Origin of the sequence: Catellatospora sichuanensis (assembly GCF_007483665.1) — a bacterium.
Classification (GTDB): domain Bacteria; phylum Actinomycetota; class Actinomycetes; order Mycobacteriales; family Micromonosporaceae; genus Catellatospora; species Catellatospora sichuanensis.
In genome coordinates, this window is sequence record NZ_ML660183.1 from 352,300 (window position 1) to 405,579 (window position 53,280).

The 53,280-nt window shown below is 72.1% G+C and carries 58 protein-coding genes (1 of these 58 only partly in view); 31 read left to right on the forward strand and 27 right to left on the reverse strand.

Annotated elements, in window-relative coordinates; all coding sequences use genetic code 11:
* Positions 1-175: 175 nt before the first annotated feature.
* A complete protein-coding gene (locus tag FLL47_RS01555) occupies positions 176-412 on the forward strand; it encodes a DUF3311 domain-containing protein (RefSeq protein WP_144118569.1) in 237 nt (78 codons plus the stop codon).
* Positions 413-414: 2 nt separating this feature from the next.
* Positions 415-2,058: a monocarboxylate uptake permease MctP gene (gene mctP / locus FLL47_RS01560; RefSeq protein WP_144118570.1), complete on the forward strand. Its 1,644-nt coding sequence runs from the start codon at positions 415-417 to the stop codon at positions 2,056-2,058.
* A gap of 92 nt (positions 2,059-2,150) precedes the next feature.
* Here the strand turns inward: mctP and FLL47_RS01565 are convergent, their stop codons facing one another.
* The 3 genes from FLL47_RS01565 to FLL47_RS01575 form a co-directional block, all read right to left on the reverse strand.
* Complete coding sequence (locus FLL47_RS01565; protein ID WP_144118571.1) at positions 2,151-2,396, reverse strand: DUF2630 family protein; 246 nt, start codon at positions 2,394-2,396, stop codon at positions 2,151-2,153.
* Between the two features lie 171 nt (positions 2,397-2,567).
* Positions 2,568-2,987, reverse strand: a complete 420-nt coding sequence (locus FLL47_RS01570) for a PPOX class F420-dependent oxidoreductase (protein ID WP_144118572.1) — start codon at positions 2,985-2,987, stop codon at positions 2,568-2,570.
* Between the two features lie 65 nt (positions 2,988-3,052).
* Positions 3,053-3,622 carry an NADPH-dependent FMN reductase gene (locus FLL47_RS01575; RefSeq protein ID WP_144118573.1) on the reverse strand — a complete coding sequence of 190 codons (570 nt, stop codon included), beginning with the start codon at positions 3,620-3,622 and terminating at the stop codon, positions 3,053-3,055.
* 86 nt (positions 3,623-3,708) lie between these two features.
* On the opposite strand from FLL47_RS01575, the gene FLL47_RS01580 reads away from it, so the two are divergent.
* Together FLL47_RS01580 and FLL47_RS01585 are read left to right on the forward strand one after the other, a co-directional pair.
* The gene (locus tag FLL47_RS01580; RefSeq protein WP_144118574.1) at positions 3,709-4,170 is read left to right on the forward strand and encodes a MarR family winged helix-turn-helix transcriptional regulator; all 462 of its coding nucleotides are present in this window, start codon (positions 3,709-3,711) and stop codon (positions 4,168-4,170) included.
* Between the two features lie 139 nt (positions 4,171-4,309).
* Complete coding sequence (locus FLL47_RS01585; RefSeq protein WP_144118575.1) at positions 4,310-4,993, forward strand: SDR family NAD(P)-dependent oxidoreductase; 684 nt, start codon at positions 4,310-4,312, stop codon at positions 4,991-4,993.
* Positions 4,994-5,025: 32 nt separating this feature from the next.
* Here the strand turns inward: FLL47_RS01585 and FLL47_RS01590 are convergent, their stop codons facing one another.
* Positions 5,026-5,487 (reverse strand): tetratricopeptide repeat protein, encoded by a 462-nt coding sequence (locus FLL47_RS01590; protein WP_144118576.1) that lies wholly within the window; start codon positions 5,485-5,487, stop codon positions 5,026-5,028.
* Between the two features lie 70 nt (positions 5,488-5,557).
* Between FLL47_RS01590 and FLL47_RS01595 the strand changes: the two genes are divergently transcribed.
* Positions 5,558-5,830, forward strand: a complete 273-nt coding sequence (locus FLL47_RS01595; RefSeq protein WP_144118577.1) for a hypothetical protein — start codon at positions 5,558-5,560, stop codon at positions 5,828-5,830.
* A 57-nt stretch (positions 5,831-5,887) separates the two neighbouring features.
* Here the strand turns inward: FLL47_RS01595 and FLL47_RS01600 are convergent, their stop codons facing one another.
* On the reverse strand, positions 5,888-6,694 hold the full coding sequence (locus FLL47_RS01600) for a GNAT family N-acetyltransferase (RefSeq protein ID WP_186315513.1): 807 nt from the start codon (positions 6,692-6,694) through the stop codon (positions 5,888-5,890).
* A 154-nt stretch (positions 6,695-6,848) separates the two neighbouring features.
* Between FLL47_RS01600 and FLL47_RS01605 the strand changes: the two genes are divergently transcribed.
* The 3 genes from FLL47_RS01605 to FLL47_RS01615 are packed head-to-tail and all read left to right on the forward strand — an operon-like array spanning position 6,849 to position 9,551.
* Positions 6,849-7,406 (forward strand): PadR family transcriptional regulator, encoded by a 558-nt coding sequence (locus FLL47_RS01605; RefSeq protein ID WP_144118579.1) that lies wholly within the window; start codon positions 6,849-6,851, stop codon positions 7,404-7,406.
* Positions 7,381-8,076, forward strand: a complete 696-nt coding sequence (locus tag FLL47_RS01610) for an ABC transporter ATP-binding protein (protein ID WP_144118580.1) — start codon at positions 7,381-7,383, stop codon at positions 8,074-8,076. The genes FLL47_RS01605 and FLL47_RS01610 overlap by 26 nt, the downstream gene beginning before the upstream one ends.
* A complete protein-coding gene (locus tag FLL47_RS01615) occupies positions 8,073-9,551 on the forward strand; it encodes an FtsX-like permease family protein (RefSeq protein ID WP_144118581.1) in 1,479 nt (492 codons plus the stop codon). The genes FLL47_RS01610 and FLL47_RS01615 overlap by 4 nt, the downstream gene beginning before the upstream one ends.
* A gap of 176 nt (positions 9,552-9,727) precedes the next feature.
* Here FLL47_RS01615 and FLL47_RS01620 read toward each other — a convergent pair whose 3' ends face one another.
* Positions 9,728-11,146, reverse strand: a complete 1,419-nt coding sequence (locus tag FLL47_RS01620; protein WP_144118582.1) for an aminotransferase-like domain-containing protein — start codon at positions 11,144-11,146, stop codon at positions 9,728-9,730.
* A 49-nt stretch (positions 11,147-11,195) separates the two neighbouring features.
* Here FLL47_RS01620 and FLL47_RS01625 point away from each other — a divergent pair, with 49 nt between their 5' ends.
* From FLL47_RS01625 to FLL47_RS01640, 4 genes are all read left to right on the forward strand, one after another.
* A complete protein-coding gene (locus FLL47_RS01625) occupies positions 11,196-12,083 on the forward strand; it encodes a DMT family transporter (protein WP_246157434.1) in 888 nt (295 codons plus the stop codon).
* A gap of 2 nt (positions 12,084-12,085) precedes the next feature.
* The gene (locus FLL47_RS01630) at positions 12,086-12,703 is read left to right on the forward strand and encodes an FMN-binding negative transcriptional regulator (RefSeq protein ID WP_144118584.1); all 618 of its coding nucleotides are present in this window, start codon (positions 12,086-12,088) and stop codon (positions 12,701-12,703) included.
* 168 nt (positions 12,704-12,871) lie between these two features.
* Positions 12,872-13,984 (forward strand): LCP family protein, encoded by a 1,113-nt coding sequence (locus tag FLL47_RS01635; protein ID WP_144118585.1) that lies wholly within the window; start codon positions 12,872-12,874, stop codon positions 13,982-13,984.
* A gap of 106 nt (positions 13,985-14,090) precedes the next feature.
* Positions 14,091-14,624 (forward strand): GNAT family N-acetyltransferase, encoded by a 534-nt coding sequence (locus FLL47_RS01640; protein WP_144118586.1) that lies wholly within the window; start codon positions 14,091-14,093, stop codon positions 14,622-14,624.
* Here FLL47_RS01640 and FLL47_RS01645 read toward each other — a convergent pair.
* From FLL47_RS01645 to FLL47_RS01655, 3 genes are read right to left on the reverse strand one after another with little or no spacing between them, the layout of a single operon-like run.
* Positions 14,621-15,415 (reverse strand): alpha/beta fold hydrolase, encoded by a 795-nt coding sequence (locus FLL47_RS01645; protein WP_144118587.1) that lies wholly within the window; start codon positions 15,413-15,415, stop codon positions 14,621-14,623. The two genes, FLL47_RS01640 and FLL47_RS01645, sit on opposite strands and share 4 nt — an antisense overlap.
* Positions 15,416-15,435: 20 nt before the next feature.
* Positions 15,436-16,179 carry an SRPBCC family protein gene (locus FLL47_RS01650; protein ID WP_144118588.1) on the reverse strand — a complete coding sequence of 248 codons (744 nt, stop codon included), beginning with the start codon at positions 16,177-16,179 and terminating at the stop codon, positions 15,436-15,438.
* A 1-nt stretch (position 16,180) separates the two neighbouring features.
* On the reverse strand, positions 16,181-16,777 hold the full coding sequence (locus tag FLL47_RS01655; RefSeq protein ID WP_144118589.1) for a winged helix-turn-helix domain-containing protein: 597 nt from the start codon (positions 16,775-16,777) through the stop codon (positions 16,181-16,183).
* Between the two features lie 171 nt (positions 16,778-16,948).
* Here FLL47_RS01655 and FLL47_RS01660 point away from each other — a divergent pair, with 171 nt between their 5' ends.
* The 3 genes from FLL47_RS01660 to FLL47_RS01670 all read left to right on the forward strand — a co-directional run bounded on the left by FLL47_RS01660 (position 16,949) and on the right by FLL47_RS01670 (position 20,106).
* Entirely contained in the window at positions 16,949-17,770 is an 822-nt protein-coding gene (locus FLL47_RS01660) for a hypothetical protein (RefSeq protein WP_144118590.1), read from the forward strand.
* A gap of 227 nt (positions 17,771-17,997) precedes the next feature.
* Positions 17,998-19,197: an NAD(P)/FAD-dependent oxidoreductase gene (locus FLL47_RS01665; RefSeq protein ID WP_144118591.1), complete on the forward strand. Its 1,200-nt coding sequence runs from the start codon at positions 17,998-18,000 to the stop codon at positions 19,195-19,197.
* A gap of 12 nt (positions 19,198-19,209) precedes the next feature.
* Positions 19,210-20,106, forward strand: coding sequence for an RNA polymerase sigma-70 factor (locus FLL47_RS01670; RefSeq protein ID WP_144118592.1), 897 nt, complete (start codon positions 19,210-19,212; stop codon positions 20,104-20,106).
* Between the two features lie 29 nt (positions 20,107-20,135).
* Here FLL47_RS01670 and FLL47_RS01675 read toward each other — a convergent pair whose 3' ends face one another.
* Both FLL47_RS01675 and FLL47_RS01680 read right to left on the reverse strand, forming a co-directional pair.
* On the reverse strand, positions 20,136-20,603 hold the full coding sequence (locus FLL47_RS01675) for a GNAT family N-acetyltransferase (RefSeq protein ID WP_144118593.1): 468 nt from the start codon (positions 20,601-20,603) through the stop codon (positions 20,136-20,138).
* Positions 20,600-21,187, reverse strand: a complete 588-nt coding sequence (locus FLL47_RS01680; RefSeq protein ID WP_144118594.1) for a TetR/AcrR family transcriptional regulator — start codon at positions 21,185-21,187, stop codon at positions 20,600-20,602. Before FLL47_RS01680 ends, FLL47_RS01675 begins: the two co-directional genes overlap by 4 nt.
* A 259-nt stretch (positions 21,188-21,446) precedes the next feature.
* Between FLL47_RS01680 and FLL47_RS01685 the strand changes: the two genes are divergently transcribed.
* Positions 21,447-22,601 (forward strand): BtrH N-terminal domain-containing protein, encoded by a 1,155-nt coding sequence (locus FLL47_RS01685; RefSeq protein WP_144118595.1) that lies wholly within the window; start codon positions 21,447-21,449, stop codon positions 22,599-22,601.
* A gap of 97 nt (positions 22,602-22,698) precedes the next feature.
* On the opposite strand, the gene pip is transcribed toward FLL47_RS01685, so the two are convergent.
* On the reverse strand, positions 22,699-23,649 hold the full coding sequence (gene pip / locus FLL47_RS01690) for a prolyl aminopeptidase (RefSeq protein ID WP_144118596.1): 951 nt from the start codon (positions 23,647-23,649) through the stop codon (positions 22,699-22,701).
* A 43-nt stretch (positions 23,650-23,692) separates the two neighbouring features.
* Here pip and FLL47_RS01695 point away from each other — a divergent pair, with 43 nt between their 5' ends.
* Positions 23,693-24,214 (forward strand): MarR family winged helix-turn-helix transcriptional regulator, encoded by a 522-nt coding sequence (locus tag FLL47_RS01695; protein WP_144118597.1) that lies wholly within the window; start codon positions 23,693-23,695, stop codon positions 24,212-24,214.
* A 103-nt stretch (positions 24,215-24,317) separates the two neighbouring features.
* A complete protein-coding gene (locus FLL47_RS01700) occupies positions 24,318-24,581 on the forward strand; it encodes a hypothetical protein (protein ID WP_144118598.1) in 264 nt (87 codons plus the stop codon).
* Between the two features lie 41 nt (positions 24,582-24,622).
* Here the strand turns inward: FLL47_RS01700 and FLL47_RS01705 are convergent, their stop codons facing one another.
* Complete coding sequence (locus FLL47_RS01705; RefSeq protein ID WP_144118599.1) at positions 24,623-25,504, reverse strand: bile acid:sodium symporter family protein; 882 nt, start codon at positions 25,502-25,504, stop codon at positions 24,623-24,625.
* An 86-nt stretch (positions 25,505-25,590) separates the two neighbouring features.
* On the opposite strand from FLL47_RS01705, the gene FLL47_RS01710 reads away from it, so the two are divergent.
* A complete protein-coding gene (locus FLL47_RS01710; RefSeq protein ID WP_144118600.1) occupies positions 25,591-26,121 on the forward strand; it encodes a hypothetical protein in 531 nt (176 codons plus the stop codon).
* 8 nt (positions 26,122-26,129) lie between these two features.
* Here the strand turns inward: FLL47_RS01710 and FLL47_RS01715 are convergent, their stop codons facing one another.
* On the reverse strand, positions 26,130-26,297 hold the full coding sequence (locus FLL47_RS01715) for a hypothetical protein (protein ID WP_222105930.1): 168 nt from the start codon (positions 26,295-26,297) through the stop codon (positions 26,130-26,132).
* A 123-nt stretch (positions 26,298-26,420) separates the two neighbouring features.
* Here FLL47_RS01715 and FLL47_RS01720 point away from each other — a divergent pair, with 123 nt between their 5' ends.
* Both FLL47_RS01720 and FLL47_RS01725 read left to right on the forward strand, forming a co-directional pair.
* Complete coding sequence (locus FLL47_RS01720) at positions 26,421-27,593, forward strand: aminoglycoside phosphotransferase family protein (RefSeq protein WP_144118601.1); 1,173 nt, start codon at positions 26,421-26,423, stop codon at positions 27,591-27,593.
* Positions 27,594-27,852: 259 nt separating this feature from the next.
* Complete coding sequence (locus FLL47_RS01725; protein WP_246157435.1) at positions 27,853-29,115, forward strand: L,D-transpeptidase; 1,263 nt, start codon at positions 27,853-27,855, stop codon at positions 29,113-29,115.
* Between the two features lie 251 nt (positions 29,116-29,366).
* On the opposite strand, the gene FLL47_RS01730 is transcribed toward FLL47_RS01725, so the two are convergent.
* The 4 genes from FLL47_RS01730 to FLL47_RS01745 all read right to left on the reverse strand — a co-directional run bounded on the left by FLL47_RS01730 (position 29,367) and on the right by FLL47_RS01745 (position 32,803).
* Complete coding sequence (locus FLL47_RS01730; RefSeq protein ID WP_144118603.1) at positions 29,367-30,029, reverse strand: hypothetical protein; 663 nt, start codon at positions 30,027-30,029, stop codon at positions 29,367-29,369.
* A gap of 89 nt (positions 30,030-30,118) precedes the next feature.
* On the reverse strand, positions 30,119-31,000 hold the full coding sequence (locus tag FLL47_RS01735) for a hypothetical protein (protein WP_144118604.1): 882 nt from the start codon (positions 30,998-31,000) through the stop codon (positions 30,119-30,121).
* 116 nt (positions 31,001-31,116) lie between these two features.
* Complete coding sequence (locus FLL47_RS01740; protein ID WP_144118605.1) at positions 31,117-31,833, reverse strand: YqeB family protein; 717 nt, start codon at positions 31,831-31,833, stop codon at positions 31,117-31,119.
* A 124-nt stretch (positions 31,834-31,957) separates the two neighbouring features.
* On the reverse strand, positions 31,958-32,803 hold the full coding sequence (locus FLL47_RS01745) for a slipin family protein (protein WP_144118606.1): 846 nt from the start codon (positions 32,801-32,803) through the stop codon (positions 31,958-31,960).
* A gap of 217 nt (positions 32,804-33,020) precedes the next feature.
* On the opposite strand from FLL47_RS01745, the gene FLL47_RS01750 reads away from it, so the two are divergent.
* The 3 genes from FLL47_RS01750 (at position 33,021) to FLL47_RS01760 (ending at position 36,406) form a co-directional block, all read left to right on the forward strand.
* A complete protein-coding gene (locus FLL47_RS01750; protein ID WP_144118607.1) occupies positions 33,021-34,202 on the forward strand; it encodes a geranylgeranyl reductase family protein in 1,182 nt (393 codons plus the stop codon).
* A 270-nt stretch (positions 34,203-34,472) separates the two neighbouring features.
* Positions 34,473-35,408, forward strand: coding sequence for a transporter substrate-binding domain-containing protein (locus FLL47_RS01755; protein ID WP_144118608.1), 936 nt, complete (start codon positions 34,473-34,475; stop codon positions 35,406-35,408).
* Complete coding sequence (locus FLL47_RS01760) at positions 35,405-36,406, forward strand: hypothetical protein (RefSeq protein ID WP_144118609.1); 1,002 nt, start codon at positions 35,405-35,407, stop codon at positions 36,404-36,406. The genes FLL47_RS01755 and FLL47_RS01760 overlap by 4 nt, the downstream gene beginning before the upstream one ends.
* 15 nt (positions 36,407-36,421) lie before the next feature.
* Here FLL47_RS01760 and FLL47_RS01765 read toward each other — a convergent pair whose 3' ends face one another.
* Positions 36,422-36,778, reverse strand: coding sequence for a VOC family protein (locus FLL47_RS01765; RefSeq protein ID WP_186315514.1), 357 nt, complete (start codon positions 36,776-36,778; stop codon positions 36,422-36,424).
* Between the two features lie 71 nt (positions 36,779-36,849).
* Between FLL47_RS01765 and FLL47_RS01770 the strand changes: the two genes are divergently transcribed.
* The 3 genes from FLL47_RS01770 to FLL47_RS01780 all read left to right on the forward strand — a co-directional run bounded on the left by FLL47_RS01770 (position 36,850) and on the right by FLL47_RS01780 (position 38,898).
* On the forward strand, positions 36,850-37,443 hold the full coding sequence (locus FLL47_RS01770; protein ID WP_186315515.1) for an RNA polymerase sigma factor: 594 nt from the start codon (positions 36,850-36,852) through the stop codon (positions 37,441-37,443).
* Positions 37,443-38,348: a hypothetical protein gene (locus FLL47_RS01775; protein WP_144118611.1), complete on the forward strand. Its 906-nt coding sequence runs from the start codon at positions 37,443-37,445 to the stop codon at positions 38,346-38,348. The genes FLL47_RS01770 and FLL47_RS01775 overlap by 1 nt, the downstream gene beginning before the upstream one ends.
* A 91-nt stretch (positions 38,349-38,439) precedes the next feature.
* Positions 38,440-38,898: a VOC family protein gene (locus tag FLL47_RS01780; RefSeq protein ID WP_144118612.1), complete on the forward strand. Its 459-nt coding sequence runs from the start codon at positions 38,440-38,442 to the stop codon at positions 38,896-38,898.
* A 63-nt stretch (positions 38,899-38,961) separates the two neighbouring features.
* Here the strand turns inward: FLL47_RS01780 and FLL47_RS01785 are convergent, their stop codons facing one another.
* Both FLL47_RS01785 and FLL47_RS01790 read right to left on the reverse strand, forming a co-directional pair.
* Positions 38,962-39,633, reverse strand: coding sequence for a hypothetical protein (locus FLL47_RS01785; RefSeq protein ID WP_144118613.1), 672 nt, complete (start codon positions 39,631-39,633; stop codon positions 38,962-38,964).
* A 9-nt stretch (positions 39,634-39,642) separates the two neighbouring features.
* Positions 39,643-40,203, reverse strand: coding sequence for a TetR/AcrR family transcriptional regulator (locus FLL47_RS01790; protein WP_144118614.1), 561 nt, complete (start codon positions 40,201-40,203; stop codon positions 39,643-39,645).
* Between the two features lie 300 nt (positions 40,204-40,503).
* On the opposite strand from FLL47_RS01790, the gene FLL47_RS01795 reads away from it, so the two are divergent.
* The 3 genes from FLL47_RS01795 to FLL47_RS01805 all read left to right on the forward strand — a co-directional run bounded on the left by FLL47_RS01795 (position 40,504) and on the right by FLL47_RS01805 (position 44,543).
* On the forward strand, positions 40,504-41,754 hold the full coding sequence (locus tag FLL47_RS01795; protein WP_144118615.1) for a hypothetical protein: 1,251 nt from the start codon (positions 40,504-40,506) through the stop codon (positions 41,752-41,754).
* 168 nt (positions 41,755-41,922) lie between these two features.
* Complete coding sequence (locus tag FLL47_RS01800; RefSeq protein WP_186315516.1) at positions 41,923-43,593, forward strand: outer membrane protein assembly factor BamB family protein; 1,671 nt, start codon at positions 41,923-41,925, stop codon at positions 43,591-43,593.
* Between the two features lie 32 nt (positions 43,594-43,625).
* Positions 43,626-44,543 carry a hypothetical protein gene (locus FLL47_RS01805; RefSeq protein ID WP_144118617.1) on the forward strand — a complete coding sequence of 306 codons (918 nt, stop codon included), beginning with the start codon at positions 43,626-43,628 and terminating at the stop codon, positions 44,541-44,543.
* Between the two features lie 21 nt (positions 44,544-44,564).
* On the opposite strand, the gene FLL47_RS01810 is transcribed toward FLL47_RS01805, so the two are convergent.
* Both FLL47_RS01810 and FLL47_RS01815 read right to left on the reverse strand, forming a co-directional pair.
* Positions 44,565-45,071: a DinB family protein gene (locus FLL47_RS01810; RefSeq protein ID WP_144118618.1), complete on the reverse strand. Its 507-nt coding sequence runs from the start codon at positions 45,069-45,071 to the stop codon at positions 44,565-44,567.
* 77 nt (positions 45,072-45,148) lie between these two features.
* The gene (locus tag FLL47_RS01815) at positions 45,149-45,763 is read right to left on the reverse strand and encodes a hypothetical protein (RefSeq protein WP_144118619.1); all 615 of its coding nucleotides are present in this window, start codon (positions 45,761-45,763) and stop codon (positions 45,149-45,151) included.
* A 214-nt stretch (positions 45,764-45,977) separates the two neighbouring features.
* On the opposite strand from FLL47_RS01815, the gene FLL47_RS01820 reads away from it, so the two are divergent.
* Positions 45,978-47,402, forward strand: coding sequence for a glycerophosphodiester phosphodiesterase (locus FLL47_RS01820; protein WP_144118620.1), 1,425 nt, complete (start codon positions 45,978-45,980; stop codon positions 47,400-47,402).
* Positions 47,403-47,438: 36 nt separating this feature from the next.
* Here the strand turns inward: FLL47_RS01820 and FLL47_RS01825 are convergent, their stop codons facing one another.
* The 4 genes from FLL47_RS01825 to FLL47_RS01840 form a co-directional block, all read right to left on the reverse strand.
* Positions 47,439-48,794 carry a GAF domain-containing protein gene (locus FLL47_RS01825; RefSeq protein WP_144118621.1) on the reverse strand — a complete coding sequence of 452 codons (1,356 nt, stop codon included), beginning with the start codon at positions 48,792-48,794 and terminating at the stop codon, positions 47,439-47,441.
* A gap of 137 nt (positions 48,795-48,931) precedes the next feature.
* Positions 48,932-50,539: a GTPase family protein gene (locus FLL47_RS01830; RefSeq protein WP_144118622.1), complete on the reverse strand. Its 1,608-nt coding sequence runs from the start codon at positions 50,537-50,539 to the stop codon at positions 48,932-48,934.
* Positions 50,536-52,260 carry a GTPase family protein gene (locus FLL47_RS01835; protein ID WP_246157436.1) on the reverse strand — a complete coding sequence of 575 codons (1,725 nt, stop codon included), beginning with the start codon at positions 52,258-52,260 and terminating at the stop codon, positions 50,536-50,538. The genes FLL47_RS01830 and FLL47_RS01835 overlap by 4 nt, the downstream gene beginning before the upstream one ends.
* 28 nt (positions 52,261-52,288) lie before the next feature.
* Positions 52,289-53,280, reverse strand: the 3' portion of a protein-coding gene (locus FLL47_RS01840; RefSeq protein ID WP_144118623.1) for a TetR/AcrR family transcriptional regulator. It continues 154 nt past the right edge of the window; the window shows 992 of its 1,146 coding nt (coding positions 155-1,146); its start codon lies off the right edge, out of view; it ends in the stop codon at positions 52,289-52,291.

The window sequence follows — 53,280 nt, forward strand, 5'->3', positions numbered from 1 at the left end:
CAGATCCGACAGGCCCTTCGGCCGCGCGGCACCAACCGTTCGGCGCACCACAGGCACCGTTCGGCGCGTGTCAGGGCGACGAACGGCAAGTCCGATGGCGCGAGCTGCGTATCCTCCCCGCACCGTTGATCCGTCCCCCTTCCCCCTTCCCCCTTCGTGCGAGGAGACACGTGCCATGGGTGAACCCGCACCCGACCGGCGACCCGGCGATCGCGATCACAGTCCCTGGAACTGGCTGCTGATCGTTCCGATCGTGCTGCCGCTGATCACCGCGTTCTACAACTCGTCCAGTCCGGACCTGCTCGGCTTCCCGCGCTTCTACTGGCAGCAGCTGGCGTACATCCTGGTCGGCGTGTCCACCACGACCCTGGTCTACCGGATGACCAAGCGTCGCAGCAACGGGAAGGGCTGACCATGTGGCGTGATCATCTCACCGAGATCATCGTGTTCGCGGTGCTGTTCGTCGGCGTGAGCGCGCTGGGCTTCGTGGCAGCCAAATGGCGGCGGCCGACCGACATGGAGCATCTCGACGAGTGGGGCCTGGGCGGGCGCAACTTCGGCTCGTGGATCACCTGGTTCCTCGTCGGCGGCGACCTCTACACCGCGTACACCTTCGTCGCCGTACCGGCGCTGGTCTTCGGCGCCGGGGCGATGGGCTTCTTCGCGGTGCCGTACACCATCATCATCTACCCGCTGTTCTTCCTGGTCCTGGTGCGGTTGTGGTCGGTGTCGCACCGGCACGGCCTGGTCACCCCGGCCGACTTCGTACGCGTGCGTTTCGGCTCCCCGACGCTGGCACTGATCGTCGCGATCACCGGCATCGTCGCCACGATGCCCTACATCGCGCTGCAGCTGGTCGGCATCGAGGCGGTGCTCAAGACGATGGGCGTCACCGGCGAGTCCACCCTGGCCAGGCACGCACCGATCATCATCGCGTTCGCGATCCTCGCCGCGTACACCTACCAGTCCGGGCTGCGCGCGCCCGCGCTGATCGCGTTCGTCAAGGACACGCTGATCTACATCGTCATCCTGGTCGCGGTGTTCTGGCTGCCCTCGCAGCTCGGCGGCTGGGGCGCGATCTTCGACGCGGCGCAGGCCAAGTACGACGCCAGCCCCGCCGCCAGTGACGGGCTGCTGCTCAACGCCAACAACCAGCTGCAGTACATCACGCTGGCGTTCGGCTCGGCGCTGGCACTGTTCCTCTACCCGCACTCGATCACGGGTGTGCTCGCCTCCCGCAACCGCGACGTGATCAAGCGGAACATGTCCGCGCTGCCCGCGTACTCGCTGCTGCTGGGCCTGCTTGCGATGCTCGGCTTCGCCGCGATCGCCGCGGGCGTCAAGCCGCTGCCCGGCGCGAACCCCGGCTCGGTGGACACCAACACCATCGTGCCGGTGCTGTTCGACAAGCAGTTCCCGGACTGGTTCGCGGGCGTCGCCTTCGCCGCCATCGGCATCGGCGCGCTGGTCCCCGCCGCGATCATGTCGATCGCCGCGGCCAACCTGTTCACCCGCAACATCTACAAGGAGTACCTGAACCGCGAGGCCAGCCCGGCACAGGAGGCCAAGGTCAGCAAGGTCGCCTCGCTGGTGGTGAAGGTCGGCGCGCTGCTGTGCATCGTGCTGCTGGACCCGCAGTTCTCCATCGACCTGCAGCTCATCGGCGGCGTGATCATCCTGCAGACGCTGCCCTCGGTGGCCCTGGGCCTGTTCACCCGCTGGTTCCACAAGGGCGCGCTGATCGCCGGCTGGGTGGCCGGCATGGGCCTGGGCATGTGGATGCTGTACCAGATCGCCAACCCGGCGACCGGCCGGATGCACTTCGCCGGTTCGGCGTTCCCGCTGGAGAAGTTCGGCTTCGACACCAAGGCGACCATCTACGTCGGCTTCGTCGCGGTGCTGGTCAACCTCGTCGTGGCGGCGCTGGCGACGCTGGCGCTGCGCGCGGGCAAGGTCACCGACGGGCCCGACGGGACCGAACACGACGACTACTTCGTCGACGAGGACTCGCCCCGGCGCGGCATCGACTCCGAAGGGGAGCCGGTGGCCGTCGCCTGAGCCGTGCCCGGCCGCCGCGGGCATCGTACGCGGCGGCCGGGCACGGCCAAGGGTGGGCGCGGAGGTCCCCCGCGCCCACCCTCATCTCGTCTCTACTGCAGGTAGCCCTCGACCTGCTTGACGTCGCCGGCCTTCGCGTCGTCCGGGTTCTCCCCCGCGTCCTTGAGCGCACGACGCCGGCGCAGCAGGTCCCAGCACTGGTCGAGCGTCTCCTCCAGCGACCGCAGCCGGGCCGACTCGGTCTCGGGGTCGATCGCGCCCTGAACGCGCTTGGTCCGCAGGTCGTGCTCCTCGGCGACCAGGGAGTCGATCCGCTCGAAGATCTGCTTCTCGTCCATACCCTCAGCCTGACACGCCCCGCCCGCCCCCGCCCGCGGATCCGGCGGCCTCCCCGGGCGGCCGACCACTCCATCTTTCATAGACGTCGGCATCTTCCATAGACATCGGCCTATTACATCGAGTTTGATCTCAAAATTCTCGATGTGATAGGCCGACGTCTATAGCCCGGGTCAGCCGAGCCAGCCGTAGAGGCGGTCGACGTGGATGCGGACGACCACCCGGCCGTCGGCGACCATGGCCGCCCGGTACTCGTCCCAGTCGGGATGCTCGCCACGGATCTCCCGGTACAGCTCGACCAGCTCCCCCACCGCCGCGTCGTGCGGGTCGGCCGCGGTGGCGGACAGCTCCGCCACACCCTCGGCGACCGCGTACACACCACCGCCGGACGTGGTCACGTAGAAGCTGGCCCGCGGGTCGCGGCGCAGGTTGCGCACCTTGGCCCGGTCGGCCGTGCTGGAGAACCGGATCACCCCGTCGGCGGCCAGGTAGTCGACGTTGGACAGCTGGGGCCGCCCGTCGCGCTTGACGGTGGCCAGCACACCCCGGCCGGTACCGCCGATGACCTGCCACAGCCGGTCCTGCTCGCTCATGTCCGCACCTCGTTCCGCGTGGACGGCGCCGGCCGCCCGATCAGTCCCGCCATCGCCCGGCCCGCTCACGCCGCGACGCGTGCGGCCGACATCAGCTCGGCCATCATCCGCAACTCGTCCAGCATGCCCTGCGCGGCGGAGTGCATGGCCGGGTTCGGCACGAGCGCGCCGTCGGCATCGACGACCTGGCGCAGGTGGATGTTGACCGATTCGGCCAGCGGCACCATACGCAGCGCGCCCAGCACCGGCTTGAGCTGCTCGACCGCGCGCATACCGGCCGAGGACATGCCATAGCTGACGAAGCCGGCGGGCTTGTGGTGCCACTCGTTGTACAGGTAGTCCAGCGCGTTCTTCAGGGGCGCGCTGTAGCCGCGGTTGTACTCCGGCATGACGAACACGAACGCGTCGGCGGCGTCGGTGGCCTCGCTCCAGCGCCGGGTGTGCTCGTGGGCGTACGGCCCGCCGTCGACGGGCTGGCCGGGCTCGTCGTGGAACGGCAGGTTCAGCTCGGCGAGGTCGACCACGTGCACGTCGAACCCGCCGTGGACGGTGGCGACGCCGGTGAACCAGTCGCCGATGACGTGGCCGATCCGGCCGGGGCGGGTCGAGGCGACGACGACGTTGAGGCGGGGCATGTCGGGCTCCTAGCGATCGCTTGTTGATGTGTCACCAACCTAGCGGAAGTGTTGGTGACATGTCAACAGAGGGGTATGGTGACCTCGTGACCGAACCCCGCTGGCTCGACGAGAAGCAGGCCCGCGCCTGGCGCGGCTACCGGCGCATGCGCGCCCTGCTCGATCTCCAGATCACCCGCGACCTGGCCGCTGACAGCGGGCTGTCCGACGCCGACTACGACGTGCTGTCCAACCTGTCGGAGACCTCACCACACCGACTGCGGCTCACCGAACTCGCCACGACCATGCTCTGGTCCAAGAGCCGGCTGTCGCACCACCTCACCCGCATGCAGCAGCGCGGGCTGGTCGACCGGGAGGAGTGCGCGGGCGATGCCCGCGGCTCGATCATCGTGCTCACCGAGGCCGGGCTGCGGGCCATCGAGGAGGCCGCCCCCCACCATGTCGCCTCGGTACGCAAACACATGATCGACCTGCTCACCGACGAGGAGATCGCCGCCCTCGACGCACTCAGCCGCCGCGTCGTCGCCCATCTCACCGAAGCGGCATGACGGCCCGGCTCCGCAGGCGGGGAAGGCGCCCCTTCCCGAAGAACAGCGATAAAGAAGGTGCCCTTCCTTCGGCTGGTGTCGTCTAACCTGGACGGCGGGCCTGGGGTGCGCAGATCACCGGGGTGGCGAGAGGGCGAGTATGGGCGGGACGGCACTGGTCACCGGCGGCACGGGCGGGCTCGGCGCGGCGGTGACGACGGCGCTGCTGGACCGGGGCTGGCGGGTCGTGGTGCCGTGGTTGGCCGAGCAGGAGGTGTCGCGGCTGCCCGCAGGGGCGGACGGGCTCGTCCTGGTGCAGGCGGATCTGACCGACGCCGCCGCGGTGGGCGCGTGCGCGGCGCAGGCCGCCACCGACCCCGACCGGCCGCTGCGCGCCGTGGTGAACCTCGTCGGCGGGTTCGCGATGGGCGGGCGGGTGCACGAGACGCCCGTCGAGGAGTTCGAACGGCAACTGCGGCTGAATCTGCGCCCGGCCTACCTGGTCTGCCAGGCGACGCTGCCGCACCTGGTCGAGGCGGGCGGCGGGGCGGTCGTGCTGGTGTCGAGCCAGGCCGTGCGCAAGCCGTTCAGCGGCGCGGCCGGTTACCTGACCGCGAAGACCGCGGTGCTGGGCCTGGCCGGTGCCCTGCACGCCGAGTACTTCAAGGACGGCGTGCGCGTCAACACGATCCAGCCGGGCGTCATCGACACCCCGGCCAACCGCGCCGACATGCCCGACTCCGACCGCAAGGGCTGGACCGCCCCCGCCGACATCGCCGAGACCGTCGCCTTCCTCTGCTCCGACGCCTCCCGAGCCGTCCGCAACTCCCAGCTCGACGTCTGACCGCCCGGCCCGAGCCGCCTCGGCCGTGCGGGTCAGGATGTGCCGTCCCGGTTGAACAGGCCGCCCTCGACGAACATCATCCGGGCGACCGGATGACCGGCCTCGGAGGCCATACGGAACCACTGCTCGGCGGCAGCGAGGCCGTTGCGCTGGTCGGCGAGGCGGCCCATGTCGAACATCGCCTCCCGGTCGCCCGCCCAGGCCGACCTGCTCAGCCAGTGCTCGGCGCCGTCCCAGTCGCCGGTCACCTTGAGCATGCTGCCCAGCGCCCGCATCGCGACCGGATCGCCCTTCTCCGCGGCGGCCCGCATGAGGTCCATGTCCCGCAGCATGCGCCGGGTCATGATCGCGCGCATGCCGAACCGGCCGGCCGAGCGCACCCAGATCACGATGATGCCGACGGCCCAGGCGATCCAACCGACGGTCGTCAGCGTGCCGTTGTCGACCGACATGCCCCAGACCGCCAGCACGGACCCGAACACCAGAAACAGCATGATCTCCTCCCCAGAACCAGCCGTAACGCTCCCAACACGATGCGTCAGTGTCAAGTGGACGGTGTGCGAGGTGGCTACGCTCGCAGCAGCCACCGACGAAGGAGCCGCCATGCTGCTGTCCACCCTTCCCGACCTCGGCGGACGCGCGTTCGAGGTGCGCGGCATGGTCATCGCGCAGGGCGCCTTCGGCGCCATCGGCGGCGGCAGCACCCAGCAGCTGGTGGCCTCGCTCATCGAGCAGGCAGGCCGGTTCGGCGCGGACGGCATCGTCGACGTCAAGACCATGATCGGCGGCAACGCCGCCCACTGCGTGATGACCGGCACCGCGGTGAAGCTGCTCTAGCCGCCGGTGCCGGGGAAAGCTCCCGCACCGGCCCGGTCCGGGCCGGGTGAGGCCCGGCTAGCCGAGGTCAGGGTGGGGCAGGTAGCGGTCCAGGGCCACCGGGTCGCCGCCGCTGGACAGGAACTGGTCCAGGTCGGCGATGGTGAACCGGGCCTCCAGCAGCAGCGGCAGCAGCGGGTTCGGGCCGAGCACGCACAGTTTCGCGGTGCCCGCCGAGCGGTGCCGGACCAGCACGGCCAGCACCGCGTCCGCACAGGCCCGGGTCGTACGCCCACCAGCCGGTCCGACGAGCAGCCCGCCCGCCGTCTCCCGCACCATCACGTAACCGTCGCCCACCCGGTAGCCGCTCACCCCCGGCAGCCCGGCGTACCAGGCGAGGTCGGCGGCGCGGCGGCCGCCGGACGCGTCCGCGTCGAGCTCGGCGACCGCCTCCGGCGTCGCGGCGCTGGGCCGCAGCCCGCGGTCGGGCAGCGCGGCGAGCGGGCCGCGCAGGTACAGCAGCGGGCTCACCGGGCGCATGCCCTGCCGGACGTAGAGCGCGAGCGCCCGTGGGTCCGCCGAGGCGAAGGTGACCCGGGGCGCGTCACGCGGCAGCAGTGTCGCCAGCAGCGACCGGCCCAGACCCGAGGACTGGTGCTCGGGCAGCACGAACAGGTCCGCCAGGTGGAGCAGGCCGCCGCGGGCGAAGGTCGCGCCGAAGCCCACCACGGTGTCCCCGGCGAGCCCGGCCAGCAGACGGCCGTTGGCGAGTTCGCGGTCGAGGTAGTCGGGGCGGTCGGGCCAGCCGCCGAGGTTGCCGAAGCGGTTCGCGACGGCGCGCACGCCGGCCATCTCGGTCGCCGTCGCCTGCCGCACGGAGTACACGCTGTGCAGCGTAATCGCCCGTTCCCGCCACACCCCGCCGCCGCGCCACCCGGCTTGATCATGGAAGCGGGCGGACATCCCCGGCGATACGACCCGCACCGGATCGAAAGATGCCCCTTGACGGCCACTATTCACCCAGTGAATAGTAGTGCGCATGTCAGCGTCCTATGTGTTGCTGGGGCTGCTGGCGCGGAGACCGATGCACGGGTACGAGCTGAAACACGCCTACGACCAGCGCCTGCCCCGCGCCAAGCCGCTCGCGTTCGGACAGGTCTACAGCACCCTGGGCCGGCTCGAACGCGACGGCCTCGTCACCCAGTCCGGGCAGGACCAGGCCGGCGGGCCGGAACGCACCTCCTTCGCCATCACCGGCGACGGCCGCGCCGCCCTCGAAACCTGGCTGAGCGACGTCGAGGCGCCCGCCCCGTACGTCACCAGCGCCCTGCTCAGCAAAGTCGTCGTCGCACTACTGGTCGCCGACACCGCCCGCGCCACCGCGTACCTCAGCGCACAGCAGCAGGCCCACACCGGCCGGATGCGCGAGCTCACCCGGCTCAAGTCCGAGCAGGACCTCACCGTCGGCGACCTCATCGCCGTCGACTACGCCCTCACCCACCTCGACGCCGACCTGCGCTGGCTGCAGACCGCGCTGCACCGCGTCGCCGACCTCCACCGGGAGGTGCATCATGAGCCCACTTCTGACCGCCCGTGACCTGACCAAGACCTTCGGCGTCCAGCCCGCCCTGCGCGGCGTCGACCTCGACCTGCACGAGGGCGAGATCGTCGCGGTACGCGGCCGCAGCGGCTGCGGCAAGTCGACCCTGCTGCACTGCCTGTCCGGCATCATCCGCCCGGACGGCGGGCAGGTTCATTTCCACGGCGAACGCATCGACGACACCACTGAGGCCTATCGCAGCGAACTACGCCGCACCCGATTCGGCGTGCTGCTCCAACACGGGCACCTGATCTCCGAACTCACCTCCGCTGAAAACGTCGCACTACCGCTGATGCTCGGCGGCGGATCACGCCGCGCGGCGCTCGCCGCGGCCGCGACCTGGCTGGGCCGGCTCGGCGTCGCGGAGGCCGCCGAGCAGACCCCTGGTCAGCTGTCCGGTGGCCAACTGCAGCGGGTCGCGCTGGCCCGCGCCATGGTGACCCAGCCCGCGGTGCTGTTCGCCGACGAGCCCACCGGGGCGCTGGACTCCCTGGCCGGGGAGCTGGTGATGAAGCTGCTCAGCCGGGTCGCCCGGGAACACGGCACCGCGGTCGTCGTGGTCACCCACGACGCGACCATCGCCGCGTACGCCGAGCGCGAGATCGTGCTGCGCGACGGCGAGGTCGACCCGACCGGGCTGGGCGTGGCAGTGGGGGTCGGCGCATGAGGCCGTGGCTGCTGCTGCGGCTGGCGCTGGCGGGTACGCGTACCGACCGGTTGCGGGTGGTGCTCACCGCCGTCACGGCGGCCCTGGCGACGGGCATGCTGCTGGGTGCGGCCACCCTGCTTCCCACCGGCTCCCTCGACCATCGATATCAGGTGATCCTGTTCGACTACTCGGACGGGCGCCAGGCGACAGCGTTCTTGCTGCTGGTGGTGTGCGTGCCGGTGCTGGCGCTGGCCGCTCAGGCCGGCCGGATCGGCGCCCCCGCCCGGCACCGCCGCCTCGCCGCGCTGCGCCTGGCCGGGGCGACACCGCGCCAGGTCACCGCGGTCGCGGCGGCCGAGACCGGCGCCGCAGCGGCGCTGGGCGCCGGCATCGGCCTGGTCGCGTTCCTGCTCGGGCAGGAGCTGCTGCACCAGCGCGACCCGAACGGTCGGCTGTGGCTGCCCACCGACGTACGACCGTCGCCCTTGCTGCTCGCGCTCATCCTGATCGGACTTCCGGCGGCGTCCGCACTGATCGCAGCGGTGCTCCTGCGCAACCTGCACAACTCGCCGTTGGGCGAGGTGCGCTCCGCCGGGCACGCCGCGCCGAAGCCGTGGCCGCTCCTGCTCATCCCGTGCGGCCCGGCGGCCTACGTCGTGTTGCGGATCGCCGACGGCCGGCTGCCGTGGCCGGTGCTGATGCTGCTGCTCCTCGGCGGCGGGCTCGCGGCGGCCGGTGGCCTGGTCCTCGGCATGGCCTGGCTCAGTGATCGGGCGGGCCGGCTGTTGCACCGACACGCCCGCGGACCTGCCGCGCTGCTGGCGGCCCGGCGCCTCACCGCCGATCCGTGGAGCGGCAGCCGAACCATCGGGGTGCTGGTCGTCTGCGCCCTCGCGGCTGGCGCCACCCTCGGCCTGCGGGCCTACTACGCGACACAGATGGATGTCCTGCGGCGGTACGGAGAGACGGTGAACCCGCTCACGGGCGGGGTCTTCCACGAGGGCAGCGCCACCGCCCAGGTCTATCTCAGCGCGCTGAACCTGCTGAATCTGGCGATCCCGGTGGCGGCCGCGATCGCCGCCGCGGGCGTGCTCATCACGCTGCTGGAGGCGGTGTCGGCGCGCAGGCGCGCCTTCGCCTCGCTCACCGCCGGCGGGGTGCGGCGCCGGGTGCTGGTACGGGCCCTGCTCTGGCAGGCGCTGCTGCCGGTGTCGGTCGCCATGCCGGCGGCGGTCCTCCTCGGTGCGATCATGCTGCGGCTGATCTTCTTCGACATCGAGGCTGCCGAGCGGCTCCGCCCGCCATGCGAATACGGCTCCGCGTGCGCCGCCATACCGGAGCACGGCCCCGCCCATGAGGTCTTCTGGCTGGCGGACTGGGCCGAGGTCGCCGCGGTCAGCGCAGGCGGTCTGGCGCTGGTGGCGCTGGTGGCGCTCGGGGCCGCCGTGACCCTGCGGGTGCGCACCGACCTGCAGTCGCTGCGCACCACCTGACGCACCGCACCCGGCGCATCCGCCCGCCACCGGCCAGGAGGCGGACCACGGCCAGGTTGCGCCGTCAGGGGGCGGCGCGACCCCCGCCGTCCCCTTTTGCGCACCGGGCGCCCGCTCCTTACCCGACCTGAACCCCCAGCTCAGCCGTAGGCGCGGGTTAAGAAGGTGCCCTTCCTCTACGTGGAGCGATGTGAAGGTGCCCTTCCTTTCTTGAAGGCGCGGGCCAGGCGGGTGATGGCTTCGTCGTGGTGGGCGGGTGGGGCGGCGGCGAAGGTGAAGCGCAGGTGGGGGGCGGGGGGTTCGGCGGCGTACCAGGGGCGGCCGGGGAAGACGATGACGCCCTCGGACGCCGCGGCGGTGGCGAGCGCGACGTCGTCGGTGCCTTCGGGTAGGCGGGCCCAGAGGTGCAGGCCGCCACGGGGGACGGCTTGCGGGGCGAGCTCGGGCAGGTGCCGGCGCAGTGCGGCGAGCAGGGCCTCGCGGCGTTCGCGCAGCGCCGAGCGCAGGGTGCGGCGGTGGCGGGCCCAGGCCGGGGAGGTGACGAAGTCCAGGGCCGCCAGTTGCATCGGGCCGGCCACGAAGAAGTCGTCGAGCAGCCGGGCCGCCCGCAGCCGCGCGCCGGCGGGGCCGCGTGCGCCGATGGCCGCCACCCGCAGGCCGGGCGCGGTCGCCTTGGTCAGCGAGCGCAGGTAGACGATGTGCCCGTCGGGGTCGTCGGCGGCCAGCGGCGGCGGGGCCTCGCCGTCGATGGTGAGGTCGCGGGCGTAGTCGTCCTCCAGCAGGAACGCCCCGGCGGCGCGCACCGCCGCGGCGACCTCGGCACGGCGGTGTCCGGCCAGGGTCGCGCCGTGCGGGTTGGCGTAGAGGGGCTGGCAGTAGAACAGCCGGGCGCCGGTGCGGGCGAACGCGGCGGCGAGCTGGTCGGGGCGTACGCCGTCGGTGTCGGCGGGCACCGGCACCACCCGCAGCCCGGCGGCCCGCGCCGCGGCCAGCGCGCCGAGGTAGGTGGGCGACTCGACGAGCACGGTGTCGCCGGGGGCGGTGAGCGCGCGCAGCGCCGTGGACAGCGCGGCCTGGCCGCCGGGGCAGATCACCATGTCGTCGGCGCGCAGCCCGGCCCCGGCCTCGCGGGCGAACCAGGCGCGCAGGTCCTCGCGCCCCTCGACGTGTCCGCGCTGCCACGACGCGGGCTGGCGGGCGGCGCGGGTCAGCGCGGCCCCCAGCGCCGCGGCGGGTTGCAGGTCGGGGTCGAGGTAACCGCCGGACAGCGGGATGGCGCCGGCAGGCGGTAACGCCATCAGCGCCTGCATCTCCTCGTCGCCGGGCGGGCGCGCGCCGAGCGCGACGGTCTGCCAGGACAGGTCGGGCACCCCCGGATCGTCCGGCGCGGCGGCCACGAAGGTCCCCTTGCCGGGCCGCGCGTCGATCACGCCCTGTGCCACCAGCTGCCGGATCGCCTCGGCGACGGTGACCGGTGAGGCCTGGTGCCGGGCGGTCAGCTCGCGCACCGACGGCAGCCGGGCACCGGGGCCCGCGACGCCGGCCAGCCCACGCAGATCTTGGATAACGCGGGCCACTGCGTTACCGTTATTCATGAAGGACAAGAGTAGCGCTACTGTGCCCGTGGCGGTAACAGCGGATCGGGTGACCGGGCTGGTTCTGGGCGCGGTGGGTGTGCTGGCGTTCAGCCTTTCGCTGCCCATGACCCGGATCGTCGTGCAGCAGCTGGATCCCTGGTTCGTCGCCTTCGGCCGGGCCGTCGGCGCAGCCCTGCTGGCCTGGGCATACCTGCGGCTCACCGGGGCGCCCCGGCCGACCCGGACGCAGTGGCGGCGGCTGGCCGTCGTCGCCGCGGGCGTCGTGGTCGGCTTCCCGCTGTTCACCTCGCTCGCGCTGACCACGCAGACCTCCGCGCACGGCGCCGTCGTCATCGCCGTGCTGCCTGCCATGACCGCGATCTTCGCGGTGCTGCGGGCCGGCGAGCGCCCCCCGGCCACGTTCTGGGCCGCCGGTGCGGCCGGGCTGCTGGCCGTGCTGGCGTTCCTGGCCACCAGCGGCGCGGTCCGCGGCGCGCTGTCGGTCGCGGACCTGTTCATGCTGGCCGCAGTGGTGCTGTGCGGGCTCGGCTACGCCGAGGGCGGCGCGCTGTCGCGGGAACTGGGCGGTGCCCGCACCATCTGCTGGGCGCTGCTGGTCTCGCTGCCGGTCACCGTGCCGATCACGGTCGTCGCCGCTGCGGTGCATCCCCCGCGCGCCGACCCCGCCGGCTGGGCCGCGTTCGGCTACCTCACCGTGGTCTCCATGTTCCTCGGCTTCTTCGCCTGGTACGCGGGCCTGGCCCGGGGCGGCGTCGCCCAGGTCGGCCAGATCCAGCTGGCCCAGCCGGTGCTCACCCTGGCCTGGTCGGCCCTGCTGCTGGGTGAGACGGTGACTCCCGCCTCGATCGGAGCCGCGCTGGTGGTACTCGCCTGCGTCGTACTCATCCAGCGCACCCGTGCGAGCGCGCCCGCGCCCGCCGTCGGAAAGGTCTGACCATGTACACACCTGCCCACTTCGCCGCCGACGAGGCCGCCGTCCGCGAGCTGCTGACCCGGCACGGGGCCGCCGACCTGGTCACCGCGACCGCGGACGGGCTCGCCGCGACCACGCTGCCGTTCGTGTACGACCCGGACGCCGGTCCGCACGGCGCGCTGCTCGGCCACCTGGCCCGCAACAACGACCAGTGGCGCCGCCCGGTGCTCGGCGAGGCCCTGGCCATCCTGCGCGGGCCCGACGCCTACGTCTCGCCCTCCTGGTACGCGGCCAAGGCCGAGCACGGCCGGGTCGTGCCGACCTGGAACTACGTCGTCGTGCACGCGTACGGCGAGCTGGTCGTGCACGACGACCCGGCCTGGACCGGGGCGCTGGTGCGCCGGCTGACCGACAAGCACGAGGGGCGCCGCCCGCAGCCGTGGTCCGTCGACGACGCTCCGGCGGCGTTCGTCACCGGCCAGCTGCGCGCGATCATCGGCGTCGAGCTGCGCATCTCGCGGCTGGAAGCCAAGTGGAAACTCAGCCAGAACCGCTCGGCGGCCGATGTGGACGGTGTCGTGGCCGGTCTGCACGCCGACGGCGAGCAGCCAGCCGCCGACGCGGTCGACCGCGCCCGCTGACCGCCTCTTTCATCCCGCCCGCGGGGCACCGTTCCGCGCGGCGGGCGTCTCCGTCCCGGCACGGGTGCGGCGACCTTTCCCGCCGACCGTGACCGCGATGCAACGGCAGTCCCGTACGGGCTAGAGTTCGAGTCCCCCCGACAGTGCCACACCCCCGGAGCACCCCCCATGACGCGGTCAACTCGGCTGTTCATCATCCTCGGCGTGGTTCTGGCGCTGGTGGGCGGCGCGGCCTACGCAGCGGTCCAGGTCACCAAGGACAAAGTGGACTCGGCGATCCCGCAGGTCGACCTGTTCGGCCCGAGCGAGGAGCCGTCGCCGTCGCCGAGCCCCAGCGCATCGCCCACTCCCCCGGCGGGCGCGGACATCAAGGGCCCGCTCAACATGCTCATCCTCGGCCGCGACACGCGTGAGGAGCAGAAGGGCTCGGCCGCACACGGCGACGTGGTGATGATCCTGCACATCAACAAGAGCCTGACCAGCGCGTACCTCACCTCGCTGCCGCGGGATCTGCTCGTCGACATTCCGGCGTTCGCGCCGTCGCGCTTTCGCGGGGAACGCAGCAAGCTCACCCACGCCCTGACGTACGGCGCGCGCATGCCCGGCGGCAAGTACGACATCGCGCAGGGGTTCCAGTTGATGGCCAAGACGGTGAGCAAGTACACCGGCATCGCCCGCTTCGACGCCGGGGCCGTCATCTCGTTCAACGGCTACATCCGGCTCATCAACGCCCTCGACGGCATCGACATCTACGTCGACCAGAAGGTCGTGTCGATCCACCGCCGCCCCGACGGCGTGCACCGGGCGAACTGCCGCGGCTGCGAGCACGGGTATTCCGGACCGCGCATGACCTACAACGTCGGCAACCGGCACATGGAGGGGTGGCAGGCCCTGGACTACGCGCGCCAGCGCTACCTCACCGGCAGCGACTACGCCCGCCAGCGCCACCACCGCCAGCTGCTCAAGGCCATGCTGACCAAGGCGCTCAGCGCGGACCTGCTCACCGACCCCACGAAGATGGACGACGTGCTCGGCGCGCTGGGCGAGACGTTCACCTTCGACGGCCGGGGCCGCAAACCCAGCGAGTTCGTCTACGCGCTGCGCAACATCCGCCCCGCGAACCTGACCCTGGTCGGCCTGCCCGGCAGCACCGTCATGAGCGGCGGCAGCTACCGCGGTGAGAGCCTCGGCGCCGACAAGACCACCTACTTCGCCGCCCTGCGCGCCGACAAACTCGACGCCTGGGTCAAGTCCCACCCCAAACTCGTCAACACCCGCTGACCCGAGGAAGGGCAGCGGCGCTGCGGGGCGGGCGGTTCGGGCACGCGATAACCTGGCGGGCGATCATGCCCGGCATCGGCCGGTGCGCGCTCGGAAGGATCGGCACATGGTGGAGCAGGCGATGACCGTGCGCGCGGCGGGGCCGCAGGACGTGCCCGCGATCGTGGCGCTGGTGGAGTCGGCCTACCGCGGGGACAGCAGCCGGGCCGGGTGGACCACCGAGGCCGACATCCTGCAGGGCCAGCGCACCGACGCCGACGCGGTGGCCGCGCAGGTCGCCGACCCCGACAGCGTGGTGCTGCTGGCCGAGCGCGGCGGGGACCTGCTGGCCTGCTGCCATCTGGAGCGCCACGACGGCTACGCCCACTTCGGCATGTTCGCGGTGCGCCCGCTGCTGCAGGGCGGCGGCCTGGGTAAGACGGTGATCGCCGAGGCTGAGCGTTTCGCGGCCGACGAGTGGGGCGTGCCCGAGATGCAGATGACCGTGATCTCGGTGCGGGAGGAGCTCATCGCCTGGTACGAACGCCGTGGTTACACGCGCACCGGGCAGCTGAGCCCCTTCCCGTACGGTGACGAGCGCTTCGGCCTGCCGCAGCGCGACGACCTGGAGTTCGAGCTGCTCGTCAAGAAGCTCGTCTAGCCGACGAAGAACTCCTTGAGCACCGGCGCGACCGCCTCCGCCTTGAGCAGGTGCGTCTGCCCCGGCAGCGTGCGGTAGTCGGCACTCGGCAGCGTCTGCGACAGCGCCTTCGCGCCGTTGCGCATGTACACCGGGCTCTTGCCGCCGTCCATGACCAGCGCCGGCAACTGCGCGCCCGCCCAGCGGTCCACCGGCAGCGGCTTGCCGGTCCCGGTGTCGCCGAGCACCCGGAAGTCGTAGGGCAGCGTGTGCGCGACGGCCTTGAGCTTCTTGAAGTTGGGCGTCAGCCGCATGATCGCGACCACGATCCCGGGCACCCCGACGGTCTTCATGAACGTCGTGACGGCGTCGCCCCGGCGGTCCTGCGCGATCATCGCGTCCATCTTGTCCAGGTAGTCGGCAGGCCGGGCCTCGTGCGTGCCGTCCACGATGAACGGCGGCTCGAACACGGCGAGCTTGCGGATGCCGCCCAGCCGCGCGGCGGCGTCGCAGGCCAGCACCGCGCCGGAGGAGATCCCGTACAGGTAGGCACTGCCCCCGGCCTCCTTGATCAGCGCGTCGATGTCCTCGATCTCACGCTCGACGGCGTACGGCGCGGTGTCGCCGCTGTCGCCCCGGCCGCGCCGGTCGTAGGTGTAGACGGTGTAGGAGTCGGCCAGCAGCTTCGCCAGCGGTTCGGCCGGGCCCATGGCGCGGTGGCACATGGCCCCGTCGACCAGGATCACCGCCGGGCCCTGCCCGGTCTTGCTGTACGCGATCGCGGTGCCGTCCGCGGAGACGACGGTGTTCATGGGGTGCTCCTTGTCGGTCGTCACGCCCGGCCCTCTGCGTAGAGGGTGTCCAGCCAGGACTGCCAGGCGGCGGATTCGTCGGTGGGGGTGAACAGGTGGTGCATGGCGACCATGGACCCGGTGAAGCCGCGCACGAAGCGGTACAGCGCGTCCGGGGTGCGCAGGGCCAGGGTGTGGGCGCTGAGGTGGTAGACCTCGCCGGTGCGGGTGACGCCGTCGACGGTGAACGCGGCCGCGTCGCCCGGCCGGGGCGCGTCCGGCAGGCCGAGCGCGCCGTGCAGCAGCCGCCAGGCGTGCGGCCAGTCGCCGACCGGCGGGCCGAACACGGTCACCGGGATGGCGGTGCGGCCGCGGAACCAGGTCAGGTATTCGGCGAGGGTCCGGAAGAACAGGGCCAGTCCCAGGCTCATCGCCTCGAACTCGTCGGCCCAGTCGTCGCCGGGCAGGAAGCCGCTGGTCACCGTGCGCAGCACGGCGCTGCCTCCGGCGCGGCCCTCGATGAGGAACTCGTATGCCACGAACCTGCCGTCGGGCGTGGGCTCCTCGCCGTACGCCAGGCGGTGTCCGGGCTCCCATGCGGTGATCGGCAGCGTCGGGGCGTACCCGCCGAAAGCCGTGCTCACCGTGCCACCCGGACCGGGCGTCACCTCGTTGCGGCCCATGAACCAGGAGTCGATGCCGGGACCGGTCGCGATGGCGTCCCAGACCTGCTCCGGAGTCGCCTCGACCGGCAGCTCCTCGGCGATCTCGAAGTCCTTGCCCATGTCAGCCCTCCTCCGCCTGCCGGGTCACGCTCGGGTGCACGGCGATGATGATCCGGTGCTCGCGCCCGCCCTCGGCCTGCTCGTCGTGGTACTTGCCCACCAGCGCCGTGACCGCGCTCGCCAGCTCCTCGGCGAACGCGGACCGCTCGGCCGGGCCGGCGAAGCGCACGGTCCCGTCCATGGCGAACGTGGCCAGCCGCTTCTTCGCCTTGGCCGCGCCGGTGAGCAGCTCGCCGACGTCGCGCACGAGCCGGGCGGCCAGCGCCAGCAGCCAGCGCGCCGACAGCCGGTCGGGCGCGCGGCCCGGGTCGGGCTGCACCGCCGACAGCGCGATCGGCGAGATGACGTAGGACGCGGCGGTGGCCTGCAGGACGCGTTCGGTGACGTTGCCCTTGCGCCGCTCCTCGATCAGCTCGATCAGCCCGTGCCGCTCCAGCTCCCGCAGGTGGTAGTTGACCTTCTGCCGGGGCTGGCCGACCTTGGCCGCCAGCGAGGTGGCCGAGCCGGGCTCGACCAGGGCGGCCAGCAGCCGGGCCCGGATCGGGTCCAGCGAGGCCTCGGCCGCGGCCGGGTCGTCGATCACCGCTACATCGAGCATGCTCCGTATCCTGCTACCGACAAATTTTTTTGTCAAGCCGCGAGCAGGGCGGCTTCCCGAACCGGGCAGAGGTGACTGCCGGCCGGGCCACGAACCCGCCGAAAGTCAGAATCCCCACAAAAGATCAGCACATCGTAGAAGTGGCGAACACGCAGCGTTAGCGTCGGTGCCATGACGAACCCGATCGCCGATATCAACGTGCCGGAACTCAGCCGGCGGATCGCGGTGCTGGAGCGTCAGGAGGTCGGACGCTCCGCGCTCGACGTGTGCACCCTCACCATGGACCTGCGCCACAAGTACCGGCGCGCCCTCGTCGCCCGCGACCAGGCCGCATCGGCCCTGGTGGCGCGCGAGCGCTGGACCGCGGCCGACGTCGCCGAGGTCATCTGCGGCCACCGTGCCTGCGCCCCCCGCGCCGCGGTCATTCTGGAGTGGACCGGGCTGACGCCCGACGGCGGCACCGCGCGCGACCTGGCCGAACGCCAGCAGGTGGCGGTGCAGCTGCGCGAGCTGCTGACGCTGGCATACGACAAGGCGCTGCGCCTGCTCCCGGCGGCCCCGGTCGACCTGAACCTGCCCGACGAGCCCACCGAACGGCTCGCCTACTGCGCGCACTGGCTGCGTTTCGTGGACGGCTACCGCGCCGCCAACGAGGCCTCGCGCATCCTGTTCGCCGCGATCCTGGCGCACCACCACGGCTGGGCTCTCCCGGACGTGGCCGCGCTGGGCGGGGTGACCACCGACGAGGTCGCCTCGGCGCTGGCCGCCGCGGAGGCCAGCCCGCCCTCCGACGCCGACAGCGGCCTGCTCGCGCAGCTGGCCCTGCTCGACCGCGTCCTGGAACACACCACCGAACGGCTGCTGGCCGTACGCGAACGCGCCCTGGCCGACAGCCTCGCCGACGGCGTCCCCGAACGCGTCGTCGCCGCCCATATCGGCCTGCCCGCCCAGGAACGCTCCGCCGGCCACGACCTCGAGCCCTGCCCCGCGTGACGACAGGAAGGGCACCGTCGGCTCGCGTCAGCGAGACGAGCAGCAGCTCTGCACACCGCCATGCGGCTGCTCAGCGATCGCGGCAACGACCGCGGTCCCACGGGACGGCACCGGACGAGGCCGAGATTTTGCGCCGCCATCTCCGGCAGTGACCTGACTCACTGATGTCACAAACCGCCGAACGCGCGGTGTCTTCAGGTCGCACCTTGAAGACGAAGGAGAGGCCAATGGCTGAGAGCACCAAGGTCATCGTGGTCGGCGGCGGATACGCCGGCGTGGTGGCGGCCAACCGTCTGACGCAGCGCGACGACGTGGCAGTGACCCTGATCAACCCGCGCCCGGCCTTTGTCGAGCGGATCCGCCTGCACCAGCTCGTCACCGGATCCGACGACGCGCTCGTGGACTACCGGCGGATTCTGGCCGCCCGCGTCGAGCTGGTCGTCGACACCGCGACCCGGATCGACGCGGCCGGGCGTCGCGTGACCTTGGCGAGTGGCGGCACCCTCGACTACGACTACCTGATCTACGCCGTGGGCAGCGGATCCGCCGACCCGAGCGTGCCCGGCGCGGCCGAGCACGCCTACCCGATCGCCACGCTGGAGGAGGCGCAGCGGCTGCGGCCGGTCGTCGACGCCGCCCCGACGTCGGCCGCGCTGACCGTGGTCGGCGGCGGCTCGACCGGCATCGAAACCGCATCCGAGCTGGCAGAGCAGGGACGGAAGGTCACCCTCGTATGCGGCCGGGTGTTCGGGGCCTACCTGCATCCACATGCCCGGCGCGCGGTGGCCGAGCGGCTCACCAAGCTCGGCGTGACCGTGCTCGAAGGCCCCGGCGCGACGGTGACGGGCGTGACCCGTGCTGCGGTCCTGCTCGCCGACGGCCGCGAGCTGCCCAGCGCCGTGACCATCTGGACCGCCGGATTCGGCGTGCCGGATCTGGCCGTCCGCAGCGGGTTGAGCACGGATGCCATGGGACGCCTGCGCACCGACGAGACGCTCACGAGCGTCGACGACGTACGCGTCGTCGCGGCAGGGGACTCGGCGGCACCGTCGGACCTGCCGGTGCGGATGAGCTGCCAGTCCGCGATGCAGCTGGGCCCGCAGGCCGCCGAGACGGTGCTGAGCCGGATCGACGGCAAGCGGCCCGCCGACTTCAACGTCGGACTCTTCGGCCAGTGCATCAGCCTGGGACGCCGCGCCGGAGTCGTCCAGTACGCGAAGAAGGACGACTCCGTGACGAGGGTGTACCTGCTGGGCGGTCGGCCGATGGCGATGCTCAAGGAGGCCGTGTGCAAGAGCACCGTCTGGCAGCTGGCGCACGAGGCGCGCAAACCGGGCTCGCTCAACCTCTGGTTCAAAGACCGGCTCCGCCGGAAGTCGCTGCAGGTCAGGGCCGGTGAGTCACCGGTCGCCGCCCGGCGGTCCTGAGGAGGTGGCCAGATGAACGACCACACTGGTGACCAGGCGACCGAGGCCTTCGTCGACCACCGGAACCTGCTCTTCACCGTCGCCTACGAGATCCTCGGATCGGCGGCCGACGCGGAGGACGTGCTTCAGGAGACCTGGCTGCGGTGGGTCAAGGTCGATCTGGATCAGGTACGCGACCAGCGCGCCTACCTGATCCGGATCACCACCCGCCAGTCGCTCAACCGCCTGCGCACCATGCAGCGCCGCCGGGAGGCGTATGTCGGTCCATGGCTGCCCGAGCCGCTGCTCACCGCGCCGGACACGGCCGAGGACCTCGAGCTGGCCGAGAGCGTGTCGATGGCGATGATGCTCGTCCTCGAGACGCTCTCGCCGACCGAACGCGCCGTCTTCGTGCTGCGCGAGGCGTTCGACGTCAGCTACGACGAGATCGCGGCGGCCGTCGACAAGAGCCCGGCGGCCGTCCGCCAGATCGCACACCGCGCCCGGCAGCACGTCGATGCCCGCCGCCCGCGCCGGATGGTGTCTGCGAGCGAGAGGTGGGCCGCGCTGGAGGCGTTCCAGCGCGCGGTCGAGACAAGCGACCTGCAGGGCCTGCTCGACGTGCTCGCGCCCGACGTGGTCGTGGTCAGCGACGGCGGCGGTCTGAAGCTGGCCGCACTGCGACCGGTCTTCGGGGCGGAGAACGCGGTCCGTCTGTTCGTCGGCAGCATGCATAAGGTCGGCGGCACCCTCACCACCGAACCGACCGTGATCAACGGCGGCCAGGCACTGGTGTTCCGCCTCGACGGGCAGATCGACGGCGTCGCCGCACTGCGGATCGAGGACGCCCGCGTCACCGGCATCTACTACGTCCGCAACCCGGAGAAGCTGTCGCGCATCGAGGCCGAAACGCCGCTCACCCTGCGCTGAGACGAACTCGGGCGACCTGACCCGAGCCGTCAGGGCAGCAACGGCTTCGCGTAGCAGACGCTCATCTCCCACCGGTCGTACGGCGGGTAATTGGGGATGCGGGTGAACCCGGCCCGCTCGTACACGGCGATCGCGTCGGGCTGGCGGATGCCGGTCTCCAGCTTGAACCGCCTCGCGCCGACCCGGACCGCCAGCGCCTCGGCCTCGGGCATCAGCCGCCGGGCGATGCCGCGGCCGCGCCAGGCCGGGTCGACGTACATGCGCTTGAGCTCCGCCTCGCCGCCGTCGAGCGGCTGCACCGCGCAGCACCCGATCGCCGCGCCGTCGGCGAGCACGAGCAGGAACCGGCTCGCCTCCTGGACGGTCGGGTGCTCGAAGTCGATCTCCTCGGGATAGAGCGCGTCCAGCTCGACCCGCATCGCGCCGACCAGCGTCGCCAGCCGCCGATCCGCCGGCGACACCTCGATGATCTCCATGGTGGCGGTCTCCGTGCTCATCGTTTCACTCCCAGCAGCAGGTCGAGATGGTTGTCGACGGCCCGGACCAGCAGGTCGGGCGGATAGAGGTCGGGCGTGGCCACCCCGCACAGCGCCAACCCCTCCAGCAGGGCGACCAGGTTGCGGGCGCGCAGTTCCAGATCATCCGGGGGTACGCCGTACGCGTCGCGCAGAAGTCCGGTGAGCCGCCGGATCCACGACTCGTGCCGGATCACGTGCTCGGCCAGCAGCGCCGGGTCGGTGCGCGCCGCCATCAGGAAGTAGGCCCAGATGGTGGAGTTCAGCCGCCGCTCCTCGTCGAGCGGCACACCCTCCTGCAGCACGGCCCGCAGCCGCTCGCGCGGGCTGTCGAAGCCGCCCAGGGCGTCGATCCGCGCGGCCATACGCCGGTGCATGACGTCGCGGGCGTGGGTGAGCAGCGCGTTCTTGTCGCGGAAGTAGTGCGCGACGCGTCCCGTGGTGCAGCCGGCGGCGTCGGCGACCGCGCGCAGGGTCAGCCCGTCGAGCCCGTGCTCGCTGACCACCTGCCACACGGCGGCGGACAGCTGCTCGCGGCGCTCGTCGTGGTCCACCAGCCGGGGCACATCGCACCTCTTTGCATCACATCTGTTACGTAACAGCCGTTACGCTATCAGCCTCGCCTGCGGACTGTCCAGGCGTTACGATGCCTGCGGCGGGCCCGTACGCCATACCTCCAGACCAGCGCCCCACACGCGCCGGCGACGCGGGGGCGAAGGTGACCATCTCATCGCGGGCCGGACCGCCTGTGCAGCTGAACCCTCTTCAGCGACGGACGCGTCGCCGGTGTGGGAGGGGCGCAGCGCCGTCGCGGAGGACGCCGTCATGACTGCACGCAGAAACTTCAAGAAGCTCGTCCGGGAGCGCATGGAGCGCACCGGCGAGAGCTACACCACCGCCGCCCGCCACCTCGCCGGGCCCGTCGTCACCACCGCCGGACAGCACCACGAGTCCGTGCTGGTCGGACACCTGCTAGCCGCCGCCGGGCAGCCGCTGTCCGAGGCCATGGTCTGCGGACTGGGCGGCGGCATCGGCTTCATGTACGCGGTCTTCGAGTACGACGCCGTGCCGCACCCGCTGCTCACCATCGTCGCCCAGCACCACCCGCAACCCTGGGCGCCCGCCGTGCTCGACCGGCTCGGCCTGGCGTACCAGCAGACCAACGGCACCTCGACGAAGGCCGCGCTGGACCGGCTGCGGACCGCGCTCGACGCCGGTCGGCCCGCGCTGTGCCTGGTCGACCGAGGCAGGCTGCCATGGCAGGAAAACCCGCCGTTCTCGGCGGCCGAGCCGTACACCGTGGTGGTCACCGCACGCGACGGCGACACCCTCACCGTTCTCGACCCACCGCACGGCGTCCACACGATGCCCGCCCCGGCCTTCGGCGCCGCCTGGGCCGCACACCGCCAGGGCCGCCACGCCCTGCTCGCGGTGGAGTCCGGCCCGGCGCCCGCCCGCGCCGGCGACTCGGCCGGATCCACCGGTCCGTCCGGCATGGACCTGCGCGCAGCCGTCCGCGACGCGCTGAACACGACGGTGGCGCACCTGACCGGACCGGTGCTGGGCAACAGCTTCGACGTCAACTTCGGCTTCTCCGGCATGGCCAAACTCGCCGCCGAACTGCGCAACGGGCGCACCCGCAAAGGCTGGGCCAGACGCTTCGGCGACCCGGTCGGCCACCAGCACGCCATGCGCCGCCTGACCGTATGCCTGGAACAGGAGTACACGGCTCCCGGCGCGACCCGGCCCCTCTACGCCGACTTCCTCGACGAGGCCGCGGCGGTGCTCGCCGCACCCGCGCTCACCTCGGCCGCACGGCTGTTCCGCGATTCCGGCCAGACCTGGTCGGCGCTCGCCGCCCACGCCGCGGCCGCCACCCCCGACGACGACCAGCGCGCCTGGTGCGACCACGCCGCCGACCTCGTCGACACCGCCCTCACCACCGAACGCACCGCCGCCCGCCACCTGACCCCCGCCTGACGCCCACCGCCACCTCGATCACCCGTTTCGCCTGGCACCTGGGCGTATCTGCGCCCAGTTCCGCCCATGTGCCAGGCAATCCAGTGACCTCGAGGCGCTACCGGCGGGTCGCGAAGCGGTCGAGGGCGGCGAGCACGACGTCGCCGATGCCGCCGCCCGAACCGTGGCCGGCCCGGTCGACCAGGGTCAGTTCGGCGTCGGGCCAGGCCCGGGCGAGGTGCCAGGCGATGTCGGCCGGGCCGCTGATGTCGAGCCGCCCGTGCACGAGCACGCCGGGGATGCCGGCCAGCCTGCCCGCGTTGGCCTGCAGCTCGCCGTCCTCGAGGAATGCCGCGTTGGCCCAGTAGTGGGTGACCAGCCGGGCGAAGAGCATCCGGAACTCCGGATCGTCGTAACGCGGGTCGGCCTGGAACCCGGTGGCGATGGCGACGTGCTGGTCCTCCCAGGTGCACCAGTCCCGGGCGGCCCGGTCCCGCACGGCCGGGTCCGGGTCGGCCAGCAGCCGGGCGTACGCCGCGGCGAGGTTGCCGTCGCGCTCGGCCCCGGGCACGCCGTCGCGGAAGCGCGCCCACTCCTCCGGCAGGATGCGCCCCATCTGGCGGGTCACCCAGTCGACCTCGCGGTGCGTGGTGTTGGTGAGGCTGAACAGCACCATTTCGGAGACGGAAGCCGGGTGGCGCTGCGCGTACGCCAGGGCGAGAGTGCAGCCCCAGGACACGGCCAGCACCAGCCAGCGGTCGATGCCGAGGTGGGCACGCAGCTGTTCGAGGTCGCGGATCAGGTGATGGGTGGTGTTGACGCTCAGGTCGGTGGCCGGGTCACCGGCGCTGGGCGTGCTGCGGCCGCAGCCGCGCTGGTCCACGAGAACCACCCGGTACGCGGCCGGGTCGAAGTAGCGCCGCCAGCCCGCGGTCGCGCCGGAGCCGGGGCCGCCGTGCAGCACGACCGCGGGTTTGCCGTCGGGGTTGCCGCAGACCTCCCAGTACACGAGGTTGCCGTCGCCGACGTCGAGCAGGCCGCTGTCGTACGGCTCGGTCTGCGGGTACACGTCCACCTCCGGAGAAATACAACAGTGCTGTTATATTTCTAGCATGGCCCACCTCCCCGAGCGCGAAGCGGTCGGCACCCTGCTGCGTCACGTGCTGGAACTGCTCGACGGCGACGTGGCGAAGGTCTACGCCGAGCTCGACCTGCCCGACTACCGTCCGCGCTACTCCCCCGTCGTCCGCGCGCTGCTGGCGGACGGACCGATGCCGATCCGCGACCTGGCCCGCGCGGTCGGCGTCACCCACTCCGCGGCGAGCCAGACCGTGGCCCAGATGAACCGCGCCGGCCTGGTCGACCTGACCCCCGGCACGGACGCCCGCCAGCGCCTCGTCGAACTGACCGCGAAGGCACACGAGCTGCTGCCCGTGATCAAAGCCGAGTGGTCGGCCACCACCGCCGCAATGCGCACATTGGACGCCGAACTGCCGATACCCCTGGTCGACCTCCTCACCGACCTGACTGCCGCCCTCACCCGCCGCCCCTTCCGCCAGCGCATCGCCGACGCCGGCCTCCCCACCCCGCCCCTATCCGCACCCACGCCCGAAGATCGCGACGATCTTGCGTGAACTGTTGCCCATACGCCCGGAAAGGGCGTGTCGTACCCACAGTTCACGCAAGATCGTCCCCGCGGTGGGTGGGGGGTTGCCGGGTGTGTTTACCCTGCGGGGCATGGGGGGTGGGAGGAAGAGGCAGCGGACCGCGCTGGTGACCGTGGCGGGTCGCCGGTTCACGTGCCTGGTCTGCGGGCAGCGGGAGTTCACCAGCCGGGAGATCCTGCTCAACACACCGGGCCTGGAACTGTTCGACCTCGCGTGGGCCAACCGGTCCTCACTCGGCGTGATCTGCATGGCCTGCGGCTACGTGCACGAGTTCGTCGGCAGTGCGGTGGAGTTCTGGACCACCTCCGGCGGCTACCCGCCCAACGCCGCCTGAGCGCCGGCGCCCTCCACGGTCGAAGGACGCCGGCGTACGCGTCAGTCCTGCAGGGCGGGTTCGGTCTGCACCGACCGGGCGGGCCGGACCAGGTAGCCGAAGGCGGCGGCGGTGAAGAACATGATGATGCTGTACACCGCGGCCGGCACCGCGAGCGCCGTGCTCGCCAGCAGAGTGGTCGCGATGAAGATGGCCAGCGTGCCGTTGTGGATGCCGATCTCCATGGCGGCGGCGACCGAGTCAGGGCGGTCGAGCCCGACCAGGCGCGGCAGGAAGTAGCCGACGCCGAGGCTGATCACGTTGAACAGCAGCGCGACCAGGCCCGCGTCGGCGAAGTAGGTCGCGATGTTGTCCTTCTCCGACACCAGTGTGCCGACGATGACGAGCACCAGCACCACCACGGACAGGATGCGCACCGGGCGCTGCATCCGGTCGGCGAAGTCGACCGAGCGGTTGCGGATGAACATGCCGATCGCCACCGGGATCAGCACGATCGCGAACACCTGCAGCGACTTGCCGAACTGCAGCCCGATCTGGTCGGTGCCGGACAGGAAGTGGTTCAGCGCGAAGTTCACCACCAGCGGCAGGGTGAAGATGGCCAGCACCGAGTTCACCGCGGTGAGCGTGACGTTGAGCGCCACGTTGCCGCCGAACAGGTGGCTGTAGAGGTTCGCGGTGGTGCCGCCGGGCGACGCGGCCAGCAGCATCATGCCCGCCGCCAGCGTCGGATCCAGGTCGAGGAGCACGACCAGCCCGAAGCACACCGCGGGCAGCAGCAGCACCTGGCACACCAGAGCCACCAGCACCGCTTTCGGGAACACCACGATCCGCTTGAAGTCGGCGACGGTGAGCCCGAGGCCGAGGCCGAGCATCACGATGCCGAGGGCGATGGGCAGGAACACCTGGGTCAGCACTGAATCCATAGCCGAGGATTCTTCATGGCGTGTGACCGGGGCCACATCAGCCGGACAGCCGACGTGGCAGACTCCTCGCCCATGGGGAGTCCGCGATGAATCATGCCCGCGACGCCGCGATGACCGCTTTGATCTTCGGTTTCTTCGCCTCGGCCTGGTTCGGCTGGGCGCAGGAGGCTCCGCCCGCCGCCTGGAAGAAGCGGCTCGCCGTCGCCGGCGGCGTGAGTGTCGCCGTGTCCGTGATCGGCGGCATCCTGGCCTGGCAGCACTGGTCGACCGGGTCGGCGCTGAGCGAGCCGGGCGCGATGCGCAAGTACGGCATCATCGTCGGCATCGAACTCGTCGCCGCAGTCGGCGGCGCGCTCGTGCTCGGCCTGCGCGGCAAGCGCGAACTGATCGCCCCGTGGGTGTGCCTGGTGGTCGGCGTGCACTTCATCCCGCTGGCCGGGCCGCTGCAGAGCCCGATCCTGTTCCCCCTGGCCGTGGCGATGACCCTGGTCGCCGCGGGCGCCACGCCACTGGCCCGCAAACACGCCATCCCGCCGAGCGCGACCACCGGCGTCGGCGCCGGCATCTCCCTGCTCGCCTGCGCCCTCGCCGCCCTCGCCTACGCCTTCACCCGCTGACCCGCGGGTCAGCGGGCTCGGCGGAGCCATTCTTCGACGCCGGCCACGTGGATGAGGGCCCAGGACTGGGCTACCTCGGGGCGGCGGGCGGTGATGGCGTCGAGGATGGCCAGGTGCTGTTCGCGGGTGCGGTGGAAGTCGACGACGAACGTCACCGGCGGCGACACCCGCGACATTCACCTTCACCTCGCTACGCGTTGTGCAAGGTGCCCTTCCCGACACGTCGGGACCTGTCACCTGGGGATGCACGGCCAAAACCCGGCGACGTACGGCTTCGGGCGGCGGTAGGGTTCCGCGACGTGGGACGAGTCGTGACGCTGGTGCTGGTGGACCCGGCCGGAACCGTGCTGGGGGCGCTGCCGCCGTACGAGGTGGAAGTGCCCTGGTGGCAGGAGGTCGCCGACGTCGTGGCCGGAGCCCGCGAGCACCACGGCGCCGACGTGACCGTGCTGCGCCTGCTCTTCGCCGACCAGCCCGCCCCGCCCGGCGGCAAGGTCACGTACCTGGCCGAGGTCACCGGCGATCCCGGCCCGGTCCGCCCGGCCGCCGCCGCCCTCGTGCCGCACCCGCGCCGCGCGCCGTACGCGGAGGTCGGCGGCCCCGCGGCCAGCCTCGCCTGGGCCGCCGACGAACTCGCCACCCGGGGACGGACCCTCACCGCGGCCGCGCAGCAGCGCACCTGGAACCTGTCCGCGATCTGGCGGCTGGAGACCGACACCACCCCGGTATGGCTCAAGCAGGTCCCCTCCTTCTTCGCCCACGAGGCCGCCGTGCTGCGCTGGCTGGGCGAACACGCCCCCGGCACCGCGCCCGTCCCGATCGCCGCCGACGGCGGCCGGGTGCTGCTCGACGACCTGCCCGGCACCGACCGCTACGGCGCACCCGTCGACGAACGCCTCACCCTGCTGTCCCGCCTGCACCCCGTTCAGCTCACGGCATCGGGCCGGATCGCGGAGCTGCTCGCCCTGGGCGTACCCGATCTGCGGCTGCCCCGCCTGGCCGAGCGGATCCGCGCGGTCGTCGCCCGCAGCGGCGACCCGGGCACGGCGGGGTCGGGTGAGCGGCTGGCGGCGCTGCTGACCGGGCTGGACGAACGGCTGGCCGCGATCGCCGCGTGCGGGCTGCCGGACACCCTGGTGCACGGCGACTTTCATCCGGGCAACGCACGCGGCACCGCCGAGCGGCACAGCATCATCGACTGGGGCGACTCCGTGATCGGGCACCCGGCGATCGACCTGCTGCGCATGTGCGAGCGGGTCGCCGACCCCGAACCCCTGCGGCAGGCGTGGGGCCGCCGCTGGCGGGCGGCCGTGCCGGGTTGCGACCCCGAGCGGGCCGTGGCGCTGATCGAGCCGGTGCTCGCGTTGCGCAACGCCGCCGTGTACGCCGGTTTCCTCGACGCCATCGAGCCGTCGGAGTGGCCGTACCACGCCGACGACGTGCCGTTCTGGCTGGCACAGGCCGCCGCCTGACCGGCGCCCGGGTCCGCGGGGCGGCGGCGCGGCGGGCACTGCGGTTCGTCCCGAGCACCGCCGAAGGCGACGCGGACGGCCCGAGCCGATGTCATGATCCGAGAAGATAGGTGACCATTACCCCATCCGGCTGGTCCCGAAGGAACCGAACAGGGCTCACGGAACGTTTGGGCGATGCGGCAGGATGTTCCGCGATGTGTGGATCCGGGGAGCGGGGTAGGCGGCGATGAGCCTGAGGACGATGGCGCGCAGGAGCGCTATGGCACTGGTGCTGGCGGTGGTGGCACCGCTGGCGCTGACCGCGTGTTCGGCGGACGGGGGCGAGTCTCCCTCCTTCGTGGCGCCCACCCAGTCGGCGCCCGAGCCCGCGCCGGCCAGCACGGAGCCGCTGGCCCTGGCGGTGACGCCCGCCGAGGCGGCGAAGAACCAGCCGGTGAGCACCGAGATCGGCACCAAGATCAGCGGCGGCCAGGTGCAGTCGGTGACGATGACCGACGCGGCCGGCGCCAAGGTCGCGGGCGCCATGCGCGCCGACGGCACGTCGTTCGTGCCGACCAAACCGCTCAAGTACGGCAAGAAGTACTCGGCGACGGTCGTCGCGGTCAGCCCGGACGGGCAGACCATGGAGAAGAAGACGTCGTTCACGACGATGGGCAAGCCGAGCAAGAAGACCGGCGCGGGGCTGTACCTGTTCTCGGACCGGACGTACGGCGTGGCGATGCCGGTGGTCATCGAGTTCACCAAGCCGGTGCCGGTGTCGGCTCGGGCCGCGGTGGAGCGTCGCCTGTTCGTCACCGTGGAGCCGCCGCAGCCGGGCATCTGGCACTGGTCCAGCTCGCTGCAGGTGATGTACCGCGGCCCGCAGTACTGGCAGACCGGCACGAAGATCACCGTGCGGGCGGCGCTGGAGGGTGTGCCGATGGGCGACGGCCGCTACGGCGACGCCGACCGGCTGGGCGTCGGCAACATCGCCAAGGAGAAGATCGAGCTGATCGTCGACAACGCGACCAAGCGCATGCAGGTGCGCAAGAACGACGCGGTGGTCAAGACGATTCCGGTCAGCCTGGGCAAGGCGAAGACGCCGTCGTCCTCCGGCACCATGGTGATCATGGACAAGCAGCGCAAGACGGTCTTCGACACCACCGACGACCCCGGCAACGTCGACCGCTACGTCGTCGACATCGAGTACGCCCAGCGCCTGACCTGGGGTGGCGAGTACATCCACGCCGCGCCGTGGTCGGTGCAGAACCAGGGTGTACGCAACGTGTCGCACGGCTGCGTGAACGTGTCCACGGCCAATGCGGTGTACCTGTTCAACCTGACCAGCATCGGCACGCCGGTCACCGTGAAGGGCACCGAGCGCAAGGTCAAGCCCGCCAACGGCTGGACGGCGTGGAGCGTGGGCTGGGCCGACTACGTCAAGGGCAGCGCCCTGCCGGTGCCGCCGGAGCTGGCGGCGCTCGGCGACCCGCAGCCGTCCGCGTCGGCGGTGCCCACGCCGAGCGTGTCCCCGACGGCGTGACCCGGCTCACCTGACTTTCGTCATACGCAGGTCCCGACCGACGCCAGGTGCGGTCGGGACCTGCTTTTCCGCAGACTGGTAGGCGTCGGCCCGGGTTCGCCGCAACGGCGCGGCGGACCAGGGCCACCCAGCTTCTCCGCGACGCCCATCCCCTCCCCCGCCCTCGTGCCGCCTCCGGTGCCGAGGGCGGTCCCGTCTCCTCTGCCCGCTCTGCCGGCACCGCCGCCTGCGCCCGGCCGTGGCCCGACCCGTCACGTCCGGTCAGCGGGCCCGAAGAGGTGGGGGAAGTCGCTTTCTGCGACCAGCGCGGCGATGGCCGGGTCCCGGATGAGGGCCGCCGGGTCACGGTCCGGTGTCGACTTGCCCAGGCGTGCGGCCGCATCCTTGAGCGCGGCGCTGAACCGCTGTGCCTGCGCCGTCGTCGGCACGTGCCCGACCAGCAGCGCGGGCAGCAGCAGCCGGCGGGCCAGCAACTCCTGTGCCGAGGTCACCTGCGGGCGGCGCACCACCGAGACGTTCACCCGGACGGCGTGCTCGTTGCCCGGCGGCACGCCCGGCCGGTCGGTCTCGATCGCCGCGTACCGGAATCCGTGCGCGACCTCGCACGACCCGCACGACATCGGCCCGGAGCCCAGCCGGGCGCCGCACTCGTCGCAGGGCAGCAGGTCGAGGGCGGCGTCCACCACCCGCCAGTCGTGGCGGTGCGGCTCCTGCACGACCATCCGCGCGACGTCGGCGTGCTCGGCGGGCGACAGGCTGCCGAAGTCGGCCGCGACGTAGGCCTGCCACGCCTCCTCGACCAGCGCGTCGACCAGGCCCGCGCAGCGGGCGCACCCCGGCGCGCCGCCGAACTCCCAGGCCGGGCAGGCCGGACACGGCCGCAGCGGGTCACCGATCTCCGGGCGTACCGCCATCGCCGCCTCCCTTCACACCGGGCCGCACCCGGACGGCGGCCAGAGTGCCAGGCACGGCGGCCGGGCCGCCACCGGATTCAGGCCGGCCGCTACGAGACGTCGCCGGACGCCCGCAGCAGCACCCGGTTGCCCAGTGGACGGGCCAGCCGCACCGTGTACTCCGCGGTGCGCAGCATCAAGTCCCGTACACAGTCACCGCTGCCACCCGGGGAGGCGGCGGGCGACGTGGCAACGATCTTCAGCCGAACGGCGACCGCTTTCGCGGACTCCACCGCCTCGGCCGCGTACTCGTGCACCGGCTGCCCCGAACAGGGCTCGGGCGGCGTCGCCAGGCGAAGGGTCAGCGTCACCCCGTCGGTGGCCAGACCCTCCGCGTCCATCACCGCATCCGCGTGCTCCACCGGCCAGAACGCGGTGTCGGACGGCGCGGCCACGGCCAGCGGCTGCATCGACTCCGGCGCGGTGAACAGCCACGCGGGGAGCACCCGCGGGCCGCGGTCGGTGCGGAACTCGGCTTCGCCGAGCGCCACCTTGGTGACGAGCAGCGGCGACGGGGAGGCGTCGGGAGCCGACGCAGGGTCACCGACGGCGACGAGCATGTCGTACGCCTGCCGGGCGCTGATCGCGGGCACCTCGACGGTGCCGTCGGGCAGCGCCACGCGGACCGTCGCCGGGCCGTCGGGCAGCGCCGCCTGCAGCGTCAGCCGCCCCTGCGACATGGCGATCTTCGCGTCGCCGGAGGTGTACCCGTACTCCTTCACCCGGTCTTCGAGCAGCACGATCGGCCGCGGCACCCGATCCACCGGGAAGTCGGCGAACCGCGCCAGCTGCTCCGCGACATCGGCGGGCGCAGCGGCCTCGCCGACGAGCGGCACCGCCGCGCCGGGTTCGGGCGGCGCCGCACACCCCGCGAGCACCAGCAGCGGCAAGGCGAGCAGCCGGGCCGCGAGTCGGGTCAGCCGGTGCGTCATGAGATCCCCCTGAGATGGCAGCGCATTCCCCCAGACCGACGCACAGCGACGGGCCACGGTTGCGCGTCACCGCATCATGGCCGGTCCGGGCACACTCCACACCGGCCTACGGATTCCTAAGCGGCGTGATCCCCCACGGCGGGCGGCGCGGCCAGCCGCCAGTACTGTCGGCGCTGCTCCTCGCGAACCAGCACGCCCAGCCGACGCAGCTCCTCGCGCAGCACCGCGGACTCGGCCTCCGCGCGCTTGGACAGCGCCTTCGCCCGCGCCGCCAGCAGCGCGTTCGCCCCCTCCGGCAGGCCCGGCAGGTCGGGCACCCAGAGCCGGAACAGGTGGCGGTGCGGGTCGCCGTCGTCGCGCCACGGATAGCCGTGCGCGGTGAACGCGGCCCGCAGCTCGGCCGAGCGCAGGTCGGAGCTCTCCCGGGCGTGTTCCCAGCCGTCCGCGCCCTGCAGCACCAGCTGCTTGCCGTCGACGAAGACCGCGGCCACGACGGATCGGCCGACCGTGTGGGACGGCCCGTCGACGCGAGCCAGCACGGCCGCGTCATCGCGCACCGTCACGGTGAGCCGCTCGCCGATCGCGGTGAGCACCAGCAGCAGCCCGGCGACCAGGCCCAGGGCGAGCGCACCGACGGTGGCCCACGGCTCGGGGATCTGCGCGATCAGCTTGAAGGGGCCCTGCAGCGGCGCCCAGGACAGCCCGGCGATCCAGCCCGCCGCGGCTTTGAGCAGCCAGCCGACGGCCATGCCCGCGATCGGGAAACCCCAGGCGATCAGCGCCCGCTCCCCGGCGGGCACCGCCACCACGGTCTCCGCGTGTTCGCGCGCCATCGCCGTCCCTCCCCGCCGCTTCGTCGATCGCAGCCGAGAGTAGACGACGAAACGGCGTGTCCGCCCGGGAGAGGTGTGGACTCCCGGGCGGACACGCCGCCTGTTCAGCGTGCCGCACCCACTGTCAGCGCGGCGCGCTGTGCTTGTCGAAGCCGATGTACAGGCGGGCCTCGGCGTTGCCGCCGAGCGCGGTCATCGTCTCCAGCTCACGCAGCCGCAGCAGCGCCGGGTGCTCGGCGTAAACCGCCGCGGCCTCGGCGAGCCGGCGCAGCGCGTCGACCTCGGCCTCGACCCGGATGCGCTGCGCCGCGGCGTCGGCCTCGGCAGCCAGCCGGGTCGCGTCGCGCCGGCCCGCCGCGGTGACCTGGTCGGCCTCGGCGCGGGCCCGCGCCTCCAGCACGTCCTTCTCCGCCTTGGTACGGGCGTCGACCAGCTGCGCCTCGGCCAGCCGCTGCGCGGTCAGCACCCGGTTCATGACCTCCTGCAGGTTGCCGGGGAAGACGATGTCCTTCACGTCGGCCCGCAGGATCTGCACGCCGTATCCGGCCGCGGCGCCCAGCACGTCGCGCAGGATGTCCTCGGAGAGCTGGTTGCGGTTGGTCAGGATGTCCTCGAGCGTCATCGACGCCAGCGACCGGCGGGCCGCGAGCTGCACGTCGCTGTACACGCGGTCGGTGTAGCTGTCCACCCGCTCCACCGCGGCCACCGGGTCGACCACCTTGAAGTGCGTCAGGATGCTCACCCGCAGCGCGACCTTGTCGGAGGTCAGGATCTCCTGGCCCTTCAGGGTCAGCTCGCGCTCGCGCATGTCCACCAGGGTCACCTCGACGACCGGGCCGCGCTTGCCGAAGCGGCCGCTCGCGGCGGGCAGCTCGTAGCGGCCGGCCTCGAGCACGTCGGTGAGCCTGCCGTCCACATAACGCAGGCCGCGGTGGGTGTTCTTGATGACGATCTCTTTGGTGGTGCCCATGGCGATTCCTCATGGTGAAGGGAAAGAGGTCGCCCCGGAGCGGGTCCGATGGCTAGGACGGGTATCAGGCTAAAGAGGCCTGTCAGCATGGAATGACGGATTCCAGTGCACTTTGTCTGGCAGACACCCGCTATGAGCCCGCCGGGGCGAGTTCACTCCATCACGGACGTCGTTGTCCGGCAACGGATTTTCGACTCCCGTGGCGGGGTGCGCGGCCATGGTCGATGCTGGAGGCGTGTACGACGTCGCGATCGTCGGGGCCGGGCCGGCCGGGTCCGCCGCCGCGCTCGCCGCCGCGCGGACCGGGGCGGCGGTGCTGCTGCTGGACCGTGACACGTTCCCGCGCGACAAGGCGTGCGGCGACGGCATCGCCCAGCAGGGCCTGGACGTGCTGGCCGGGCTCGGGGTCACCGGACTGACCGACGGCTTTGCGCCGATCCGGTCGCTGCGGCTGACCGGGCCGGGCGGCGCGCACGCGGCCGGGCGGCTGCCGGAACCCGCGTACGTCATCCCGCGCGCGGTGTTCGACGCCCGCCTGGTCGCCGCCGCGGTGCGGGCCGGTGCGACGTTCCGGCAGCACACGGTACGCGGCATCGCGGTGCGCGCGGACGGCGTCGACCTCGGCGACGGCCTCGCCGCGCGTGTCGTGATCGGGGCGGACGGCGCGAACTCCACCGTGCGCCGCACACTCGGCCTGCCCCGCAACCCGCCGGATCGACTGGCTGTGGCCATCCGCGCCTACGCCCCTGACGCGCTGCCGCCACGACCCGCCAGCTCCGGCCAGGACTCGCCGGACGTGGCCGGGCCGGAGCAGCGCATCGTGATGACCGGGCGGCGCTCGCCGGCGTACGCGTGGTCGTTTCCGATCGGCGACGGGCGGCGCAACGTCGGCTACGGGGAACTGGTCTCCGGCGGCCCGCTCAGCCGGGCGCATCTACTGGAGCGGATGCACGACCTGCTCGGCGACACCGCGGCGGCCGAGCTGTCCGGCGCGCGGGCACACCACCTGCCGCTGTCGACGTGGCGGCCCCGGCCCGGACACGGGCGGCTGCTGCTGGCCGGGGACGCGCTGTCGCTGATCAACCCGTTCACCGGCGAGGGCATCTTCTACGCGGTGCTGTCCGGAGCGCTGGCCGGCCGGGCCGCGGTGTCGCCGGGCGGACCGGCCGCGGGCCACGCCTACACGGTCGCGTTACGCCGCCGGCTGGCCCGCCACCTGCGGCACACCGGTGTGATCGCCCGGCTGACCGCGCAGCCGTGGGTGGTGGACGCGGGCCTGCGCGCCGCCGCCCGCCACCGGCACGTCTTCGACGGCTTCGTCGGTCTCGGACTCGGCGACGGCCTGCTCACCACCCACATGCTCACCTCCGTCGCCGCCGCCGCCCTCCGCCGCACCTGACACGACACCGCACCCTCGCCTCACGCCCGCACCCGCACCCGCCCACGCCCCGCACCCACGCTCGCACTTTCGCCCGCAGTTTCGGGGAAACTGCGCGTTCCGGACCGGGGATTCGTGCAGTTTCCCCGAAACTGCGAGAGGGGCTGCTGCGGCGGTGCGGCGTGAGGGGTGCCAGGTGGGGTGCTTCACCGAAACGTTGCACAGGCAGGACTCACGCACTGGAAGCGCGCGACTACATTGGACCGGCGTCCACCTACCTGAGGACCGCCGATGACTGAGACTTCTGCCCGGCCGCGGTTGCGGCCGCTGCTGACCGCCACCGCGGTGACGCTGACGATGCTGTTGGCGGGCGCCGCGGCCTGCGGGCCTGAGGCCACCGCGCCGAAGACCGTGGACGAGCTGTTCAAGAAGACCGACGTGTACGGGCAGCCGAAGATCAAGATCGGGGTCGCCGAGGACCAGCCGCTGATGGGCAAGATCGTGAACGGGCGGTTCGAGGGCTTCGACATCGAGATCGCGCGTTACCTCGCCGAGTCGCTGGGCTTCAAGGGCGACAGCCGCGTCGAATTCGTGCCGCTGCAGACCGAGGACCGCGAGAACGCACTCGTCTCCGGCCAGGTGCACCTCGTGGTGGCCAGCTACTCGATGACCCCCGACCGGGAGAAGGAGATCGACTTCGCCGGGCCGTACTTCGCCACCAAGCAGGAACTGCTGATCCGCACGATCGACCGCGACAAGATCCGCAACCTCAGCGACCTGGCCCAGCCCGGCCGGGAGACCTGCGTGGTGGGCGGTTCCACCGGTGAGCGCCAGTTCACCGACCGCGCGCTGAAGGTGTACCCGGCGGCGACCAACCAGGAGTGCCTGGAACGGCTGCTGAGCGGCAAGTCGCACGCCTACTCCACCGACGAGACCATCCTCGCCGGCTACCTGTCCGAGCACCCGAAGGACCTGTTCATCGTCGACGTGCCGATCGGCGCGAACGAGCGGCTCGGCGTCGGGGTGTCCAAGCAGGACCCGGAGCTGCGCGACCTGGTGGCGTTCTTCCTGCGCAAGAGCTACGACACCGGCCGCACGACGGGCACCAGTCCGTGGCTGGCGGCATACCGGCGCACGCTGGGACCGTGGCTCGGCGACGACACCACCCAGCCGCCGATCGACGCTCCGGACCTGGTGGACTACGACGAGAAGGCACCGAAGCCATGACCGAGGCCGGCGGGCCGGGGCTGCCACCGCCCCGCAAGCGCAACGCGTGGCGCGCCGGACAGGGCTTCTGGACGGTGGCGGTCGGTGTGCCCGCCATCTTCTCGGTGATGCGGCTGTGGATCGAAGCCGGCGGGGAGCTGCAGACGACACTGCTGCTGGTCGCCAACGTCGGCCCGATCAACCTGCTGGCCGCGCTGTTCACCACCGCGACCCGGCTGGTGACCACAGGGCTGGTCGCGGTGTTCGCGCTCGGCGCGGTGCTGGCGGTGAGCACCGGGAGCTGGTCACGTCGCCGACCCCTGTTCGCGCGGTGGTACGCGATGGCCCCGCTGTGGTTCCTGACCGGGTTGTTCGCCATCGCACTGGCCACCTGGCAGATCATCTACCTGCCACTGCTGGTGGTGGCGGCCGTCGCGGTGTTCCAGCGCGAGCTTGCGACGCTGGCCTGGCCGCGCTGGCGCGGGGCCGCGACCGCCGCGGTGGCGCTGGCCGGGTACGGCTGGCTGGTCGCGCCGACGGTGCTGCAGGCCTGGCGGACCGAGGAGCTGTTCGCGGTGGCGCTGCTGGTCGTGCCACCGGTGCTGGCGCTCGGGGTGAGCGGGCCGCTGCCCCGCTGGCTGGTGCTGCCCGCGGCGGCGCTGGCACAGCCCGGCATCGCGGTGGTGCTGCTGGTCGCGGCCGTGCCCGTGGTGCTGACACCGGTGCTGCCGATGACGGTCACCACTGTCGCCACCCCGGCCGGGGTGCCCGAGGAGGTGCGCGGGCACGTGATCAGCACCGACGACGTCAACACGGTGATCCTGCAGGAGCGCGGCGGCGTGCGATACATCGACAACGACGACATCGAGGCGCGGGTGCTCTGCCCCACCGCCGAGGAACTGGTGCGCTACCGGTTGCGGGTGCGTGACTTCCACGTGGAGGACTCGCTGCTCGGCGCGCTGGGCCGCCGGGTGCGCCCGATGGCCCCGGTCAGCGCGGTCTGTCGCATCCCGACCTGAGTAGTCGGGGGCGGGTCACCACCAGATGAGGCAGAAGGGGTGGCCGGCCGGGTCCGCGTACACCCGGAAGGTCTTGCCGCCGCCGGGCAGCGGGGTGGCGCCCAGCGCCAGCACGCGCGGTTCGGCCTGCTCGATGTCGTCGACCCGCACGTCGAAGTGCATCTGCTGCGGGTGGGTCGGGTCGGGCCAGCGCGGGGGCGTGAAGTCGGCGACCCGCTGGAACGCCACGCCCGGCCGGTCCGGCGCGTCGCCGATGACGACCCAGTCGCCCTCGTCCTGCACCCGCTGCATGCCGAGCAGCTCCTGGTAGAACCCGGCCAGCGCGCCGGGGTCCGGGCAGTCGATGATGAGGCCGTGCCAGCGTCCGATCACGGCGAACATACTGCCGCACGGGTCCGACGGATTCCGTGCAACACGAAGGACACGGCCGGCCATAGGTAGGCGTGACGACCATCATGCAGCGCAGCGACGGGCAGTTGTGGGCCGACGCCGCAGGCGGCGACGAGGCGGCGTTCGGGCTGCTGTTCGACCGGCACGTGAAAGCGGTGTACAACCACTGCTTCCGGCTGTCCGCCTCGTGGAGCACGGCCGAGGACGCGACCCAGGCCGTGTTCCTCACCGCGTGGCGCAGACGATCCGACATCCGGCTGGTCGACGGCTCGGCGCTGCCGTGGCTGCTGACCGTGGCGACCAACGTGGTACGCGACGAGCGGCGCTCCACCCGGCGCTGGCTGGCCGCCGTACTGCGGCTGCCGCCCGACCGCGACGCCGCCGACCTCGCCGACCACGTCGCCGGACGGGTCGACGACGAGCGGCGCATGCGCGAGGTACTTCGCGCGGCCCGCCGCCTGCCGCGGGCCGAACGCGAGGCGCTGGCGCTGTGCGTGTGGTCGTCCGTGTCCTATGCCGACGCCGCACAGCTGCTCGGCATCACCGAGGCGTCGGTACGCGCGCGGGTCAGCCGCGCCCGGGCCCGCCTGACCCGGTCCCTCGGCGACGCCGCGGCACCGCTGCCCCACGAGACGCAGGAGGCGTGATGACATACCTCGACCAGCTGCCGCCCGAACGTGACCTGCCCGCGGCCCGGCAGGCCCGGATGCGGCACCGGATCCTCGACAGCCTCTTCTCGCCGGGCCGTCCGGCGGCAGTACGCGGACGGGCGCTGCGCTTGCTGGGCGCGAGTCTGGCCACGGCGGCCTGCGCCACAGCCGTCGTGGTGTGGACCGGCGGGCCCAGCGCCGAACGGCAGCAGCCCGAGGTCGTCGCGCTGGGCGACAGCGCCCTGTCGCCGATCGTGCGGGACACCGGCAACCTTTGCCTGACCCACGCCAGGCAGGAGGCCGCCGACCCGATGCGCAACCCCGACCTCGTGTGGCCCGCGGACGGCCGGCCGACCATGGTGAACTACGCGGAACGGGAGAGCCGCGCGATCGTCATCTACCGCCTGGCGCAGTGGCTGATCTTCTGCACCATGGAGCCGACGAACCCGCCGTCGGGTGAGTGGAGCAGCTCCTCGAACTTCGCCAGGGCGCCTCAGTGGCTCGCGGGGCCATTGGAAGGCTCGTCAGCATCCTCCAGCGACCCCTGGGGCGGGACGACGGCTGTCGCCGGGTTCGTCCACCGCCGCGTCGCCAAGGTGGTTCTCGACGACGGTGCGGGGCACCGCAGCACCGCCCGGCTGGCCGACGGCACCTTCGCGGTGCTCAGCGACGGCGACCTCGCCGCCCGCAAAGGCCGGCTGATCAGCTACGACGAGCAGGGCCGCGAGATCGACCGGCGGGACGCGTTCGACCTCGGCGTGGTCGGCACCACGTGCTGGGTCGACCCGGCGGGCAAGGTCGTCCTCTACGGCATGGATCGCAAGCACGCACCGACTCCGCCCCCTGTGGGCTGTGGAAAGGCCGAGCCGTGGACGCCGCCGAAGGGCTGGACTCCCGCATAGCACCGGCTGAGCGGCGGGCGGATGTCCGGCGCCGGGCGTTAGATGGGGAGCGGACGCACCGCTCCCCATCCTCGTAGGCAAGGAGATCGTGATGCAGAAGATCACTCCGTACCTGTGGTTCGACACCCAGGCAGAGGAGGCCGCGGCGCACTACACCTCCATCTTCAAGAGCTCGCGGATCGTCAGCGTCATGCCCGGCCCCGAGGGCCGCGCGATGCTGGTGAACTTCGAGCTGGAGGGCCAGCCGTTCGTCGGCCTCAACGGCGGGCCGGCGTTCCGGTTCACCGAGGCGATCTCGTTCTTCGTGGACTGCACGGACCAGGCCGAGGTCGACGAGATGTGGGCACGGCTGTCCGAAGGCGGCGAGGAGGGCCAGTGCGGCTGGCTGAAGGACCGCTACGGCGTGTCCTGGCAGATCGTGCCCAAGGCGCTCGGCGAGCTGATGGGCGATCCCGACCCGGAGAAGGCGAGCCGGGTCATGCACGCCATGCTCGGCATGACCAAGCTCGACATCCAGGGCCTGCAGGACGCCTACGACGGCAAAGCCTGACTCCTCCGGAGGTTGGGAAGGGCACCTTCCACAACGCATGGCGATGTGAAGGTGCCCTTCCTTCTAGTTTCCGGCGGGTACCGCCGCAGCGGGCCGGGACGCGGCGCGCCACAGGGCTGTCGCGAGCCAGATGCAGCCGACGGCGACGAGCAGGCCGTGTCCCACGCGGACGGCCGCGGGGGTGAAGAACTGCGGCAGGAAGGTCGCGAAGCCGACCGCGAACAGCACGCCGGACAGGCGCGGCAGCACGCCGGACCGGGCGATGGCCACGGCGGCGAGGACCGCGCCGACGCCGAGCAGGATCAGCCCGATGCCGAAGGTGGTCACCGCGACCGGCTGGTAGCGGATGCCCTCGGCCAGGCCGAGCAGGTCCAGCTGCGCGCCGCCGGTGCTCTCGGTCGCCAGCACGTGCAGCGCGAAGTCCTCCGCGCCGTAGAACGGCAGCGTCAGCCCGACGCCGATCCAGGCGGTCACCGCGGCGGTGAGGGCGAGGGGCTCGGCCCGGGTGCCGTCGACGACGCGGCGCACCGCCAGCAGGGCGAGCGGCACGAGGATGAAGCCGATCATCGCGAACAGGTGGGTGGCCACCCACCACGGCGAGGACATGCTCTCCTGCGCACCCTGCAGCGTGGTCTCGTCGCGCCACGGGCGCAGGCCCGGGTAGAGGGCGAACAGGACTCCGGCCGCGGCCAGCGCGGCGGCGGCGAGGCGGATCCGGGTGAGGGGTGCGGACATGGTCTCTCCTCAGGGGTGAGCTGGCAGTGAATCGAGAAAGGTGGCGATGAGCTGCCGGTATGTCTCGTCGAGATCCTCGGGCAGGCCGAAGCCGCCGGCGGACTCCAGCGAGGCGAAGCCGTGCGCGACGACGCGCAGCTTCCGGATGGTGTGGATCTGGTCGGCGGGGTCGAGCTGCCAGGGCCGCAGGGCGGCCTGGATGACCTCCAGTTGCCGGATGCCGGCCGCGGCGAGGTCAGGGTGGTGCAGCGGGTCGACGGGCATCGCGGCGTAGCGGGCGGGGTGGGCCATGACGTAGGCGCGGTAGGCGTGCATCAGCGCGGTGATCGCGTCCGCGCCGCTGCGGCCCATCGCCGCGGCGGCGAAGCGGTCCGCGAGCTCGTTGAGCACGCGTACGCCCAGCAGGGTCTTCAGCTCGGCGAGGCTGCTGACGTGCTTGTAGAGCGAGGGTGCGGCGACGCCGCAGCGCGCCGCGACCGCGGCGAGGGTGAGCGCGGCGACCCCGTCGTCGTCGATGACCTCGACGGCCGCCTGCACGACGGCCTGGGTGGACAGTCCGGCCCTGGGCATATCGTCGCCCGCCCCCTTCAGCTATCAGCTATTGCAGATAGCCAAAAAGCTACTACCATTAGCCTTTGCCGTCAAGCCCCGCTTCGCCAACCGGTCAGGCACGTCACGGAAGGCCGCAATTATGGACATTAAGGACTAAATCAGATAGAAAGGGCATAACCTGATCGAGCGCGTGGCGGGGAGCGCTCCAGGTGTGCCGGCGACGGCTCCCCCTGACACCTGTGCCTGCCGCTACGCCTCCACAGCACCAATGTCCATGGTCTACGAGTCGGCTCGGTCGATTCGGGTTCGGAGGCTGGCATGTCGATTCGAAGTTCCCTGGCGGCAGGCGCGGCGGTGGCGACCACGCTCCTGCCGGCGCTGCTCAGCGCCACGCCCGCGCAGGCGGCGGTGATCCCCGGCGTGGGCTCCGCACCGCTCGTCGCGTACGCCGACCGCAACTTCACCGGCGCCAAGCAGTCCTACGGCGCGGGCGTTTTCGACGCCGCCAAGAAGGAACTCGGCGTCGTCGGCAACGACGCCATCACCTCGCTCTACGTCGCCTCCGGATACCGGGCTCTGGCCTGCGACAACGGCGGCTCCGCGGGCAACGTGAACAAGGGTTCGCTGGGCACCTGCCGCTACTACGACGCCGGGCTGCACGAGTTCGTCGGCGGCGAACTCAACGACAAGATCTCGCTGCTGGCCGTCATGGGCAAGCCGGTCAAGGGCGCCGCCGTCACCGCGTTCCAGGACACCAAGTTCACCGGCACTTCGCTGCCGCTGGGCTCGGGCGGCTTCGGCCAGGTCGCCGGCAACCTGTCCACCCTGGCCGACTCGGTGAAGTCGCTGAAGGTCACCGACGGATACCGCGTCGTCACCTGCGACCACGATGCCAAGCCGGGCACCGCCAGCCTCGACCTCGGCAAGTGCCGGCTGTTCCGGGGCGGCGAGCACGCCAGCGTCGGCAGCGACATGGAGAAGAAGATCTCCCTGGTCGCCGTGGGCGCGCCCCCGCTGATCGCCACCAGTGACGCCAACCTTGGCGGCCTGCGCCAGCTGTTCAACCCGGGCGTGTACACCGGGCTCGCCAACGAGCTGGCCACCGTCGGCAACGACAAGATCAGCTCGCTGCGCGTCGGCGACGGCTGGCGCGTCGTCGGCTGCCGCAACGACAGCACCGGCCCGAGCGGGCAGGGCGACCTCGGCCTGTGCCGGATGTTCGGCGCAGGCGAGCACAACCTGGGCGGCAACGCGCTCAACGACGGCATCTCCACACTCGTCGTGCAGGCCGGCCCGGCATCGGGCAGCCTGCTGAACGTGTACGCCGACCGCGACTTCAAGGGCGCCACGACCACCTTCGGTCCCGGCATCTACACGGCCGGCGACCTCGCCCCGGTCGGCAACGACGCGGTCAGCTCGCTGCGTGTGCCCGGCGCGGGCCGGGCCGTGCTCTGCGACAACGACTCCGGCCAGAACCTGGGCACCTGCCGGATGTTCATCAAGAGCGACCACCTGTTCGTCGGTGGCGACATCAACGACAAGACCTCGCTGGTCGCCCTCGCTCCGTAAGCCACCGCACCGCGTACGGCCCGTGCCATCACCTTGGCACGGGCCGTACGCATTTCGCCGGGTTCGGCAATGCTCCGGGCTCGAAGGTGCGGCATGGGAACGATGTCGGTATTGTCAGCGGGCCGTCCCCGGGCCGTCGCCACCGCCTCCGACCCCGAAGGATCCCCCTTGCCGCGTGTTCCTCGTCCCGCCCGGCAGGCTCGACGCCGCACCGCGGGCGCTCTGGTGATCGCTGGACTGCTCCTGGCCCAGGCCTGCTCGCCAGGTAACGACTCCGATCCGGACGCGACAGATCCCGCCTCCTACACCCTGACGCCGCGGTGGGACAACATCGACCCTGGGTTGCCCCTCGCCTACGACACCGACTCCCATACCGTGCTCGCCTGGGCGGAGACCAACGGCCGGGACTCGCTTCGCCAGATCGCGGCCTACGACGTCCGCACCGGAAAACGGAAGTGGGCGAATGCCCCGAAGGGCTGGGACGTCAACGTCGACTTCGTCGTCGGGGACCGGATGTCCGCGGAGGCCTTGATCATCCAGTCCAACTACAACGAACAACCGCCCGCGGTGGCGGCGTTGCGGCTGGACGACGGAAAAGTGCTGTGGCAGCTGCCGACGCCCGGCCGCCACAGCAAGACCGCGGTGGCGGCGGACGTCGTGGTGATGGAGTGGTCGGATACGACGCTCCGCGCGGTCGACGCCGCTGACGGCCGGACGCGGTGGAAAACCGAGGTTGAAGCGGGATGTCGTGCCAACGAGATCGCCGCCGACGAGGACCTCATCGTCGTCGACGTCGTGTGCGAGAAGAAGCGGCGCATCGAGTCGCTCGACCCGCAGACGGGCAAGCCGCGCTGGCAACACGCGGTTCCTCCCGAAAGCGGCTTCACCTCCGGCAACGTCGCCGTGAACGGCGCGGCGGTCAGCTTCATCGACCGGGAACGGCTCCAGATCCTGGACCGGTCCGGGAAGGTCGTGCTCGACGAGCCGTACCGCAACGTGACCGGCCCGCGGATAGCCGCGACCTCCGACGTCGCGGTCGCCGCATACCATGACAAGGACGGCAAGCCGACCCTTACGGCTGTTGACCTGCAGGACGGAAAGACCCGCTGGAGCCTGCCGCTCGACGCCAGCGCGCTCGTCCTCTCCGGCGCACTGCTGTACGCCGTGGGCCGCCCCGCGGCACCGCTGCCACAGCTCGGCCTGTATGCGATCAGCCTGGCGACAGGCCATGCCGCCCACTCCCGGACTTCGCTGGTCGGGGAGGCCGCTTACGACACCCTGGTGGCGGTTGACCAGGGCATGGTCGTCAGCTACGAGTTCGTGGGGCCGGTCCAGCACATCTACGGGCACCGGCTCGACGCGCCGACGGGCGAGGTCGGCTTCGCCGGCGGAGCCCCGGCCGACGCCTGGCCGGACAGCTGTAGCCTGCTGCAGACCGACGAACTCGCGGCGATGGCCTCGGGCGCTGCCTACGAGGCGCGTCCCCGGCAGACCTCCGTGCTGGACGTCATTCTTCCCCGTCCGGCCCTGTGCCGCTATGAGCCGCCCACGATCGAGGCGCCCGTGGTGACCGCCGCCGTCGCCTGGGTGGGCACCGACGAGGCGCAGTCCACCGACCTGATGAAGAGGCTGCGGATGCGGTTCGCCGCCAAGCGAGTGCCGGTACTCGGTGACGAGGCGATCCACGTGGTCCACTTCGGAGAGCCGCATCCCACGATCGAGATATACTTCCGCGTCGGCCGGTGCATCGGGAGCGTCTCGCTCCTCAAGGACGACGCCGCTGCGTTCAAGCTCGCCAGGCTGGCCGCCCCTCGCCTGTGCCGGTCGGCCGGCAGCTGACGACCCACCTTCGAGCCGGAAGCGGTGACATCTTGACCAAGCGAAATGGACGCTCTCGTGCTGCCGCACCGGCTGGCCGCGGGAAGCCGTCCGACGCACAGCAGCCAGGTGACCAGCCGCCTGCCACCCGGTCTCGCCTGACCAAGGTCGTCGCGGGACTCGGCAGCCTCATGCTGCTCGCGCTGGGCGCACTGTTCTCCGGCGTCGGGTCCGCCACGGCCGACTGGTTGGTAGGCATCGTGTCGCCGTCCGCGGAGAGCTCGCCTCCGGCCGCACCCACACCTACACCCACGACCCCTCGTGAAGAACTGACCATCGCGGTGGAGACCTTCCTCGGCGAAACCGGCGCCAACTTCGCGCTGGCCGCCCCGACCGGAACTGACGGTCTCGCACTCAGGCTCCGCTCCGGAGACATCGAAAAGCCGTGGCAAGCCTTCCTCGACAGCAACCGAGGAGCGCAGGTGGGATTCCTCAAGATCTCATTGGTGCTGACCGGACATCGACAGCCCGGCATCACCATCACGAACGTCCGGATCGAGAAGGTGCGCGACGAGCCCAGACTTGAAGGCACGCATCTCAAACTGTATACCGCGGGGGAGGTGGAAAGCATCCTGCTCACCGCGAACCTCGACGAGGTTCGGCCGAAACTTCGCGACGGCGGCGTCGACTACTTCCCCGAGAAACAAGTCGAGCTTCAGGGCGGCGAGCAGCAGAGCCTGGTCATCAGGGTGACAGCGGGCAGGAGGCTGTACCGCTGGGCCTTCGCAGTCGACTACGTCGACGACAAGGGCGACAAGCACACGGTGTATGTCGACCGCGCCGGCCGACTGTCCCCCAGCGTGTCGGCCATCCCGCTCGCCGAGCTCTTCATGCTCACGGGTCAGGCACCGAAGTACGGCGCATCCTGGGTGGAAAACCTAGGATCCGGCTTCACCCTCAAACGACCTTGACGTAGGTTGGGCGCGTCCAGGTCAGGCGCCGGTCGCGCCGTCGACTCCCTCACGGAGGAAGTCGGCGTGGCCGTTGTGGCGGGCGTACTCGTGGATCAGGTGCAGCATCACGAACCGCAGCGAGACGTCCTCGCCCCAGCGGGCGTTGTGCGCGACCACGTCCAGCGACTCGGCCTCACGTTCGATGCGGCGCGAGTGCTCGACCTCGGCCTGCCAGGCCGTGAACGCCTCGGCGCGGGTGGCGCCGGTCGGGTCGTACGCCACCTGGTAGTCGTTGTCCGGCGACCAGACCAGGGTGATGTCCTCCCCGGCGATGACCTTGCGGAACCAGGTGCGTTCGACCTCGCACATGTGCCGGACCAGCCCGAGCAGGGTCAGCGTCGACGGCGGCATGGACCGCTCGCGCAGCTGCTCGTCGGTCAGCCCGTCGCACTTCCAGGCCAGCGTGGACCGGTGGTAGTCGAGGAACTGCCGCAGCATCTCCCGCTCGCCGGCGATCAGGGGCACATCGGGGCGCTCGGTGGCCATCGCGAAGATCCTTCCGTCGGAAGTGACAGTTCTACCAGGTCACCGAGAAGGATTCGGGGTGAGACCGCCGCTTGTCGTCACGATCCGGCGGTTTCCGACTCGAGTCGGCTCTGCCGTGCCGCGGCCGTCGCGCCCAGGCTCGGGCCCAGGATCTGGCTGCGGTAGAAGTCCGCCGACTCGGAACGCATGAGCTGGATGCTGGCCACGGCCAGCAGCACCACCTCGACCGTGGTCAGCAGGCTGCGCGCGGTCGAGTGCCAGCCCGGCACCAACCCCAGGTCCGCCGGTGTGTGCACGGCCATGCCGATGTCCGCGGGCGGCGCATACTCCATGCCCAGTGCGACGACGCAGACGAGCAGGAAGATGAGCGGCACCGCGGCGGCCCACACCAGCACCCGGGACGCCCGCCAGGGACGCCGTACGGCGAGGGCGAGGATTCCGAAGACGACGGCGGCGACGGCGGCGACGGCGAGGTCCCGCCACAGCGACTGCTCCAGCACGGCGACGACGTCCGCGGGTTCGAGGACCTCCTGGGCGAGCACCGAGGCGAGGAACTCCCGCCCGGCAGTGCCGATACGGCCCACGGCGAAACCCGAGGCGATCACGTCGGCCACTGCGGCGGCGGTGAACGCCGCCAGGGCCGCCGAGGCGACGGCGACGGTGTGCGGCATCCGGTCCTCGCTGCTGGCCATGCTGATCCTTCCGGTGGGTGGGGCGGCGGAGCACAGTGTCCGACATCCGCCGCGCGGATGTGGTCCCGTTTCAGGTTCCACGGCAACGCCCGCGCCTCACCATGGAAGCGGGCGAGCCGAGTGGTGGGGCCGGTCCGGGACGGACAGACGGCGTTCCCGGGGTGGCCACCGCGCATTCGTGGACCGTTCCGCCCGTTTTCCTACGATCCGAGGCATGGTCACCACCTCCCTGCGTACGCCCTCGTGGCACTTCCGGACCACGGCGGCGCTGGCCGCTCTCGCCCTGTGCGGCACCGTGGCGGCCGCCGCGCCCGCCGCCGCCGCGCCCGGCGACGTCGTCGTCTCCGCGGACTTCTCCTCCGGGACGCTGCCCGCCGGGTGGCGGGCCGTCGACGGCACCTGGACCGTGCAGAGCGGCCGTCTCGTCGGCACCTCGACCAGCTCGTCCGCCAACAACAAGATCACCTTCGGCGGTAACCTGACCCACTTCCGGCTGGAGGCGACCGTCCGGTTCGAGTCGGTCACGGCGAGCACCCGCTGGGCCGCGCTCGGCCTGGACGTGCCCGCCGACGGTGCGACGCCGTGGTGGATCGCGACGATGCGCAGCGGCACCACCGCGAGCAACGGCGTCGAGTTCGCACAGCGCACCACGGGCAACGCGTGGAACGTCACGAACACCGCCGCCGCGCCGTACGCGGCCGGGATCGGCCGGGACGTGCGCATCGCCGCGGAGGTGCACGGCAGCCAGGCCCGCTGGCTGTTCGACGGGCTGGAGGTGCTGCGCACCACCAGCCTGCAGCGCTCGACCGGCGGCGGGCAGGCGCTGTTCGTCAACGGCGCCACGGTGTCCTTCGACGACGTACGCGTGACGGAGCTGGCCCCGTCCAACGGTCATCTGCGCGCGCCGGGCAGCCCGGTCGCGGTCATCGCGCACCGTGGCGCGTCCTCGGCCGCGCCGGAGAACACCCTGGTGGCACAGGAGATCGCCCGCCGCGCGGGCGCGGACTGGATCGAGAACGACGTGCAGCCGTCGTCCGACGGGGTGCCGTTCATCCTGCACGACAGCACCGTCGACCGGACCACCAACGGGACCGGATCCGTCCGCAGCCTGACGTCAGCGCAGCTCAAGGCGCTGGACGCCGGTTCCTGGTTCGCGCCCCACTACGCGGGTGCACGCCTGCCGACCCTGGCGGAGCAGCTGGCCGATCTGCGTACGCGCGGCGGCAGCCTGCTGCTGGAGATCAAGGGCGCGCACACCCGCGACCAGGTCGCGAAGATCGTGCAGGTGATCCGCGAGCAGCAGATGACGACCCGGGTGTTCATCCAGAGCTTCGACGTGGCCTCGCTGCAGTACAGCTACGAGCTGGCCCCGGAGCTGCCCATCGGCCTGCTGCGCAGCACCCTGGACGCCGACCCGGTGGCGCTGGCCGGGCAGTTGCACCTGACCGCGTACAACCCGGCGGGGTCGGCCCTGCTGACCCGGCCCGCGCTGGTCGGCGACCTGCACCGGGCGGGCGTCGCGGTGATGGCGTGGACGATCGACAGCGCTGCGCAGTGGCGCTCGCTGGACCAGCTCGGCGTGGACGGGATCATCACCAACCGCCCGGCGGAGCTGGCCGGTTGGATCACGGCGGGCTGACCCGGCGGGGTTCCCTCCGTCCGGAGGGAACCCCGTTCAGCGGTCGGTGCGCAGGAACGTCAGCGACTTCAGGTGGTCGATCAGGGCTTCCATCTCGGCGAGCTTGTATCCCGCCTCCTCCCGCAACTCGATGTCCATGGAGTGGTCGACCACGGAGCGCAACGAGTAGCTGATCCGCGACATCCGGTTGAGGAAACGCTCCCGCAGGCCCTCGGCGAAGGCCAGGTGCTGATCGGTGAGCTCACCGTCGTCGAGGTCGGCCGCACCGGCGAGTTCGAGCGCCAGACTCGCCTGGCCCGCGAAGACCGAGGCCATCTCGACGTCGACCGCGTCGAAGGGCCCCTCGGCGGGCTTCTTCGACAGCAGCATCGCGCCGAGCACGGTCTCCTGCCCGGTCATCGGTGCGATCAGGATCTGCCCGGGATGAGCCGCACCGAGGCAGTCCTTCAGCCGCGGATCGACGCCCGGTTCGACGACCAGCACCCGCCGCTCGGCCATCACCAGGGCGCACACGGACAGCAGCGCCTCGGGGGCGTCGACGAGCAGCTTCAGCGTGCCCATGGCCTGCACGGACGTCACATTGAGACAGTCGGACGAGAGCAACACCACGCATGCCCCGTCGGCCCGGTCTGCCCGCTCCGCCTGGCTCATGAGCTCGGCCATCAGCGCGTCCGGCCCCACCCCGCCGAGCACCCGCTCGGTGATCATGACCATGGCCTCCTGCCAGGCGTGACGGCGGAAGGCCTCGGTGAACATGCTCGCGTTGTTGATGGCAGCCGCGGCGACCTGGGCGAAGTCGATGATCAGGTCCTCGTCGGCGGCGCTGAACTCGGCCGCCCCCTGCTTCTCCGTCAGGTAGAAGTTGCCCAGCAGCCGGGCGCCCGACAGGACCGGCACCCCGAGGAACGACGTCATCGGCGGGTGGTGCTCCGGGAAACCGACCGAACTCGGGTGCCGGGAGATGTCGGCCACCCGGACCGCCCGCGGCTCTGCCAGCAGCAGCCCGAGCAGGCCGCGCCCCTCGGGCGTGTGTGCCATGCGATCAGCGGTCGCGGCGTCCATGCCGTCGAACACGAACTCGGTGATGTGACCGTCCTCGACCACGCCGAGCGCGGCGTAGCGGGCCCGCACCAGGTGCCGGGCGGTCACCACGAGCCGTTGCAGCACCTGGGTCAGGTCCACCCCGCGGGCCATCTCCAGATTCGCCCGCAGCAGCGCGCGAATGCGCTCGTCGCCGGTACCGAGGGCGCGGGCGCGCTCGATCAGGCGTTGCAGGGCCAGGTCGAGCTCCAGCCTGCCGGTATGCGTGTAACGCACCGCGGAGCCGAGGCTGCCCGCCTCCAGATCTCTACATCCCGTCAACTTCGCCGCGAACGGCTCACCACCGGCCATACTTCACAGCCTCCTGTCGGAGGGCATATCCAGAAGCCTTGGCGGAGACCTTCTAGGAAGCATATTCCCAGTTCAAGGCATTGCGTCGAGCCGGAAGTGCCGACTTCGCCGCCGACGCGGGCCCGGCCCGGCCGCGATCATCGGCGAGCCGTGCCGCCGGCCGCCTCGCGCAGGGCCGTTCGGGCGGCGGTGTAGTCGGTGAGGACCGCGGTCGCCGGGGCCTCGACCAGTTGCCTGACCACGCCCTGCACCGAGTTGCGCAGCCGCCTGGTGGCGCGGCGGCGGCGGGAGCGGGCGGCCAGCCGGACCACCGGGCGCACCAGCACCGCGATGAGGAACCCGGCCAGCAGGCCGCCGGCCAGCAGCGCCGTCGGCATCGGCAGCCAGCCGTCCACGGTGGGCGTGCGCAGCGGCGGCAGCGCCAGCGCCTGCATGCCCACTCGTACGCCGAGCCACAGCAGGCCGACCAGGGCCACCGCGGTGACGAGCCACTGCAGCAGCCCCACCGCCCACCACCACCAGCGTTTGCGGGCGACGCCGAGGTCGGTCTGCGCGACGGCACGGTCGAGCGCGTCGGGCAGTTCGTCGCGATGCGAGCGCACCGCCGCGAGCATGGCGTCCTGCCAGGGTGCGGGCAGCGGCGCGCCCGCCCGGTCGGCGGCTTCGCGCAGCGCCTTGGTGACCGCGGCCGTCGCGGCGGGCGACGCCGGGGCCAGGGACGTGGCGGCGGGAACGGCGGCCCGGTGGTCGCCCAGGTGCAGCCGTTCGAGGGGGTCGGGGCGGGTCCGGCGGATCCAGCGCAGCAGCGGCCAGCCGGTCATCTTGCGGGCCCTGTGCACGTACGCGCCCTCGACCGCGGCGGCCACCGTCGGCACCGCAGCGGCCTGCGACAGCGCCGCGGTGAGCGCCTTGCTCGCCTCCGCGTCCAGGGCTGCCTTGGGCGGTTCGGCCGCGACGGCCGGCGCCAGCGCGGCGGTGACCCCGTCGAGGTCGGCGGCCAGCCGCCGCACCGCGGCCTGACGGGCGACGACCGCCTGCCGGATCGCGTCGACCAGGGGATCCAGCCCGGGCGGGCCGACCGTGGAGGTGGTCAGCACGGGCAGCCCGTCAAGGCCGTCGGCGGCCAGCAGGCGGCGCAGGTCCGTGGTGCAGTCGGCCAGGTCTGGGCCGGACAGCAGGTCGACGGCGTTGAGCGCGACCACGGTGATGTCGCGGTGGCGGTGGAACTGGGCGAGGTAGCCGGCGTGCACGATCTTGTCGGCGTACTTCTGCGGGTGCAGCACCCAGACGATGAGGTCCACCACGGACAGCAGCCGGTCGGCCTCGGCCCGGTGCGCCGCCTGCACCGAGTCGTAGTCGGGCAGGTCGAGCAGTACGAGCCCGGACAGGTCGGGCCCGGTCCCGCCGTCGCGGGTGTAGCGGCGCTGCACGCCGAGCCAGTCCAGCAGCGGTTCGGCGCTGTCGGGGCCCCATACGCACGCGTGCGCCTCGCCGGTGGTGGGGCGGCGTACGCCGGTCTGCGACAGCGGCACCCCGGCCAGCGCGTTGAAGATGCTGGACTTGCCAGTGCCGGTCGCACCGGCCAGCGCCACCACGGTGTGCAGCTGCGACAGGGCCAGCCGCTCGCCGGCCCGCCCGATCAGCGCACGGGCCGGGGCGAGGTCGCGTTCGGGCAGCCTGTCGGCGGTGGCGGCGGTGAACCGTTCGAGCGCCGCCATGCGCTCGACGACCGTCGGCGCGCTCACCCGGCGGCCCCGTCGCGGGAGATCGGGTCGGCGCGGCGGGCGGCGTCGACGGACGCCGCGGCGGCGCGCAGCCGTGCACCGTCCTCGGCGGACACTCCGGTGCCGTCGAGCACGGCGTGGAAGCGGGCCGCCTCCTGCTGGAGCAGGCCGTCCACCTTGGTCAGGAAGTCCTGCCGGGCCCGTTCGGCCAGGCGGCGTACGGCGTCGTCGCCGAAGATGGCTTCGAGCACCTTCTGCGCGGCGACGGTGGTGCCCGCCCCGACGGCGATCTCCGCGCCGGTCGGGATGAACGCCGTGGCCGCGAACACGATGATCATCAAGCACAGCCCGAGCGCGTTGACGGCGTACGCGCTGAACTTCGCGGCGAACAGCTTGCCGCCGGACTCGTCACGGACCAGGTCCAGCACGCCGCGCTGCCAGTCGCGGACCACCCGGTCGGCGCGGGCGTCGATGTCGGGCCCGACCCGGGCCAGGCCCGGGTTGGCGGCGAGCAGCTCACCACCGGCGGGATGGGCGCGCCAGGCGGCGGCCGCGTGTTCGGCGGCGTCGGCGGCCGCGCCGTGCACGAAGACGACCAGCTGCGACTCGATCGCGGTGATCAGCTGGTCGGTGGGGCGGGGCCGGCCGGTGACCGCGCTGACGAACTGGTCCCGCCACCGCCCGACCTTGGCCTGCAGGCCGCGCATGAACTCGCCGGTGCCGACGAGCTCCTGCCAGCGGGCGAGCACCTCGCCGCGGAACATGGTCCCGTCACGGATGCCCTGGTCGACGTTGGCGGCGGCCTCGCGGTAGGCGCTGTCGACGGACGTGCCGAGGGTGGTGACGGCCTCCGCCTGGGCGTCGGCCTCGGCGGCGAGCCGGGCGGTGGCGGGCGACAGCGCCGCGACGGCTCCGTCCACCGTCTGCCGCACCACGGCCGCGCGGGCCGCGGCGGAACGGGCGAGTTCGTCCAGCCATTCGCGCAGCGGCGCGACGGCCTGTTCGGACAGCAGCCCGTGCTGGTCGAGGCGCTGCTCACCGATGACGAACATGGTCACCCCGCCGAGCCCGTGCTCCTCCAGCATCTCGGTCAGGTGCGGTCTCACCTCGGCTTCGGCACCCGGCGGCACCCGGTTCAGAATGATCGACACGGCGGTGCCCCGGTCGCGGGCGGCGTGCAGCAGCTCCCACGGGACGGCATCGGCGTAGCGGACCGCGGTGGTGACGAACAGCCACAGATCCGCGGCGGCCAGCAGCTGCTCGGCCAGCGCGCGGTTGTCCTCCTCGACGGAGTCGATGTCGGGCGAGTCGAGCAGCGCGACCCCAGGGCTGAGCACCGCGACCGGCGTGACCAGCAGGCCGATGCCGTCACCGCCGGCGGTGCCGGTGCGGCCCAGCCGCGGCAGCAGGTTGGCCTCGCTGAACCAGGCGGCGTCGGACGGGTGGCAGACCAGGACCGGCGCGCGGGTGGTGGGCCGACGCGCGCCCGCGACGCTGACCGGAGCGCGCACAATGCTGTTGACCAGAGTGGACTTGCCGGCGCCGGTGGAGCCGCCCGCGACGGCCAGCAGCGGCGCGTCCAGCCGCGCCAGCCGCGGGATGAGGTAGTCGTCGAGCTGCCCGGCGGTCGCCTTGGCCAGGCTGGTGGCGGCCGCCGCGCCCGGCAGGGTCAGCGGGTAGCGCACCCCGGTGAGCGCGTCGCGCAGCCGTGCCAGTGCCCCGCCCAGCCCCGCATCCGTCATGGCCACCACATAACCAGCATGGCGGAAACTATGCCCCCCGGCGTCCGGCTGCCGGAAACACGATCAGTTCCGGCGGTGCGGTCGCGGCGGCCAGGCAGGCTCCGTAGCCGTCGGCGCGGGCGACGATCCGTCCGGACACGACCCGCACCGCGGCCTCGGTGGCGTCACTGACGGCGTCCACACCGGCTGCCGCCGCCAGCTCGCCGCTCTCGTCGTACACGATGTGCAGGCGCGGCCAGGCCGAGCGCGGGAACGCCGCGGTCAGGCAGCGGCGGAACTCGGCGAGCATCAACCGGGCCAGCGGCATCAGCTCGCCGGGTGTGCCACTGACGAGCACTGCGGTGACCTGCGCGCCGGGCGGCGCGGCCCGCACCGCCTCCTCGACCGCGGCCAGCCGGTGCAGGCCCAGCACCGCCACCACGCCGTCGGCGCCGAGGTCCACCGGCTCGCCGTGCAGCGCGTCGGGGCGGGTGGCGTCCTCGTCGGCGAAGGCGGGCGGCCATGGCTCGTCGGCGGGACGCGGCGGCGGGACGTGCGCGGCGTACACGGGCTGCCAGCTGTCGCTCAGGTCGAGCTCGCCGAGGTGCTCGCAGGTGGCGACGATGTGGAACGGCTCGACGAAGCCGGGTGAGGTCTGTGCCAGCACGGTCGCGCCCTGCAGCGTGGTCAGCGCGGCCTCGGCCACCCGCACCCGCCGCCCGGCAGGTCCGGTGTCCCGGCCGGGGTGGGCGGCCGCCAGCCCCTCCAGGGCCAGCCCGAGCATGATCGCCTGCAGTTTGAGCAGCTGGGCGAAGGGCCGCCGGACCCGGTCGTCGTCGAGCACCTCGGGCACCAGGTCCAGGACAGGCGGTGTCGGACCGGGCAGGCGGGTCGCGGGCGGCAGCCGGGTCACGGTCGCCCGGGCGTACGCCCCCAGCGCCTCCCGCGGCGTGCCGCCCGGCGCGGGCGGCGGCGGCACCTCGGCGCGCTCGGCGTCGTCGGCCAGCACGGCGAAGTAGAGGGCCCGCTTGCCGGGGAAGT

What these genes read in the sequence shown, in the direction of transcription:
- FLL47_RS01725 (WP_246157435.1), top strand. Translation starts at nt 27,853, where the DNA reads ATGGCACTGGTGCTGGCGGTGGTGGCACCGCTGGCGCTGACCGCGTGT.
- FLL47_RS01570 (WP_144118572.1), bottom strand. Translation starts at nt 2,987, where the DNA reads ATGAGCGAGCAGGACCGGCTGTGGCAGGTCATCGGCGGTACCGGCCGG.
- FLL47_RS01670 (WP_144118592.1), top strand. Translation starts at nt 19,210, where the DNA reads ATGAACGACCACACTGGTGACCAGGCGACCGAGGCCTTCGTCGACCAC.
- FLL47_RS01760 (WP_144118609.1), top strand. Translation starts at nt 35,405, where the DNA reads ATGACCGAGGCCGGCGGGCCGGGGCTGCCACCGCCCCGCAAGCGCAAC.
- FLL47_RS01785 (WP_144118613.1), bottom strand. Translation starts at nt 39,633, where the DNA reads ATGTCCGCACCCCTCACCCGGATCCGCCTCGCCGCCGCCGCGCTGGCC.
- FLL47_RS01575 (WP_144118573.1), bottom strand. Translation starts at nt 3,622, where the DNA reads ATGCCCCGCCTCAACGTCGTCGTCGCCTCGACCCGCCCCGGCCGGATC.
- FLL47_RS01705 (WP_144118599.1), bottom strand. Translation starts at nt 25,504, where the DNA reads ATGGATTCAGTGCTGACCCAGGTGTTCCTGCCCATCGCCCTCGGCATC.
- FLL47_RS01660 (WP_144118590.1), top strand. Translation starts at nt 16,949, where the DNA reads ATGACGAACCCGATCGCCGATATCAACGTGCCGGAACTCAGCCGGCGG.
- FLL47_RS01730 (WP_144118603.1), bottom strand. Translation starts at nt 30,029, where the DNA reads ATGGCGGTACGCCCGGAGATCGGTGACCCGCTGCGGCCGTGTCCGGCC.
- FLL47_RS01675 (WP_144118593.1), bottom strand. Translation starts at nt 20,603, where the DNA reads ATGAGCACGGAGACCGCCACCATGGAGATCATCGAGGTGTCGCCGGCG.
- FLL47_RS01645 (WP_144118587.1), bottom strand. Translation starts at nt 15,415, where the DNA reads ATGAACACCGTCGTCTCCGCGGACGGCACCGCGATCGCGTACAGCAAG.
- FLL47_RS01815 (WP_144118619.1), bottom strand. Translation starts at nt 45,763, where the DNA reads ATGGCCAGCAGCGAGGACCGGATGCCGCACACCGTCGCCGTCGCCTCG.
- mctP (WP_144118570.1), top strand. Translation starts at nt 415, where the DNA reads ATGTGGCGTGATCATCTCACCGAGATCATCGTGTTCGCGGTGCTGTTC.
- FLL47_RS01685 (WP_144118595.1), top strand. Translation starts at nt 21,447, where the DNA reads ATGACTGCACGCAGAAACTTCAAGAAGCTCGTCCGGGAGCGCATGGAG.
- FLL47_RS01655 (WP_144118589.1), bottom strand. Translation starts at nt 16,777, where the DNA reads ATGCTCGATGTAGCGGTGATCGACGACCCGGCCGCGGCCGAGGCCTCG.
- FLL47_RS01620 (WP_144118582.1), bottom strand. Translation starts at nt 11,146, where the DNA reads ATGAATAACGGTAACGCAGTGGCCCGCGTTATCCAAGATCTGCGTGGG.
- FLL47_RS01555 (WP_144118569.1), top strand. Translation starts at nt 176, where the DNA reads ATGGGTGAACCCGCACCCGACCGGCGACCCGGCGATCGCGATCACAGT.
- FLL47_RS01735 (WP_144118604.1), bottom strand. Translation starts at nt 31,000, where the DNA reads ATGACGCACCGGCTGACCCGACTCGCGGCCCGGCTGCTCGCCTTGCCG.
- FLL47_RS01605 (WP_144118579.1), top strand. Translation starts at nt 6,849, where the DNA reads ATGTCAGCGTCCTATGTGTTGCTGGGGCTGCTGGCGCGGAGACCGATG.
- FLL47_RS01790 (WP_144118614.1), bottom strand. Translation starts at nt 40,203, where the DNA reads ATGCCCAGGGCCGGACTGTCCACCCAGGCCGTCGTGCAGGCGGCCGTC.
- FLL47_RS01755 (WP_144118608.1), top strand. Translation starts at nt 34,473, where the DNA reads ATGACTGAGACTTCTGCCCGGCCGCGGTTGCGGCCGCTGCTGACCGCC.
- FLL47_RS01775 (WP_144118611.1), top strand. Translation starts at nt 37,443, where the DNA reads ATGACATACCTCGACCAGCTGCCGCCCGAACGTGACCTGCCCGCGGCC.
- FLL47_RS01635 (WP_144118585.1), top strand. Translation starts at nt 12,872, where the DNA reads ATGACGCGGTCAACTCGGCTGTTCATCATCCTCGGCGTGGTTCTGGCG.
- FLL47_RS01715 (WP_222105930.1), bottom strand. Translation starts at nt 26,297, where the DNA reads ATGTCGCGGGTGTCGCCGCCGGTGACGTTCGTCGTCGACTTCCACCGC.
- FLL47_RS01565 (WP_144118571.1), bottom strand. Translation starts at nt 2,396, where the DNA reads ATGGACGAGAAGCAGATCTTCGAGCGGATCGACTCCCTGGTCGCCGAG.
- FLL47_RS01590 (WP_144118576.1), bottom strand. Translation starts at nt 5,487, where the DNA reads ATGCTGTTTCTGGTGTTCGGGTCCGTGCTGGCGGTCTGGGGCATGTCG.
- FLL47_RS01810 (WP_144118618.1), bottom strand. Translation starts at nt 45,071, where the DNA reads ATGGCCACCGAGCGCCCCGATGTGCCCCTGATCGCCGGCGAGCGGGAG.
- FLL47_RS01630 (WP_144118584.1), top strand. Translation starts at nt 12,086, where the DNA reads ATGTACACACCTGCCCACTTCGCCGCCGACGAGGCCGCCGTCCGCGAG.
- FLL47_RS01835 (WP_246157436.1), bottom strand. Translation starts at nt 52,260, where the DNA reads ATGACGGATGCGGGGCTGGGCGGGGCACTGGCACGGCTGCGCGACGCG.
- FLL47_RS01780 (WP_144118612.1), top strand. Translation starts at nt 38,440, where the DNA reads ATGCAGAAGATCACTCCGTACCTGTGGTTCGACACCCAGGCAGAGGAG.
- FLL47_RS01610 (WP_144118580.1), top strand. Translation starts at nt 7,381, where the DNA reads ATGAGCCCACTTCTGACCGCCCGTGACCTGACCAAGACCTTCGGCGTC.
- FLL47_RS01820 (WP_144118620.1), top strand. Translation starts at nt 45,978, where the DNA reads ATGGTCACCACCTCCCTGCGTACGCCCTCGTGGCACTTCCGGACCACG.
- FLL47_RS01695 (WP_144118597.1), top strand. Translation starts at nt 23,693, where the DNA reads ATGGCCCACCTCCCCGAGCGCGAAGCGGTCGGCACCCTGCTGCGTCAC.
- FLL47_RS01585 (WP_144118575.1), top strand. Translation starts at nt 4,310, where the DNA reads ATGGGCGGGACGGCACTGGTCACCGGCGGCACGGGCGGGCTCGGCGCG.
- FLL47_RS01640 (WP_144118586.1), top strand. Translation starts at nt 14,091, where the DNA reads ATGGTGGAGCAGGCGATGACCGTGCGCGCGGCGGGGCCGCAGGACGTG.
- FLL47_RS01745 (WP_144118606.1), bottom strand. Translation starts at nt 32,803, where the DNA reads ATGGGCACCACCAAAGAGATCGTCATCAAGAACACCCACCGCGGCCTG.
- FLL47_RS01750 (WP_144118607.1), top strand. Translation starts at nt 33,021, where the DNA reads ATGGTCGATGCTGGAGGCGTGTACGACGTCGCGATCGTCGGGGCCGGG.
- FLL47_RS01665 (WP_144118591.1), top strand. Translation starts at nt 17,998, where the DNA reads ATGGCTGAGAGCACCAAGGTCATCGTGGTCGGCGGCGGATACGCCGGC.
- FLL47_RS01740 (WP_144118605.1), bottom strand. Translation starts at nt 31,833, where the DNA reads ATGGCGCGCGAACACGCGGAGACCGTGGTGGCGGTGCCCGCCGGGGAG.
- FLL47_RS01825 (WP_144118621.1), bottom strand. Translation starts at nt 48,794, where the DNA reads ATGGCCGGTGGTGAGCCGTTCGCGGCGAAGTTGACGGGATGTAGAGAT.
- FLL47_RS01795 (WP_144118615.1), top strand. Translation starts at nt 40,504, where the DNA reads ATGTCGATTCGAAGTTCCCTGGCGGCAGGCGCGGCGGTGGCGACCACG.
- FLL47_RS01700 (WP_144118598.1), top strand. Translation starts at nt 24,318, where the DNA reads ATGGGGGGTGGGAGGAAGAGGCAGCGGACCGCGCTGGTGACCGTGGCG.
- FLL47_RS01650 (WP_144118588.1), bottom strand. Translation starts at nt 16,179, where the DNA reads ATGGGCAAGGACTTCGAGATCGCCGAGGAGCTGCCGGTCGAGGCGACT.
- FLL47_RS01615 (WP_144118581.1), top strand. Translation starts at nt 8,073, where the DNA reads ATGAGGCCGTGGCTGCTGCTGCGGCTGGCGCTGGCGGGTACGCGTACC.
- FLL47_RS01710 (WP_144118600.1), top strand. Translation starts at nt 25,591, where the DNA reads ATGAATCATGCCCGCGACGCCGCGATGACCGCTTTGATCTTCGGTTTC.